This window comes from Pseudomonas sp., assembly GCF_030150285.1.
Lineage (GTDB): Bacteria > Pseudomonadota > Gammaproteobacteria > Pseudomonadales > Pseudomonadaceae > Aquipseudomonas.
Genome location: NZ_JASLGE010000079.1, coordinates 114,827 through 172,497, shown reverse-complemented (window position 1 = coordinate 172,497; position 57,671 = coordinate 114,827). Strand labels below are relative to the sequence as shown.

The following is a 57,671-nucleotide window of genomic DNA, read 5'->3' as shown; positions in this document are numbered from 1 at the left end:
CACCAAAATCGCCGAGCCCCTGGGCATCAGCGTGGAACGGGCCGCCATCGGCATCATCACCCTGGTCAACCTGAACATGGTCAGCGGTATTCGCCGGGTCTCGGTAGAGCGCGGTTACGACCCACGCGACTTCGCCCTGATTGGCGCGGGCGGTGCGGCGGGGATGCACGTCATGCGCCTGGCTGAAGAGATTGGCAGCAAGGTCGTACTGATCCCGAAAGTGGCTTCGGGGCTGTGTGCCTTCGGCCAGATTCTGTCGGACATCCGCTACGACCAGTTGACCACGATGCCGATGCGCCTGGACGACGACCTGGTCAACTTGCCCTTGCTCAACCAGACCCTGCGCGACCTGCGCGAGCGCGGCATGAACAACCTGCGCGAGGACGGTTTCAGCGCGGGCAATAACGTGGACTGCTTGTACACCCTGGAGATTCGCTACCCGGGCCAGGTGCACGAATGCAATGTCGAGCTCGAATGCGACCAGCTTGATCTGCAAGGGCTGGCTGCGCTGCGCACAGCGTTCCATGAGCGGCACAAAGCGCTGTTCTCCTATAACGAACCGGATAGCCCGGCCGAGTTGGTGAACCTGGAATGCTCGGTGATTGCGCGCTTGAAACGTCCGCCTTTGCCGGAACTGCCGGTGCCCGATGCCGCCACCCTGGCCGCTGCGGCCAGCCCGGTCGACCATCGCCAGATGCTATTCGATGCCCAGGCCCCGTGGCAGCAAACACCGGTCTACGACGGTGACCGCCTGCACGCCGGGCAAGTCATCCAGGGGCCGTGTGTGATTGAGGAAGCGACCACCAACATTGTCGTGCCGCCGGGCTGGCAAGCCGAGTTGGCACCTAGCGCCACGTACCGCCTGACACCCAATGGTTGACCCCCTGTAAGCAATAGCAAAGGATGGCAGGTAAACGGGCCGACGACTGATGTCGTCGGCACCGTCCTCACAATAAAAAATACAAGAGGAACGGCAATGGCAAGCAAGCTGTCCACCCGTTATTGGCCTGACAGTGAACGTCAACCTCGTTGGGCAGAAGCCATCGGCAGTGCTTACTTCCCGCTTTCCCTGGAATTCAGCGCCAGCAGCACCTTCAGCGGCAGCCTGCAAATCTGGGAAACCCACAGCACCTCCCTGACACTGTCCCGGCTGCGTTCCAGCCAGTTGGGGTACTCGCGTAGCAAGGCCCAGGTCAGTGAAGACCGTGAAGCCTGTTACCTGGTGACCGTGCCCCGGCGCAGCGAAGTGCATTTTGAGCAGGACGGACGTGCGCTGCGGTGCAAGCCCGGGGGCTTTATTTTCGAGCGCGGCGATGCGCCTTATCGCTTTCACTACGCAAACGATAACGACCTTTGGGTGTTCAAGCTCCCCGCCCATGCACTGCAAGGTCAACTGCGCGGGGCTGAACGCTATACCCGCTTCTGCTTCGAAGCGAAGCGCGGCGTGGGCCGGGTTTTTGTTGATCTGTTGGCCATGTGCGCGGCGCGCTTCGACGAATGTGACACCCCCACCCGCCATATGCTGCTGGAACACGCACTGTCCACCTTGTTAATGGCGCTGCGTGACGATGACCGGGTACTCAACAGCGAAAGCTCAAACCTGACGGCCCTGCACCTGCAGCGAATCGAGCACCATATTGAACAGCAGTTGGGCAACCCCGACCTGAACCCGCAGATGATCGCTCAAGCCAGCGGCCTGTCGGTGCGCTACCTGCATAAGCTCTTCACCAACACGCCGTACAGCCTGGGCGAGTGGATTCGCTTGCGCCGCCTGGAGGCGGTCAATAGAGGCTTGCTCGACCCCAATTGCCATTTGGCCATTGGCGAACTGGCCATGCGGTGGGGGTTTAGCGACCAAGCGCAATTTACCCGCAATTTCCGTCAGCATTTCGGTCGCACGGCCCGAGAGGTCCGTTCCAGCGCCTCGCAGGCGGCACGGCCTTGAACCCGCAGCGCCGGGTGGCGTGACCCAGCCCTCTCCTGAAACTCAACGCGCCTTTGGCAGTTAAGGCGTTGGGGAGGTTTTTTATGCACGACCGCAGCGGTGAAATCCCGCTACTGCACACACCCTTTCTGATAGGTGAATCTTCTTTTGCCTCGCCAAGTCAAGGCTAGGTCCGACATAACACCTGTTGGCATATCCGTAGGCTGATCCCTCCCTTTTTTACAGGACGGTCTTCCCCAATGATGCCAAAACTATGCTTTGCCTCACTCATCTGCGTGTCACTGATAGGCTGCACCACCTCCTCGACCCCCATGGATACCACGGCCCCGACCAGCATCGAAAAAACGCTGCTGCTGCAAAGCAGCTCGTCCTGGGACGGCACGCCGTATACAGCCTACCCAGGCGCAAAGCCCGAGTTGTCGGTACTCAAAATCAAGATACCCGCCAACAGCGCACTGGGCTGGCATACCCACCCCATCCCGAACGCGGCGTATGTGGCCCAAGGCGAAATCACCATTGAAATTCAAGACGGCAAGAGCAAAACCTTTAAACAGGGCGAGGTGCTGCCTGAGGTCGTTGACACCGTTCATCGCGGCAAGACGGGCAACCAGCCGACTGAACTGGTGATTTTCTATGCCGGCAGCCCTGGCATCCCTCTGCAGCACTGACCTGAACGCCTTGGGCGAACACACACTCAGCGGCCATATTTTCTTGAACGCCTGATACTTTTCGCCCGCTCAGCAACCCGCACAGGTTGACCGATCCTTCGCGATCAATGGCCAGCCTGACGGGCAACCCACGGCACAGCACCGCCCGCCCCTCATCCCGTCACGCCGCAGGGGGCTGCTGCTGTGTGCCCACTTGAGGGAAGGCAACATGATGGTGCAGCAAACGCTTGCGAGCCGCTTTTATCCGCCGCGCCTGGGCCGCCCGTGATGCCAACACGCGTCGCTCGCCAGTGATTGAGCCGCACTGAATCTATTCAGCCAAAATGCACTATATTGGTGCGATAAGTATTCAGCGAGGCACTCGACAGCCCAGTTTGGTTCAAAACACGCCACGGGCCGAGCCCGCACAGCCCCTGAACCGGTGCAAAACCGCTATTTCAGGTCATTCGCGCTTCTTTTCGGAGCCTTGGTTTGTTTTTTGCATTTTCCTTGCACCCGCGCCTCACTCGCGCAAGCAATTCGGGATCGCCCCATGACCATCAGTGATGCCCTGCACCGACTGTTACTCGATAACCTGACCACCGCTACGCTGTTGCTCAATGCCGACCTTCGCCTTGAGTACATGAACCCGGCGGCTGAAATGCTATTGGCCATCAGCGGCCAGCGCAGTCATGGGCAATTCATCAGTGAGTTGTTTACAGAGTCCACCGAGGCCCTGCATTCGTTGCGTCAGGCCGTTGAGCATGCGCACCCGTTCACCAAGCGCGAAGCGTTGCTGACCTCCCTCTCCGGCCAGACCCTGACCGTTGATTACGCGGTGACGCCCATCCTGAGCCAGGACGACACCTTGTTGTTGCTTGAGGTTCATCCACGCGACCGGCTGCTGCGCATCACCAAGGAAGAGGCGCAACTGTCCAAACAGGAGACCAGCAAGATGCTGGTGCGCGGCCTGGCCCATGAAATAAAAAACCCGCTGGGGGGCATACGCGGTGCCGCGCAACTGCTGGCCCGCCAACTCCCTGATGAGAGCCTGCGCGACTACACCAATGTGATCATTGAAGAGGCCGACCGCCTGCGTAACCTGGTCGACCGCATGCTGGGCTCCAACAAACTGCCGTCGCTGGCCATGACCAATGTTCATGAAGTGCTGGAGCGCGTGTGCAGCTTGGTGGATGCCGAAACCCAAGGCAGCATCACGCTGGTGCGCGACTACGACCCAAGCCTGCCCGACCTGTTGATCGACCGCGAACAAATGATCCAGGCCGTGCTCAACATCGTGCGCAACGCCATGCAGGCCATTGGCAGCCAGAATGAGCTGCGCCTGGGCCGCATCAGCCTGCGCACCCGCGCCATGCGACAGTTCACCATTGGCCACGTGCGGCATCGGCTGGTCACCAAAATCGAAATCATCGACAACGGCCCAGGCATCCCGGCCGAGTTGCAAGACACCCTGTTTTTCCCGATGGTCAGCGGCCGTCCGGATGGCACCGGGCTGGGCCTTGCCATCACCCAGAACATCATTAGTCAGCACCAGGGATTGATCGAGTGTGAAAACCACCCCGGCCACACACTCTTCTCGATCTTTCTACCACTGGAACAAGGAGCCGCATCGACATGAGCCGAAGTGAAACCGTGTGGATCGTCGACGACGACCGTTCTATCCGTTGGGTCCTGGAAAAAGCCTTGCAACAGGAAGGCATGACCACGCAGAGCTTCGACAGCGCCGATGGTGTGATGAGCCGCCTCGCACGCCAGCAGCCTGACGTCATCATTTCCGACATCCGCATGCCCGGCGCAAGCGGCCTCGACTTGCTGGCTAAAATCCGCGAACAGCACCCGCGCTTGCCCGTCATCATCATGACCGCGCATTCCGACCTGGACAGCGCGGTAGCGTCGTATCAAGGCGGTGCTTTCGAGTACCTGCCCAAGCCGTTTGACGTCGACGAGGCGGTGTCGCTGGTCAAGCGCGCCAACCAGCACGCTCAGGAGCAACAAGGCCTGGCCGTGGCACCCGCTCTGGCCCGTACCCCGGAGATCATCGGTGAAGCCCCGGCGATGCAAGAAGTGTTTCGCGCCATCGGCCGCCTGAGCCATTCCAATATCACCGTATTGATCAACGGCGAGTCGGGCACCGGCAAAGAACTGGTCGCCCACGCCTTGCACCGCCATAGCCCCCGGGCGGCCTCACCGTTTATTGCCTTGAACATGGCTGCCATCCCCAAGGACTTGATGGAGTCCGAACTGTTCGGTCACGAGAAAGGTGCGTTCACGGGCGCTGCCAACCTGCGGCGCGGGCGTTTTGAGCAAGCCGATGGCGGTACGCTGTTTCTCGATGAAATTGGCGATATGCCGGCCGACACCCAGACCCGGCTGTTGCGAGTGCTGGCTGACGGTGAGTTCTACCGTGTGGGCGGGCACACGCCAGTCAAGGTCGATGTGCGGATCATTGCCGCCACCCACCAAAACCTCGAAACGCTGGTGCAGGCAGGCAAATTCCGAGAAGACTTGTTCCACCGTCTGAACGTAATTCGCATTCATATCCCACGCTTATCCGACCGCCGTGAAGACATCCCGACCCTGGCGCGGCACTTTCTGAGCAGTGCGGCGCAAGAGTTGTCGGTCGAACCCAAGCTGCTCAAAGCCGAAACCGAGCAATACCTGAAAAACCTGCCGTGGCCGGGCAACGTGCGTCAGTTGGAAAACACCTGCCGCTGGATCACGGTCATGGCCTCTGGCCGCGAAGTGCATGTCAGCGACCTGCCGCCCGAGCTGTTGAGCCTGCAACAAGACGCGGCCCCGGTCACCAACTGGGAGCAAGCCCTGCGCCAATGGGCCGACCAGGCGCTGAGCCGTGGCCAGTCCAACCTGCTGGACAGCGCCGTGCCGACGTTTGAGCGAATCATGATCGAAACCGCGCTCAAACACACCGCCGGCCGCCGCCGCGATGCCGCCTTACTGCTGGGCTGGGGCCGCAACACCCTAACCCGCAAGATCAAAGAGCTGGGCATGAAAATCGACGGCGACGAGGACGACAACGACGAGACGTAAGACCTGTAGGAACGAGCTTGCTCGTGATCTTTTGATCTGGCTTTTGATCCAAGGCCCCCCATAAACCACGCTGGCCGAACGCACCACCCTCAAACACCACGCACTATTAGCGTGCACCTCTCTAACTCAAGGCTTACAGCGCCACACGGTTGCATTTGACGCCCCCAAACAAAAGCCCCGAATTCCGGGGCTTTTGCGTATCAAAAATAAAAAAACACTGAAAAACAAAAACTGGCACGCACCCTGCAATACCTATAACAAGCAACACCGGTTTAGGGGACCTTGATACAGGCAGGTCAAGACTCCCCACTTTTACACCCGCAGCCTTGATGCCATCAGCATCTTCGCGCACACCGCTTTGGGGAACCCGGTACAGGCAGGCCGGCCTTCCCTCTTTTATTACTCACGCAGGTTCACCTGCAACCGCCAGCGCCCATCCTGTGGCGCGCCGGCCCAGTCGCCCTGCAGGGCACGGGCCGCTACCACGGTCAGCACCAGCCCCCCCTCCGCACGTCGCACACGCCAGTTCACGGCCTTGCCATTGAACTTGAACTGGCCGCCCTGCGCCTTGCCTTGCGCCTCAAAAACAATAGCCACGGTGCCATCAACCTGCTCGCCATGCAGCCTGGGTTCGTCGTTGAACCACAGCACCAATTCCCCTGGCTGCACCTCAACCTGCTGCAGTTCTACAGGCTCAGGGGCGGTCAAACGCCCGATCATCAGGCCGACCATCATCCCCACAATTGCCAAAGAACCTAAAACCCGGGGCCAGAGTTTCGGTCTTGGGTCTTCTTCAGGCGTAGAATGCTGCCCATCTTTATATTCGGAGCCGTGCATGTTTCACGTCATCCTTTTTCAACCAGAAATTCCGCCGAACACCGGCAACATTATCAGGCTGTGCGCCAATAGCGGCTGCCACCTGCATTTGATCGAGCCTATCGGCTTTGAACTGGACGACAAGCGCTTGCGCCGTGCCGGGCTCGACTACCACGAGTACGCCCCGCTCAAGCGCCATGCTGACCTGGCCAGTTGCCTGGAAAGCCTGGGCCACCCGCGCCTGTTCGCCTTCACCACCAAAGGCTCCAAGCCGTTTCACGACGTGCAGTATGCCGAAGGCGATGCGTTTATCTTCGGCCCTGAAAGCCGCGGCTTGCCACCCGAAGTGCTGGACGCGCTGGACGGCGACCACCGCCTGCGCCTGCCCATGCGCGAAGGTTGCCGCAGCCTGAACCTGTCCAACACCGTAGCGGTAGCCGTGTACGAAGCCTGGCGGCAACTGGGCTTCAAATAGTACGAAAACCCGTAGGAGCGAGCTTGCTCGCGATCTTTTAATCTGTTTAAAAGACCGCGAGTTCGCTTTCGCCTACACAAAGCCCATAAAAAAAGCGCCTGTGCAGGCGCTTTTTTATGAGCTTGGCGCTGTTTATTGAACAGTCACGGAGCCTTCTTCCTGCATGCGCTGCAGTTCTTGCGCGTACAAGGCATCGAAGTTCACCGGAGCCAGCATCAGTGCCGGGAACGAGCCACGGGTCACCAGGCTGTCCAGTGTTTCACGGGCATACGGGAACAGAATATTCGGGCAGAACGCACCCAAGGTGTGGTTCATCGACGCTGGATCAAGGTTCTTGATCAGGAAGATGCCCGCTTGCTGAACTTCAGCAATGAACGCTACTTCGTCGCCGTTTTTCACGGTGACCGACAAGGTCAAAACCACTTCGTAGAAGTCACCTTCCAACGGCTTTTGACGAGTGTTCAGGTCCAGGCCAACACTAGGTTCCCACTGCTGACGGAAGATCGCCGGGCTTTTTGGCGCTTCAAACGACAAGTCACGCACGTAGATGCGTTGCAGGGAGAATTGTGGAGCGGTGTCTTCATCGCTAACAGCAGCGGTGTTCTGTTGGTCAGTCATCACAGATCCTTGTTGATCTTCGGGGCTTATAGAGAAAGTGAAAGTCAGACGTTCAGCAGCGCATTTAATTTACCAGCACGCTCCAGGGCAAACAGGTCATCGCAACCCCCCACGTGCAATTCGCCGATCCAGATTTGCGGGACCGAGGTACGGCCCGCCTTCTGGGCCATGTCGGCACGCACTTGAGGTTTACCGTCGACCTTGATTTCTTCAAAGGCGACGCCTTTGCTCTCAAGCAGGTACTTGGCACGTGAGCAATAGGGGCAATAGTCGCTGGAGTACACGATGACCTTGGGCATGATTACTTCACCACTGGCAGGTTGTCTGCGCGCCAGCTGGAAATGCCGCCGGACAGTTTCGCGGCCGTGTAGCCAGCCTTCAACAGCTCACGGGCGTGGCCGCCAGCATGCTGGCCCTGGGCATCAACCAGAATAATGGTTTTACCCTTGTGCTTGTCCAGCTCGGCAATACGCGCCATCAGCTTGTCTTGCGGGATGTTCAGCGCACCCACGATATGGCCGGCGGCGAAGTCCTTGGCCGGACGAATATCAATCACCACGCCTTCGTCGCGGTTAACCAGGCCGGTCAACTCGCCGGTGCTGATGCTACGACCGCCACGGCTCAATTCGTGGGCGATCAACAACGCCAACAAGATGACAAACGCGCCAACGAGCAGGTAGTGAGAAGTGGCAAATGCAATCAGGTGATCAACCATCAGAAAGTTCCAGGGCGGTAAAATGTGGGCCAGTATACACAGCCACCTTGGTCGGCCAAACCCCGCCCGGCGGTGACGCCACCTGAACTTCGCTTTAAACTCCCCGTCCTCTTCAACCCTTCTTTTAAACCAGCCACGAGTGGGATCTATGACTACCACGCCTAAACCTTTGGTCCTGATCATCCTGGATGGCTTCGGTCACAGTGAAAGCCACGAATACAACGCCGTTTTTTCGGCCAAAAAACCGGTGCTCGATCGCCTGTGCGCGAACCAGCCAAACGGCCTGATCTCAGGCTCTGGCATGGATGTGGGGCTGCCTGACGGGCAGATGGGTAACTCCGAAGTCGGCCACATGAACCTGGGGGCAGGCCGCGTGGTGTATCAGGATTTCACCCGTGTCACCAAGTCGATCCGTGACGGCGAGTTCTTCGAAAACCCGACGATTTGTGCCGCTGTCGACAAAGCCGTTGCTGCCGGCAAGGCCGTCCATATTCTGGGGCTGCTGTCGGACGGCGGCGTTCACAGCCATCAAGACCACCTCGTGGCGATGGCCGAGCTGGCCTTCAAGCGCGGTGCCGAAAAAATCTACCTGCACGCCTTCCTCGATGGCCGTGACACTCCGCCAAAGAGCGCCGCGTCCTCTATTGAGCTGCTGGATACGGCGTTCCAGACACTGGGCAAGGGCCGCATTGCCAGCCTGATCGGCCGTTACTTTGCCATGGACCGCGACAACCGCTGGGACCGTGTGGCCCAGGCCTACAACCTGATTGTCGATGGCAAAGGCGAATTCAACGCCGCCACCGCCCAGGAAGGCCTTGAGGCCGCTTACGCCCGTGGCGAAAGCGACGAGTTCGTCAAAGCCACCACCCTGGGCGAGCCCGTCAAGGTGGAAGACGGCGACGCCGTGGTGTTCATGAACTTCCGCGCCGACCGCGCCCGCGAGTTGAGCCGCGTCTTCGTTGAAGACCACTTCAGTGAGTTCGAACGGGCCCGCCAGCCAAAACTCGCCGGCTTCGTGATGCTCACCCAATACGCGGCCAGCATCCCGGCCCCCAGCGCCTTCGCGCCCGGCAGCCTGGAAAACGTGCTCGGCGATTACCTGGCCAAAAACGGCAAAACCCAGCTGCGCATTGCCGAAACCGAAAAGTACGCCCACGTGACGTTCTTCTTTTCGGGTGGCCGTGAAGAACCGTTTCCGGGTGAAACCCGCATTCTGGTGCCCTCCCCCAAAGTCGCGACCTACGACCTGCAGCCCGAAATGAGCGCGCCCGAAGTCACCGACAACATCGTCGACGCCATCGAAAACCAGCGCTATGACGTGATCGTGGTCAACTACGCCAACGGTGACATGGTCGGTCACAGCGGCGTATTTGATGCCGCAGTCAAGGCCGTGGAATGCCTGGACGCCTGCGTAGGCCGCATTGTCGAAGCCCTGGAAAAGGTCGGCGGCGAAGCCCTGATCACTGCCGACCACGGCAATGTCGAGCAAATGGAAGACGAGTCCACAGGCCAGGCGCACACCGCCCACACCTGCGAGCCCGTGCCGTTCATCTACGTTGGCAAACGCAACCTGAAGGTGCGCGAAGGTGGCGTGTTGGCTGACGTGGCACCGACCATGCTCAAGCTGCTGGGCCTGCCACAGCCTGAAGAAATGACCGGCACCAGCATCCTGATCGACGCGTAAGCTCCTCGCCCTGCACACGCAGCCGGTCGACGCTTGATTGCTCGCGATTTTTTAACACTCAAAAAATCGCGAGCACGCTCGTTCCCACAGGGCAGCTACAATTTCACCTTCACACATTTCTCATCCTCAACGATGGCGGGCATACTAGGCCGTCCCATTCCCCAGGTGTCGCCCGCCCCATGCTCCGCGCCCTTATAGCCCTTGCCCTCACGTGCCTGCTGCAACCGGCGTTTGCCGATGAGCGCGCGCAAACTCAACAACAACTGGAAGCCACCCGCCAGGATATCGGCGAGCTGAAAAAGCTCTTGGGCAAGCTCCAGGAAGAAAAATCGGGGGTGCAGAAAGACCTGCGCAGCACCGAAACCGAAATCGGCAAACTGGAGAAGCAGGTCGACACCCTGCAAAAAGAACTAAAAAAGAGTGAAGGCGAGCTGCTGCGCCTTGATAGCGAGAAAAAAAAACTCCACAGCGCAAAAATTGAACAGCAACGCCTGATCGCCATTCAGGCCCGTGCCGCGTATCAGGGCGGCCGTCAGGAATACCTGAAATTGCTGCTCAACCAACAAAACCCTGAAAAATTCGCCCGTACCCTCACCTACTATGACTACCTGAGCCAGGCCCGCCTGGATCAGCTCAAGGGCTTCAACGAAACCCTGCGCCAATTGGCCAACGTCGAAACCGAGATAAACCAGCAGCAGGCTCAATTGCTGAGCCAAAAAAGCAGCCTGGACAGCCAGCGCGCCGAACTCGATAAAGTACGCGCCGAACGTCAGCAAGTACTCGCCAAACTCAACACCGACGTCAAAAACCGCGATCAAAAGTTACAAGCTCGCGAGCAGGATCAAGCCGATCTGGCTAAAGTCCTCAAGACCATTGAGGAAACCCTCGCCCGTCAGGCCCGCGAAGCCGAGGAGGCGCGCCAGAAAGCATTGATTGCCCAGCAGGAAGCCGAGAGAAAACGCCAGCGCGAGGCTGAAACGGTCACCACCGACGCCCCGCGCAAACCCGTCAGGTCTACCCCGGGCGCACTGGTGTCCAGCGCCGGTGAAAGCTTTGGCGGACCTTTTTCTCAGGCCCGGGGCAAACTTCCATGGCCTGTTGATGGTCGACTGCTTGCGCGCTTCGGTGAAAGCCGGGGCGACGATTCCCGCGCCAAGTGGGACGGCGTGATGATCAGCGCGGGGGCAGGCACCCAGGTGCATGCCGTGCATGGCGGGCGCGTGGTGTTTGCCGACTGGCTGCGCGGCGCTGGCCAACTGGTCATTCTGGATCACGGTAATGGTTTCTTAAGCTTGTATGGCCACAATCAGACACTCCTCAAGTCGGCAGGTGACATCGTAAAAGCCGGGGACGTGATTTCTACCGTGGGCAACAGCGGTGGCCAGGCCACACCTGCGCTGTATTTTGCTATTCGTCAGCAGGGCCGCCCCAGCGACCCTGCACAATGGTGCCGTGCTCAAGGATGAGCCCATCACATTTAATACGTAGGAGTTCGTTCAACATGCCGCACTTGTCCCGCCTCAATTCGCTGGCCCTGACGATCGCCCTGGTGATTGGCTCGCCGCTGGCACTGGCTGCCGAGCCGACCGTGCCTTCGGCGGCCACCAGCAACGCCAGAGCGCCGTTGCCTCTGGAAGAGCTGCGTACCTTTGCCGAGGTCATGGACCGCATCAAGGCCGCGTATGTTGAACCCGTGGATGACAAGACCCTGCTGGAGAACGCCATCAAAGGCATGCTCAGCAACCTCGACCCGCACTCCGCGTACCTTGGCCCAGAAGACTTCGCCGAGTTGCAGGAGAGCACCAGCGGCGAGTTCGGCGGGCTAGGCATCGAAGTCGGCTCCGAAGACGGCAACATCAAAATCGTCTCGCCCATCGACGACACCCCGGCGAGCAAGGCCGGTATTCAGGCGGGCGACTTTATCGTCAAGATCAATGGCCAACCCACCCGCGGCCTGAGCATGACCGAAGCCGTGGACAAGATGCGTGGCAAGGTCGGCCAGAAAATCACCCTGACCCTGGTGCGCAATGGCGGCACGCCCTTCGACGTCACCCTGACGCGGGCCAATATCCAGGTCAAGAGCGTCAAGGCCCAGTTGCTTGAGGACGGCTACGGCTACATCCGCATCACCCAATTCCAGGTCAAGACCGGCGATGAAGTCGCTGCCGCGCTGGCCAAATTGCGCCGCGAGAACGGCAACAAGCGGCTCAAGGGCATCATCCTCGACCTGCGTAACAACCCCGGCGGCGTGCTGCAATCGGCGGTCGAAGTGGTCGACCACTTCATCAACAAAGGCTTGATCGTTTACACCAAGGGCCGTATCGCCAACTCGGAACTGCGCTTCTCAGCAACTGGCAAGGACCTGAGCGAAGGCGTGCCGCTGGTGGTGCTGATCAACGGCGGCAGTGCCTCAGCCTCGGAAATTGTCGCCGGTGCCTTGCAGGACCAAAAACGCGGCGTGGTGATGGGCACCACCAGCTTCGGCAAAGGTTCGGTGCAAACCGTACTGCCACTGAACAACGACCGTGCGCTGAAAATCACCACCGCGCTGTACTTCACGCCCAACGGCCGCTCGATCCAGGCCCAGGGTATCGTGCCGGACATCGAGGTCAGCCGCGCCAAGATCACTCGCGAGCAAGACACCGAGTACTACAAGGAAGCCGACCTGCAGGGCCATCTTGGCAATGGCAACGGTGGCGAAGACAAACCGACCGGTTCCACCCCCAAGGCCAAGCCCATGCCGCAGGATGATGACTTCCAGTTGAGCCAGGCTTTGAGCCTGCTCAAGGGTTTGAGCATCACACGCGGCAATTAACTGTGCGCCTCTGGTCTGTCATTGCCCTGCTCTGCTGCCTGAGCGGTGCCGCCCACGCGGCACCGGCCAGCCCTACCGAAACACCGCGCAAGGCGTACCTGAGCCTGATCATCGATGACCTGGGGCAGAACCTGCCACGTGACCGCCGCGTGCTGGCCCTGCCCGGCCCGGTCACCACCGCCGTCATGCCTGACACCCCGCACGCCGCCGAATTTGCCCGCGAAGCACACAAAGCCGGCAAAATCGTCATCCTGCACATGCCAATGGACCCGGCCACGGGGCCGTTCGCCTGGCACCCTGACCTGCCTCTGAATGAACTCGCCAAGCGCCTGGACGCCGCGTTCAAGGCCGTGCCCTACACCAGTGGCATCAACAACCACGAAGGCAGCCGCATGACCGCTCAGCCTCAGGCAATGGCCTGGTTGATGGCCGAACTGCAACAGCGACATAAATTCTTCGTCGACAGCCGAACCAGCGCCAGCACGGTCGCGGCGGCCGAAGCGCAAAAAATCGGCCTGGCCAGCGTGTCGCGGGACGTCTTTCTCGACAACGTGCGCACCGAAGACGCCATCACCCAACAGCTCAACACCGCAATCAAGCACGCTCGCACCCATGGGTCGGTGGTCGTGATCGGCCACCCGTACCCGCAAACCCTGGCAGTACTAGAACGGGAGTTGCCCAAACTCAAAGCACAGGGCATCGACTGGATCGACATCCGGCAAATGATCGGCGTGCGCAGTAACAAGGCGATGGACGGGCACGGCAAAAATGGCGTTTATCGCTGATTGGGCGATGTCGACAGGATATGTAGTCGCTGCCATAGGCTGCGATCGAGTGCGCGGCGAACGCCGACATGCTTTTGATCCAAGGGCCCCCTTAAACCACGCTGGCCGAACGCGGTTTTTGCGCAGTGGCCCACGGAGCAAGGCCTGTGGTGAAGGCATGTCGAGCCACAGCGAGACACCGAGTGGTAGGGGCATAAGCGTTTGGTTACTTTGCGCTTTCAAAGTGACACGGCGTAAAGCCGGGACCTTAAGTGGCCGTGACCGCAGCAATGGAAAGGATCGCTGAATGACAGCGCGGCTGTCATTGAGCTTTTAAAGATCAAAAGATCGCGAGCAAGCTCGCTCCTACGCAGAACTGAAGCGCGCCCCAGCTCTTTGCGCGACAGCGCGGCACCTAAGACGGGGCGGCCTCTCCTACGGATGGCAGAGTTTGTAGGAACGAGCTTGCTCGTGATCTTTTGATCTGGCTTTTGATCTAAAAGGGCCCCCTTAAACCACGCTGGCCGAACGCGGGTTTTGCGCAGTGGCTAACCCGGCAGGACGCCGGGTTAGCCGCGACACGGCCAAGGATGGCCGATCGTGGCGGCCCACGGAGCAAGGCCTGTGGTGAGGGCATGCCGAGCCACAGCGAGACACCGAGTGGTAGGGGCATAAGCGTTTGGTTACTTTGCGCTTTCAAAGTAACACGGCGTAAAGCCGGGACCTCAAGTGGCCGTGACCGCAGCAATGGAAAGGATTGCTGCACGACAGCGCGGCACCGTTTTTAAAGATCAAAAGATCGCGAGCAAGCTCGCTCCTACGGCCGTTTGGGCGGTTACAGATAGCGGGCGCGAATTTTATCCAGCTCACCTTCTGCCTTGAGCTGCTCCAATGCAGCTTGCAGCGTGTTCACCACGGCGTCGGGCACTTGCTTGTTCAACGCCAGGTACAGCTGCGCCTGATTGAAGCGCAGCACCGTCTTGAACCCCGAAATACCCACCTGTCGCGCTAAAAAGTAACCCGCCGGATCACCCGTGGCCCACAAGTCAATTTGGCGGTCCTGCAGCTTTTTGGCGTTGTCCTGATCACGCAACACAATCACGGGGGCCAGCCCCTGTTTTTCCAGTGACAGGGCAATTGCATCGCTCTTATAGGCACCGATGGTGTAATCACGAGCCTCATCAAGGGAGTTCAGCGTAATCGGGCTGTCGGCCCGGGCCAGTAACACCCAATCATCCGGCCCCAGAGGCCCAACCCATTTAAACAACGTCTCGCGCTCTGGGATGCGCGCGGTCACAAACACGCCGTAGCCCGGGTTATCGAGCGTCAGGTTATAAATGCGCTCCCACGGGAACCGCAGGGTGAGGCTGTAGCCGATGCCGGCACGTTTGAAGGTTTCACGCAGAATATCGACGGCAATGCCTTCAACATTATCGTCCTGAGCGTAGTTCTTGCCGTTTTTGGCCATGTTGTACGGGGGGAAATTTTCCGTCAGCAAATGCAAGGCGTACTGCGAGGTGTTCGCGCTATAGGCGTTCCCTACGAACCACAGCGTGGATCCAGCAAGCGCGAGCAAAATACGTTTAAACATGACAGACGACCCAAATCCATGGTGCCCACAAGAGTGCCGTGGGCTCGCCATGCTGTCCAGTAGCTATTGGTTTAATACCGGCACACCGTACCCATGCCTAAAAAACACATAAATACGCTTATCGCAATTCCATGCATGTTTGACTAGCGCCTATCCAAAAAACAACATATAGCCCGCTCTGGCAGGATTGCATATGAAACGACTATCCATGCAAATGTTACTCATAACTTCTATCACCTGTTCTGCCTTTTCCCAGGCCGATACAGTGCCCAATCAAATAAATGTTGACGGTCTTGTCCAACTGTCACAAACACACCCGTCACGTTCATCTCAATGGACAGGTATTGGCAGAGTCCGAGGCCCCAACGCATCAATATGCACCGCCAGCCTCATTGATACACGCCAACAAAACAGCGACTTAAAAACCACACCCGCTTATATCATGACCTCGCAACGATGCTTCAACTCCAATCAAAATGGTCACTACCGCTACTCTGGCGGCACAGAAGTCAATATCAACACCTCCGGGAGTGTGTATTTCAACCACTTCAATAACACGCTGGGGCAGACCAAAAACTACACACTCAAAACCGTCGTCTGGCAGAGCGACAACCGCTCCAGTATTTCAATCATTGAGTTGAATGAACCGCTGTCGACGTTGTTAGAAGCAGGTATTCACCCACTAAAAATCGCATCACATACACCCCCCACCGGCACCGACATAACTGCTCTGGGAATCCCTCACGCCAGCAATCTCTACGCCACCTACTGCAAGCAGTTGGACCCGGTCGATACGCTCAGCCACCCGTGGGTGAGCACCCACATGCTGCCAAATCGTTGTGCTTCCTTATCGACGGGCGGGTATGGAGGGCCGGTTCTAAACAACGCTAACAACGAACTGATCAGCCTGATTGTCGCCAGCACTCACACTGCAGATAGCAACAACACATGCCAGGCATTCACGCCGTGCGAAATCACAGGACGGTCCACCCACTGGAACGCCGACACGCACTACACCCTCGCAGTGTCATTTCTCAGCCCGTGCTTTCCCAAGGGTGTATTCAATGTGAATGCTAGCGACTGTTCCTTAAGCAAACAGAACGTGCCGCCCTTAAAAGATCCTCTGCGTATTCCTGCCCGTATCCTTGAACACAAAACGACGGCCGGCAGCACCCGCCCTGCAGAGTTCTTTACTGTTGCCCTGCGTGAAGCGCCCCCTTACATTCGCTATAAATACACCCATGACGCACAGGCATGCAACAGCGGAAAAGATTACAGCCCTCTACTCACTCCCGAAGACAACGAAATAAAATTCACCCTCGATGAAACGACAGGCTTGCACCTGCTTTGTATTGTTGGCTTGAATAACCCAGATGCAACACCTGACGAAATTACATTTAAATCAATACTTGCGATCGAACGACTGAAAGCGACTGCTGCACTGCCGCCCTTGGTCAAATTATTCCCAACCCATTATAACCCTACACTGACGCCACTACTGGATAACAGCCACAGTGCCTACTGGACTCACGCCTCACCATTTCATGAGCATTACGAGTACAAACATGGGCCTTATCATGCGGTTGACTGCATGAGCCCCGAAGGGTATCAACCGGTTATCGACATGAGTGTCTGGCTGGATAGGTTATTTGCTCAGGGAACTATTGACCCCAACCTGTACGCCGGCCTCGATCTTTCATCACCCGCAACAAAACGAATCATGGGGAAACTCGATAAAAATCAGGCCTTAAAATTTATCCCTCACCATGATCACACGATCAAATTATGCACAGTATCTTATAATCGCGAGAATGTCGCATCTGCGCCGTCTACTTATATATTCGAACAACACTAGTCACTCTAGATTGTGCGCCCCCTCGTTGCGCATCACTTTAAACTCTAAAACATTTAATCTTTACAGCCAAAGATCGTCTATTTACATTTAAATTACAGGGCACCCTATGAAACCCTCGTTAATACCATTCCTTATTATTCTTAGCTCGCTCTCCCTAAGCACGCACGCCAATACAGCCAACGGTGTGACAGAAGAAAGCCCCAGCGGGCGGGTTCAACGCTCGAACCCATTAAACACTCACGCACCCGCATGGGCAGGCATTGGCAGGCTGCAAAACTCACGCTACTCATATTGTTCAGCGACCCTGATAGACACTCGCACCACCGAGGCGTCTTCAGCAAATTCCCCCGCCTATATCATCACTTCACAGCACTGTTTCAATACAGACCATACGGATAAATACAGCTATTTTGGCGGTATACAGCGCGACATACCCACACGAGGAAAAGTCCACTTCAACAAGTTTGAAGACACCCGCGAATTGATAAAAAGCTACACATTGAAGAAAATCGCCTGGCAAAGTGACAGGGGTTTCGACCTGGCTATCATTGAACTAGATAAGCCCTTGGCTCATTTGATAAACGCCGGTATAGAACCTTTAAAAATAGCCCTCGAAACACCCCCCACCGGCACAGCCATTACGGCCTTGGGCATCCCTAAAAAAAGCCATCTTCATGCCACACACTGCACCCAACTACCCTTTGTCTCGGTGGCCAGTCACCCTTGGGTCGGCACAGCTCTTCTGGCGAATAAATGCACAGATCTGACGCCAGGTGCACGGGGAGGACCGGTGCTTGACAAGACAACGAACGAGTTGATCAGCGTGATGGTCGCCACCAGCCATGGAGCCAACGCTAATGAAAAGTGCCTGAGCCTTTCACCGTGTGAGCTTAAGGACGATCAATCACAGTGGAACCCGAATACGTATTACACCCGCCCCGTATCGTTTCTCAACCACTGCTTCACCGACGGTACATTTACCCCTGACGCTAACCGTTGTGAGCTGAAGAAACTGCCTTCCCTCTGGGTCAAGAATGGGCATTACCCCGCCGCGCGAATCCTTGAAAAAACAGCTGCAGGTCCTGATACTCATCTCGATACCGTTGATATTGAGCTATCCCTGAAAACGCCGTTCTACCGTTATCACTATACTCACGACATCAATAGTTGCCTCTCCGAAGACCAGTACAGCCAAAGTATAAGTAGCGATGAGGGCCGTTTGAAATTCACACTGGATGATGCAACAGGTATGCACTACGCCTGCGTCATTGGCGTTTCTTCCGAAGAAGCACCACCGCCCACGAACGTTTATACATCCGCCAAAATAATTGCAATTGAACGGTTCAAGGCCACAGCACAATTAAGCCCGGACATAACCATTGAAAGGGAGTCTAAAAACAGCGACCTGTTTTATGTGTCATTCAAACACGTGTCGCCATTCTTTGAGCATTTCATCGTAAAAGCTGGCGACTATGCGACGACCGACTGTTCAAGCGCAGAAGGATACGCGGCTATTTTTCCAGCCGACTTTGATGGCAACAGGTTAACGTACGATACCAATCCAAACTTTCTGGAAATAACCTATCAAGGCCACTTGCGCGTGCCAAGAATTAGAACGTCTGACGCGCCATGGTTTGGCCAAACTATCACTCGAGAGTTCACGGCCAAGGAACAAGCTATCAAGGTATGTGCGATTTCATACAACCGTGAAAAGGTCCCGATGGCCGCACAAACCTATATTTTGAAACCGCTCTAGCCCACGCTTGCTGCCCAGGCACATGCCTGCCACGCCCCTTGTTATCAGGCGCGGCAGGCAAGTGGTCAGCGCACCACAATCCCGCGCTCAGCCATATAGGCCTTGGCTTCTGGCACGGTGTATTCGCCGAAGTGGAAAATACTCGCCGCCAATACTGCACTGGCGTGACCTTCAAGGATGCCGTCAGCCAAATGCTGCAGGTTGCCGACACCGCCCGAGGCAATCACCGGAATGCCCAGCGCATCGCTGATGGCACGGGTAACGCCCAGGTCAAAGCCGTTTTTCATACCATCCTGGTCCATGCTGGTCAGCAGGATTTCACCCGCGCCCAGGCCTTCCATCTTCATTGCCCACTCGACCGCATCAAGCCCGGTAGGCTTGCGACCGCCGTGGGTGAAGATTTCCCAGCGCGGGGTTTCGCCCGGCCCGGAGACTTTCTTGGCATCAATGGCGACGACGATGCACTGCGAGCCGAAATGTTGCGCGGCTTCGCCTACGAACTCCGGGTTAAACACCGCTGCCGTATTGATCGACACCTTGTCGGCACCGGCATTGAGCAAGTTGCGGATGTCCTGGATGCAGCGCACGCCACCGCCCACGGTTAGCGGGATAAATACCTGGCTGGCCATGCGCTCGACGGTATGCAGCGTGGTATCACGACCGTCGACGCTGGCGGTGATGTCGAGAAAGGTAATCTCGTCAGCACCCTGCTCGTTGTAACGGCGAGCGATTTCTACCGGGTCGCCCGCATCGCGGATGTTCTCGAACTTGACGCCCTTCACAACCCGACCGTTATCCACGTCCAGGCAAGGGATGATGCGCTTAGCTAACGCCAAAAGCTTAATCTCCGATTAAGAAGCTGCAGGCTTCAAGCTGCAAGAAAAGGCAGAACGCGGTCGCACTTTAACTTGCAGCTTGAGGCTTATGACTTGGAGCTGGCCGCGTAGCTGTCACAAAAGGCCTGAGCCTCAGCCACATCCAGGGTGCCTTCGTAGATCGCCCGGCCGGTGATGGCACCGATAATGCCAGGGGCCTTGGCGTCCAGCAGGGCTTTGATATCGCCCAGGTTGTGGATGCCGCCCGACGCGATCACCGGTATGCGGGTGGCCGCTGCCAGCGCCGCGGTGTAGCTCACGTTACAACCTTGCATCATGCCGTCTTTGGCGATGTCGGTATAAACAATGGACGACACGCCGTCTGACTCAAACTGCTTGGCCAGGTCGATAACATTGACCGTGCTGATTTCAGCCCAGCCGTCAGTGGCCACGAAACCATCTTTGGCGTCCAGGCCCACAATGATCTTGCCCGGGAACGCACGGCAGGCTTCGGCAACAAAGGCCGGATCCTTTACCGCTTTGGTGCCGATGATTACGTAGCTGACGCCCGCCTTGACGTAATGCTCAATGGTTTCAAGCGAACGGATGCCGCCGCCGATCTGGATCGGCAATTGCGGGTAGCGCTTGGCGATGGCGGTCACCACCTCACCATTGACGGGCTGGCCTTCGAAAGCGCCGTTCAGGTCAACCAGGTGCAGGCGGCGGCAACCGCCGTCTACCCATTTGGCAGCCATGCTCACCGGGTCATCGGAAAACACCGTGGAATCTTCCATGCGGCCTTGGCGCAGGCGAACACAGGCACCGTCTTTAAGATCGATAGCGGGGATAATTAGCATGCTTTCTCCTACGTCGTAAGAGCTGCAAGTTTTGAGCGGCAAGCGGCAAGAAAAAGCGGAGTGAGGTCTCGCTCTAACTTGCGGCTATTAGCTTGAGGCTTTCAGCTGACTCAATTCTTTTCGAGCGCCCACACGTCGCTTTCGATGCTCTCGAACCTCTCTTTGAGGTGCGCCTGTACATCGAAAATCGCGCGGTTGTAGTAATGCGGCGCGATTTCGCGGGTGAACAGTTCCAGGATCTCAGCCGCTTCGAACGAACCCAGGTCCAGTTCAAAGCGATCTTGCATAAAGCGTTTGATCTTGCTGTTGGCTTCGCTCTCTTGCTCGGGTGTGAGCGTGAGGATCGGCGGCTTCTTGCGGGGGGCCATTACCAGCGCCCGTCCCAAGCCACGAAGTTCTCCAGCAACTGCAAGCCGTGGGTATGGCTTTTTTCAGGGTGGAACTGCACCGCGAAACGCGACCCTTCGGCCAGCGCGGCCGCAAAATCGACGCCGTAATGCCCGCCACCGACCACCTGGCGAGGATTGCCCGCCGCGATGTAGTAACTGTGCACAAAATAAAAGCGCGCCAGGTCCGGGATGCTGTGCCACAGCGGGTGGTCGACCTTCTGCTGCACCTCGTTCCAGCCCATGTGCGGCACTTTAAGGTGCTCGCCATCTTCGTGCAGGTCTTTGCCGAAAAATTTCACCTGGCCCGGGAACAGTCCGATGCAATCAACGCCGCCGTTCTCTTCACTGCTATCGAGCAAGGCTTGCATGCCCACACAAATCCCGAGAAAGGGCCGGTCCTTGCTGACTTCGCGCACCAGCGAGTCGAAACCCAAGCGGCGGATTTCAGCCATGCAGTCGCGAATCGCGCCCACACCGGGAAACACCACACGGTCAGCTTCGCGAATCACATCGGCATCACTGGTGATCAGCACACGCCCGGCACCTACGTGCTCCAGCGCCTTGGCCACCGAATGCAGGTTGCCCATGCCGTAATCGATTACCGCCACTGTCTGCATCAGAGCACGCCCTTGGTCGAAGGCATTTGCCCAGCCATACGCTCGTCAAGCGTGATTGCCATGCGCAGTGCACGACCGAACGCCTTGAACACGGTTTCGATCTGGTGGTGAGTGTTGGTGCCGCGCAGGGTATCGATGTGCAGCGTCACGTTGGCGTGGTTCACGAAGCCCTGGAAGAACTCCTGAAACAGGTCAACATCGAAGCCGCCGACGGTAGCGCGGGTATAGGGGATGTGCATTTGCAGGCCCGGACGGCCAGAAAAGTCGATAACCACACGCGACAGTGCTTCATCCAGCGGAACATAAGCGTGACCGTAGCGGGTCATGCCTTTTTTGTCGCCGACCGCCTGGCTGAAGGCCTTGCCCAGGGTAATGCCAACATCTTCGACGGTATGGTGATCGTCGATATGCAGGTCGCCTTTGCACTCGATGTCCAGGTCGATCAGCCCATGTCGGGCGATCTGGTCGAGCATGTGCTCAAGAAAAGGAACGCCGATATCAAATCGGGCCTTACCGGTACCATCCAAGTTGATCGAGGCTTTAATCTGGGTTTCCAGAGTATCGCGCTCGACTGACGCCTTACGTTCGGCCATCACCAGCTCCGCAAAATCATTGGGCGAAAAAGGTGGCCATTATAGGCACGGGTCAGGCAAACAGAAACATGGAAGGGGATGAGCGTACGTAAAACCCTGCAGGAGCGAGCGGGCCCGCGATCTTTTGAGCATTGAAAAGATCGCAGGCAATCGAACGTCGACCGACCGCTCCTACCGATTAACCACGGGGTTAGTTAAACAACACCGCCGTTTTCTGCACCGTGACCCACACGCCCCACAACAATGGAATGCCCACGGCCAGCCATGCAGCGATCACCAAAGGCCGGCTGCCCGCTTCGGCTTTCCACTCCAGCGAGGTCGTCGAATCGGCCCCCTTGTCATGCCCCAGCGCTTGCTCGGCGGCCAGTTCGGCATCGGTCATGAAGTACTTGTCCGCCACCGGCCGCACCAGCAGGTTGCAGAGAAAGCCCAGCACCAGCAGGCCGGCAAGAATGTACAGGGTGATGTCATACGCCGCCGCTCGCTCCACACCGATGCTCAACTGGTACTCACGCAAGTAGTTGACCAAGACCGGCCCCAGCACGCCCGCTGCCGCCCAAGCGGTCAGCAGGCGCCCGTGAATCGCGCCCACCATTTGTGTGCCGAACAGATCCGCCAGATACGCCGGCACCGTGGCAAAACCGCCGCCGTACATCGACAGAATGATGCAGAACGCCGCCACAAACAGCGAGATGTTGCCCAGATGGCCGAGGTTCGGGATCATCGCGTACAGCGCAAAGCCCAGGGCAAAGAACACGAAGTAGGTGTTTTTGCGCCCCAGATAATCCGAGAACGAAGCCCAGAAGAAACGACCGCCAATATTGAACAGGCTCAGCAAGCCGGTGAAACCGGCGGCAATGGCTGCAATTTGCACTAACTGGCCGGCGTCCAGTTCGCTGAAGGTCAGGCCGTTACCCAGCAACTTGCCGGCAAACACTTCCTGCAGCAACGGCGACGCCATGCCCAGAATGCCGATACCCGCCGACACGTTCAGGCACAACACCAGCCACACCAGCGCAAACTGCGGGGTTTTCCAGGCCACACTCACGTGCACGTGGCGCTGGGTAATCATGGCGTTGGCCGCTTTTTTCACCGGTGGCGACCAGCCTTCAGGTTTCCAACCCGTAGGCGGCACGCGGTAAGACAAAGCACCGCCGATCATGAACACAAAGTAAATGAGTGCCATCACCACAAAGCTCTGCCACACGCCCACGCCATCCGGCCCGGCGAAATGCCCCATGAGGACAGCCGCCAGCGGTGCCCCCACCATGGCACCGCCACCAAAGCCCATGATCGCCATGCCAGTCGCCATGCCGCGTTTATCCGGGAACCACTTGATCAGCGTCGAAACGGGTGAGATATAGCCCAGGCCCAGCCCAATACCACCAATAACCCCCGAACCCAGCCACATCAGCCAGATCTGATGGGTGTAGATGCCCAAGGCAGAAATCAGCAGGCCGCCGCACCAGCACAGCGCCGACACCACACCGGCCTTGCGCGGGCCAGCATGTTCAAGCCAGCCACCCCAGACCGCGGCCGAGCACCCGAGAAAAATGAAAAACAGCGTGTAGATCCAGCCAAGCATTGAAATGGGCCAGTCGCATTGCGACGAAAACACTTGAGCGATAAAGCTCATGTCAGGCGCACAGGCCACGGGCGCAGTCACGCCCAAAGCCTTGGACAACGGTATCCAGAACACCGAAAAGCCATAGGCCATACCGATGCACAGGTGGATGGCCAGTGCGGCAGGCGGAACCAGCCAGCGGTTGAAACCGGGTTTAGCAATAATGCGCTCCTTGGACAGGAACGCAGGCGGCGAGGCAATGCCCGCAGCAGTACTTGTAGTCATTGGTGTCTCCCCCATGTATGAACACGCCTCCCAGACACGCATGACCCCCGGCTTTGGCACCTTGCGGCACACAGCCATTATTTGGAGTCACGTTCAGGGCGAGACAATTCGCCGCAGAAGGTCTGAAAAACAGCCCGAGATTACCACTGGAGTGTAGGACAAAGCCCCTGTTGATACGCTGTTTCATCATGCAACTGATCTGGAACGATCCGCCCCCCAGTCCGCCAGCGCGTGGCGCTATACTCTGCGGCTAAATTTTAAAACTTCCCTTATTCAGACTTACAAGGACTCGCCCATGAAAGCGCTCGGCAAAATCCTGGGTCTGGTGTTTCTCGGACTGTTGCTGATCATCGTGGCCCTGGGCTTTGCCCTCAGCCATCTGTTCGATCCCAACGACTATAAAGACGAGATCCGCCAGATAGCCCGCGACAAGGCCCACATTGAGCTGACCCTCAATGGCGATATCGGCTGGAGCCTGTTCCCTTGGCTTGGCCTTGAACTGCACGACGCCAGCGTGGCAACCCTGGCAGCCCCGAACAAACCGTTTGCCGAATTGCAAATGCTGGGTCTGTCAGTGCGTGTGCTGCCGCTGCTGCGTAAAGAAGTGCAGATGAGCGATGTCCGTGTTGAAGGCCTGAACCTGCGGCTTAACCGCGACAAGAATGGCCACGGCAACTGGCAAGACATTGGTCAACCCGTCGCGTCCGCCACGGCCCCCGCACCCGCCGGTAGCGACCCCGCGCCTGTCAGCAAGCCGGAAACGTCCAGCCAGCCGCTCAAGCTGGATATCGACAGCTTGACCGTGAACAACGCGCGCGTGGAATACAGCGACGAGCAGAACGGCCAGCAATTCAGCGCCGAAAGCATCCAGTTGAGCACCGGCCCCATCCACGAAGCCACCAGTACACCGGTCAAATTGACGGCCTTCTTGGGCACCAACCAGCCGGTCATTCGGGTCAAGACCGAGGTCGACGGCAAGCTGCGTTTTGACCGTATCCTCAAACGCTATCAGTTCGAGGACATGAAAGTTATCGGTGAAGCCTCGGGCGAACCGCTGCAAGGCAAAACCATGACATTCGCCGCTCAGGGCCAATTATTGGTAGATCTGGCTGCAAACGTCGCCGAATGGAACAGCCTGAAGCTTTCGGCCAACCAATTGCGCGCCCTTGGAGAGCTCAAGGCCCGCAACCTCGATACCACGCCACAGATAACGGGTGGCCTGTCGGTTGCCCAACTCGACCTGGCCACATTCCTCGACAGCATCGGCCATCCCCTTCCCGCCATGGCACCGGGCAGCCTCAGTGCGGTCGAACTGGTCACCCGCCTTACAGGCACGCCCACCAGCGTGGTGTTCGACGAACTTAACCTGAAGGTCGATAACAGCACGTTCACGGGCCAGGTCGCGGTTGATGATTTCGCCAAGCAAGCGCTGCGTATCCAGCTCAAAGGCGACACGTTCGACGCCGATCGCTACATGCCACCGGAATCTGCCGATGGCAACAGCGCCAAGGTTGCGCGCCAGGCCGAAGTACAAGGCGGCGAAGCACAGGCACTGACGGCATCGGGTGACTCGCCGCTGCCACAAGCGCCGACCACCAGCGGCTGGAGCACGAGCAAAATCATTCCAGTGGCACGCCTCAAGGCGCTGGACCTGAATGCCGACATCAGCGTCGGCCAACTGACCCTCAGCAAACTGCCGATCCAGAATGCGGTGCTCAAAGCCAATGGCAAGGCAGGGCTGCTGACGCTCGAGAGCCTGCGCGGCAACCTCTACAAGGGCAGTTTCGCCGCCAACGGCAGCCTGGATGTGCGCCCCCTGCAGCCTATGATCAACCTGCAAACCCGCATCAATAACGTTCCTGTCGAGAAAATCCTCCAAAGCCAGGGCCAAAAACCTCCGGTGACTGGCCTGTTGACGCTTAACAGCAACCTAACGGCCAGCGGCAACAGCGAACGCGCATTGATCCAAAGCCTCAACGGCACCGCCAGCTTCGCGCTGAACGACGGGGTGCTGCTCAATGCCAACCTTGAACAACAACTGTGCCGGGGCATCGCGACACTCAACCGCAAAACCCTCAGCGCTGCCAACCGGGGCAAAGACACACCGTTCAACGACCTCAAGGGCAGCCTGGTTGTGCGCAACGGCGTGGCCAGTAACCCGGACCTGATCGTGCGCATTCCCGGTTTGAGCGTCAAAGGGGACGGCGACATTGACCTGCGCGTACTGGGCATGGACTACCGCATCGGCATAACGGTCGAAGGCGACACCCGCGCCATGCCGGACCCGGCCTGTCAGGTCGGCAAGAACTTTGTGGGTATCGAGTTGCCCTTACGCTGCCGTGGCCCACTGGAACTGGGCGCCAAAGCGTGCCGCCTGGACAATGAAGGCCTGGGCAAGGTGGCTGCCAAAATCGCCGGTAACAAGATCAGCGAAAAACTGGAAGAGAAGCTGGGCGACAAGGTCAGCCCAGAGCTCAAAGACGCCCTCAAAGGGTTGTTTAAGCGATGAGAGACGAGCAATTCTCTGCGGCGGTGCTGGACTGGTATGACCGCCACGGCCGCCACGACCTGCCCTGGCAACAGGGCATTACGCCTTACCGGGTGTGGGTGTCCGAGATCATGTTGCAGCAAACCCAGGTCAGCACCGTGCTCAATTACTTCGACCGGTTTATGGCATCGTTGCCAACGGTCGAAGCGCTGGCTGCCGCACCCGAGGACGAAGTCCTGCACCTGTGGACCGGCCTGGGTTATTACACCCGAGCGCGAAACTTGCAAAAAACCGCGAAAATCGTCGTCGAGCAATACGAAGGCGAATTCCCGCGAGACGTCGAGAAACTGGTCGAACTGCCCGGCATCGGGCTCTCCACCGCCGGGGCGATTGCCAGCCTGAGCATGGGCTTGCGCGCACCGATCCTGGACGGCAACGTCAAGCGCGTGCTGGCCCGCTACACCGCGCAAGAGGGCTACCCGGGCGAACCCAAGGTTGCCAAACAACTGTGGGCCACCGCCGAGCGTTTCACGCCCCATGACCGTGTCAACGCTTACACCCAAGCGATGATGGACATGGGGGCTACGCTGTGTACCCGCAGCAAACCCAGTTGCCTGCTGTGCCCGCTTGAACCTGGCTGTGAAGCCCATTTACTGGGCGTCGAGACCCGCTACCCGATCCCCAAGCCACGCAAAACCATTCCGCAAAAGCGCACCCTGATGCCGCTGCTGGCGAACGCCGAGGGCGAGATCCTGCTTTACCGCCGCCCGTCGATCGGTTTGTGGGGCGGTTTGTGGAGCTTGCCTGAACTGGATGACCTCAAGGACATCGAGCACCTGGCGCTTCAGCACTCACTGGCCCTGGGCGACCGGCAGGCACTGCCTGGCCTGACCCACACCTTCAGCCACTTTCAACTGGCCATCGAACCGTGGCTGGTGCACGTCGATACACGCGGCCACCACGTGGCCGAGGCGGATTGGCTCTGGTATAACCTCGCCACCCCGCCGCGCCTGGGCCTTGCTGCTCCGGTGAAGAAGCTGCTCAAACGTGCAGCCGACCTATTACATGCAGGAGAGACGTCATGACCCGCACCATCATGTGCCGCAAGTACAAAGAAGAACTGCCCGCCCTGGAACGCCCACCGTACCCGGGTGCCAAAGGCCAGGACATTTTCGAACACGTCTCGGCCAAGGCTTGGGCCGACTGGCAAAAACACCAAACCCTGCTGATCAACGAAAAGCGTTTGAACATGATGAACGCTGAAGACCGTAAATATTTGCAGGGCGAAATGGATAAGTTCTTCAGCGGCGAGGAATATGCCAAAGCTGAAGGCTACGTTCCGCCAAGCGAGTAAACCCCGGTTTTAAAGGGTTTCGCCCGTAAGCGACGGTAATAATTAAATATTTTTCAAAAAAGTGTTTGACGGGTCATCGAAAAAAGCTTCTAATGCGCCCCGTTGCCCAGATAGCTCAGTCGGTAGAGCAGGGGATTGAAAATCCCCGTGTCGGCGGTTCGATTCCGTCTCTGGGCACCACATTCAGCTTTGAAGTGGTGTTCACATCACTGCAAAGCAAACAAGAAACCCGCCTAGTGCGGGTTTTTTGTTGGGCGCGATTTAGGCCGGGTGCCATCCCTGCTCTTGGCGTTTGCAGAGGGATGGGGTTCAATCCTCTCTTCAGCCTGAAGGACACACATTCATGTCATCGCCCAAGAAACAGCAAAAGCACGCACAGCGGGCCAAAACCAAAGCCAGGCAGAACCGCATCGGTAAACCTGCCAAGGCTTCGGCTTCAACGTTGATCGATCACCCCTTCGACGACGTGAAGATCGACCTGAGTACGTTCGACTTTCAGGACATCAAGGAAAACGGCTTCGAACCTTCAGACTTCGATGACCTGTTCCAGGCCATGAAGGCGGCTGAAAGCATCAGCCTGCAAACCCTGTGCAGTGTCTTCCTGCAATACCCGGTACTGGAATTGGTGATCTCGGAAGAAAACGAAGAGGACGCCACTGATTTCCTGATGGGCCTGCTGATCGCTTTCCGCATGACCGTTCACGGCGACGACGAAGACAGCGCCCTGGCCTGGGTCGAAACCCCGGTTTTTCAGGAGGCTTACGTCAGCGCCTCTGCCCTGCTGGCCGAACGCAGCGCCCGGAGCTCGCACTGACCGCCGCACTGAGTGAACCTGTCAGCCTGGCGTTTACTGAAACGGCGGCTGACGGCTATCGGCTAGGTGGCCTGCAGTGGTGCCACCGCTCGCCCGACCCAGCCCGCGCCGTCGTTATCATCAATGCCGCCACCTCCGTGCGCTGTTCGTACTACGCACGGTTTGCCGACTACCTGTTTAGCCACGGCCTTGACGTGATGGTGTTTGACTATCGTGGCATCGGTGCCTCACGCCCCCGATCACTGCGCGGCTTTCAAGCGTCGTGGTCGGATTGGGCCGCGCTGGACTTTGAAGCGCTGCTGCAACGCGCACAGCGCGAATTCCCGGGCCAGCCGATTGATGTGGTCGGCCATAGCTTTGGGGGCTGCGCAGCGGGCCTGGCGGCCTCCGGGGCGATGATTCGACGGTTGGTGACCGTGGGTGCGCAATTTGCCTACTGGCGCGACTATGCGCCCCAGCAGCGCTGGCAGATGCTCGCCAAATGGCACGTGGTCATGCCGGCGCTGACCCGGCTCTGCGGCTACTTTCCCGGGAAACGTCTTGGCTGGCTGGAAGACACCCCCTCAGGCGTGGTCCAGGACTGGGCGACCCTGAGCAGCACCCTGGAGACGCGCCCCAGCGCCCGCAAATGCCAACCCCTGCCCTTTGCCAGCGTCACCGCCAACACCCTGGCCATCAGCCTGAGCGACGATCCTTTCGGCACGGTGGCCGCCATTGAGCGCTTACTCAATTACTTCAGCGCCAGCGACCGCCAACACTTGCGCATAGACCCGGCTGATATTGGCGAAGCCGCCATAGGCCATTTCGCATTCTTCAACAGCCGCTTTCAAAAAAGCTTGTGGCCCATTGCTTTGCACTGGCTGCAAAAAGGAACACTGCAAGACGGCACACCGGGCACTTTAATCCCCAAGCAGTCGCGGTAAACCTGCGCTACTGTCTTACGGGTTAGCCCCGGCACAGCCCTCCGGCTTTAGCACGCGCACGCGCGACGGTGGGTTTTGGGCCAGCTTGCTGGCCGGGCGGCGCGGGCGCACCAACAACTCTCCCCCGCAGTTCGGGCACAGCCCCCCTAACACTTGCTCCGAGCACGACGCACAAAACGTGCACTCAAACGAACAAATACGCGCCAGTGGTGAGTCCGCCGGCAAATCGCGATTACAGCATTCACAGTTAGGGCGTAGTTCCAGCATGGTGATACCTCATTCAATGAATGACACGAACCCTCAAGCAAAGCCCTAAAGCGCAACAAGCGCAACAAGCGCAACACAGGGGCGAGCGGCACAACGGCGTTAAATGACCGCGACTGAAGATTAATTGCACTTTTTTCGTCTCAAGACTTCAGATATTTATGAGTGATGGCATTCGCGCACGGAGCGCCGCGACACATGTTCCTTATTCAACGCCTGCGCGCTGCGCAATTTTCGAGCCGTCACTCGAACGCCAGGAGGTTCTATTGATGACCCCGCTAGACACTGAAGCTTTTGAAACACTATTGGCCAACTGCGCCGACGAACCCATTCGTTTTCCGGGGGCGATCCAGCCCCATGGCCTGCTGCTGACGCTCTCGGAGCCCGAGCTGCGGATCCAGCAAATCAGCGCCAACGTTCACACCGTATTCGGCCTCGACCCGGCGGCACTGTTGGGTGAGCCACTGTCGATGCTGACCGGGCCCCAGGCCGCCACTGCGGTAAAAAGTGCGAGCGCCTTCGCCGAGCAGGTCGACGCTCCGCCGCTGGACCTGGCGTTGCAAGGCCTTCACTACGAAGGCTTGCTGCACCGTGACAAGGGTTTGCTGATCCTGGAGCTTGAACTCAAGCCCGACGACGCCCAGCTCAAAAGTACGATGGCCAAAGTGCGTAACCTGAGCCGCGTGTTGCAACGCTTGCAGGCGGCGAAAACACTGCCCGCGCTCTACGAGATCTGTGTGAGCGAGATCCAGACACTGACGGGATACGATCGCGTGCTGATCTATCGTTTCCAGGAGGAGGGCCACGGGCAAGTGATTGCAGAAGCTTCCGCGCCCTCAATGGAACTGTTCAACGGCATGTTCTTCCCGGCCTCTGACATCCCTGAGCAAGCGCGCGAGCTTTACCGCACTCATTGGCTACGCATCATCCCCAATGCGGACTACACGCCTGTAGAGCTGATTCCCCGACTGCGCCCGGACACACACCAGCCGCTGGACCTCAGCGGTGCCACCTTGCGCAGCGTTTCACCCATTCATTGCCAGTACATGAAGAACATGGGCGTGCTGTCGTCCATGAGCATTTCGCTGATGGACGGCGAGCGCCTGTGGGGCTTGATCAGTTGCGGGCATCGCCAGCCCTTGCACGTGTCCCATGAATTGCGCATGGCCTGCCAGACCATTGGCCAAGTGCTGTCGCTGCAGATCAGCGCCCTGCAGACCCTGGAAATCAGCCGCCAGCGCGAATCCAAAATGGAAACACTGGCGCACTTGAATGCTGCCATGGTGCACGCAGACAACGTTTTTGACGGCCTGGCCGAAGTACCTCAAACGCTGATGTCACTGACCGAGGCCAGCGGCGTGGCCATCATCGAGGACAAGGTGCTGCACCGCTATGGTCAATGCCCACCACCTGACGAAATCCGGGCTTTGTATCAGTGGTTCAGAGACGCGGGCACACCGGTGTTTTCCAGCCACAGCTTATCCACGCTTTACCCGCCGGCGGCGCACTACAAAGACATTGCCAGTGGCCTGCTGGCGATGACATTGCCCAAACCGGTGGACAATGCCGTGCTGTGGTTTCGCACGGAGGTCAAAGAAAGCATTCCGTGGAGCGGCGACCCCCGCAAACCCCTCAACCTGGAGCCGAGCAGCGCCGGCCTGCGCTTAAGCCCGCGCACGTCGTTCGAACTGTGGAAAGTCGAGATGGATGGCATTTCCAATAAGTGGAGCCTGGGCGATTTGTTTGCCGCCAACGACCTGCGCCGTTCAGCGCTGGAAAATGACCTGGCCCGGCAGGTGTATCGCGAGCAGCAAGCGGTACGCGCCCGCGATGAGTTGGTCGCGGTGGTGTCCCATGACTTGCGCAACCCCATGACCGTGATCTCGATGCTCTGCGGCATGATGCAAAAAGCCTTCAGCAATGATGGCCCACACACCTCACGGCGCATCACTTCCGCCATCGACACCATGCAGCAAGCCAGCAGCCGCATGAGCGTGCTGCTGGACGACTTGCTCGACACCTCCAAAATTGAAGCTGGGCGCTACACCATCAGCCCGCAACCGCTGGACGTCAGCCAGATATTTGAAGAGGCCTTTTCATTGCTGGCACCGCTGGCCATGGACAAGTCGGTTGAACTGACCTTCAACGCGGAACCCGACCTGAAAATCAACGCCGACCCTGAGCGCCTGTTTCAGGTGTTGTCTAACCTGATCGGCAATGCCATCAAGTTCACCCCCTCCGACGGCAAAATTGGCGTGGCCGCCATGTCGAACGGAGATGACATCGTTTTCAGTGTGCGCGACTCCGGAAAAGGCATTCCGGCTGAACAACTGCCTCACATCTTCGACCGCTACTGGACGGCAAAAGACGGTAATGCTTCAGGCACTGGCTTGGGGCTGTATATATCCCAAGGCATTATCAAAGCCCACGGCGGACAGTTACTGGCGGAGAGCGTTGCCGGGGAAGGCAGCGAATTTCGCTTCACCGTACCCAGAATGATCTGACGATCACACCGTCACCGTCAAAAAAAAACGCCATCCCGAAGGATGGCGTTTTTACAGGTCACTCAACCACACACCGTCCTGGTCTAGTTGAGTACCGTTGCCCCCTGTTTCTCAGCACGCCGGCGACGGGCCACCAGCATGCCCGCCGCTACCACCAGAACACTCAGCAACCCGGTGGCCATAATTTCGACCCGGTGCGACTCCTGAAACAACATGATCGTCAGAATCGCCACGATAAACACAATGACCGCCCAGGTCAGGCCCGGAAACAGCCACATTTTGAATGAGATGGCCTCACCCGCTGCCATGCGCTTTTTACGCATGCGCAGTTGCGACACCGCGATCACCAGGTACACCAGCAAGGCAATGGCACCGGAACTGGCCAGCAGGAACTCAAACACCGAAGCGGGGGCCACGTAGTTGGCGAACACCGCCACGAAGGCTGCGCCCGTGGACATCATCACGGCCCAGTAAGGCGTACCGCTGGCATTGGTGCGTTTGGCAGCCGCCGGCGCATCACCGCGCTTGCTCAGAGAGAACAACATCCGCGAAGCGGTGTACAGCGCCGAGTTCAGGCAACTGGTCACCGCAATCAGGACCACGATATCAACGATCAGTTTGGCATTCGGGATGCCCATGCTGACGAGCGCGGTCTGATAAGAGCCAACGCTGGCCAGGCCCGGGTCATTCCAGGGCACCAGCGCCACCACGATGAAAATCGATACCAGGTAGAACAGGCCAATCCGCCAGATCACGGAGTTGGTGGCCTTGGTGATTTGTTGGCTGGGGTTCTTCGATTCGGCTGCGGCGATGGTGACGATTTCAGTGCCCATAAACGAGAACATGGTCGTCAACATGGCTGCCAGCACCGCCCCCATACCGTTTGGCATAAAGCCGACAGTGTCGACCAGGTGCGACACGCCGCTCACGCCGCTGGTCGGCAGCAGGCCGAAAATCGCCAGTGCGCCCAGCACAATGAAACCCACAATCGCCAGGACTTTGACCAGCGCAAACCAGAACTCGAACTCACCGTAGTTCTTCACGCTGAACAGGTTAGTCACGGTCAGCAACAGGGTGATGACCAGGGTGAACACCCAAATGGCGGTGTCCGGGAACCACGCATGCAGAATGGTGCCGGCGGCGACAGCTTCCAGTGGAATAACCAGCACCCAGAACCACCAGTACAACCAACCGATGGTGAAACCGGCCCAATGCCCGATAGCACGGTCGGCATAGGTGGAAAACGAACCGGTGTCCGGTGACGCAACGGCCATTTCGGCCAACATGCGCATGACCAGCACCACCAATGTGCCGGCGGCTGCATAGGCCAGAAGCACCGCAGGCCCCGCCTGCGCAATCGCGTGGCCGGAGCCGACAAACAGGCCGGCACCGATCACACCGGCAATCGACAGCATGGTCACATGCCTTGGTTTTAGCCCTTGTTCAAGGCCGTGAGTGGATTGCGTATTGCTCATTGCGACTACCTTTCATTGAAGCCATTCAGAGCACCCGCGTTGACTTTCGTAAAAAGTAACCAACGGGGCGTTTAGAATTATTTACGCAACAAATAAGCCACATTGGTACAAAGTGCCGTTTTCTGCGGCCTCCAGCATACGCCATGCTCATTTTTCGAGGGCTTTGGCACGCGGCTTTCGAAGGTATCGTTACCAAACCACACAGCGCCCGCGGTAAAAACGCACCAAAACTACTCACGCTCGGTGACCCAGCCCAAAAGGGGTGCGCCCGTTTGGTCTTTTAGTCGCTTCGTGCTTCCAACACAGGGCCAAAGCTGGCAACATCGCGCCCTTTTTTACGCGACACCTGTCAGGCTAAACGGCGAAATCCGAAGCCGGTTGTAGTCCTCGCGACAGTCTACTGTCTTGATGCGACACCCGGCCGCGCTCACGCCTTTTGTACCCACAGGGCGGCTGGTTGCCATCACCACCCTATGCTAGCTTGGCGATCGCCAGGAAGGCTGCCCAATAGCAGGATCGCACTCGAACACAATGAGGACCGCACATGGCTTTGGCCACGCCCGCGCTTGAAATCCGCAACTTGCATAAACGCTACGGCGAGCTTGAGGTACTTAAAGGTATCTCGCTGACCGCACGCGACGGTGACGTGATCTCGATCCTGGGTTCCTCCGGCTCCGGCAAATCCACGCTGCTGCGTTGCATCAACCTGCTGGAAAACCCCCACGAGGGCCAGATCCTGGTTGCTGGCGAAGAGCTCAAGCTCAAGAAAGCCAAAAATGGTGAACTGATCGCCGCCAACGGCAAGCAAATCAACCGTATGCGCAGTGAATTGGGTTTTGTGTTTCAAAACTTTAACCTGTGGCCGCACATGACCATCCTCGACAATGTGATCGAGGCCCCACGCCGCGTGCTGGGCCAAAGCAAGGCTGAAGCCACAGAGGTTGCCGAAGCGCTGCTGGCCAAGGTCGGTATTGCGCAAAAGCGCCATGCCTACCCCTCTGAACTGTCCGGTGGCCAGCAACAACGCGCCGCGATTGCGCGCACGCTGGCCATGCAACCCAAGGTCATTCTGTTCGATGAACCCACATCGGCACTTGACCCGGAAATGGTCCAGGAAGTACTTAGTGTGATCCGCGCGCTCGCCGAGGAAGGTCGGACTATGCTGCTGGTCACCCACGAAATGGGCTTTGCCCGTCAGGTGTCCACAGAGGTGGTGTTTTTGCACCAGGGCCTGATCGAAGAGCAAGGATCGCCTGAGCAGGTTTTCGAAAACCCGGTTTCAGCGCGCTGTAAACAATTCATGTCCAGCAACCGCTAACGGAGCAATACGAATGCAAAACTATAAAAAGTTTCTCCTGGCCGCTGCCGCCACGCTGGTGTTCAGTGCCAACGCACTGGCCGCCGACAAATATAAAGTAGGCATCGAGGGGGCTTACCCTCCGTTCAACAACAAGAACGCCAGCGGTGAAGTTGTCGGGTTCGACGCGGATATTGCGATGGCTCTGTGCGCCAAAATGAAAGCGGAGTGCGAGATCGTTACATCCGATTGGGACGGCATCATCCCGGCACTTAACGCCAAAAAATACGACTTCATCGTGTCATCGCTGTCGATCACTGATGAGCGTAAACAAGCCGTCGATTTCACCGACCCGTACTACTCCAACAAGCAGCAGTTCATCGCGCCTAAAAAGGTTGATTTCAAAACCGATGTGGCATCGCTCAAAGGCAAAACCCTGGGCACCCAACGCTCGACTCAAGCCGCCACATGGCTGGAAGATAACGTAGGGGGCAACATCTCGTTGTACGACACCCAGGAAAACGCCTACCTCGACCTGACCTCAGGCCGTGTAGATGCCTTGCTGGCTGACAAGTACGCCAACTACGACTGGCTCAAGAGCCCAGCGGGTCAGGCCTATGAGTTCAAAGGCGAGCCGGTCAACGAAGACGACAAGGTCGGCATTGCCTTGCGTAAAGGCGAAGAAGGCCTGCGCACCAAGCTGAACCTCGCCCTCAAGGAAATCAAGGAAGACGGCACTTACAAGAAGATCAACGACAAGTACTTCCCATTCAGCATTGAATGATCTGCCTGACCGGCGCGCCGCAAGGCTGCGCCGGTCCCAAGCCAAGCCTGCCTAATTTATGACTATCGACTTATACGGATTCGGCCCGGCGCTTGCCGCTGGGGCGCTGATGACCGTCAAACTGGCACTCACTGCGCTGTGTCTGGGCCTGGTGCTCGGGTTGCTCGGTGCCTTGGCCAAAACCTCGCCCTACAAGCCGCTGAAATGGCTGGGGGGCACTTATTCGACGCTGGTGCGCGGCGTTCCTGAACTGCTGTGGGTGTTGCTGATTTACTTTGGCAGCGTCAATGCGGTGCGTGCATTCGGCGAATTTTTTGGCATACCCGACCTCTCCCTCAGCGCATTTTCCGCCGGCGTCATCGCCCTGGGCCTGTGCTTTGGTGCGTATGCAACGGAAGTGTTTCGCGGGGCCATTCTGGCCATCCCCAAAGGGCACCGCGAGGCGGGCATGGCCCTGGGCTTGTCCAGACCGCGTATTTTTACCCGGCTGGTGCTGCCGCAAATGTGGCGTATCGCCCTGCCCGGCCTGGGCAACTTGTTCATGATCCTGATGAAAGACACCGCACTGGTGTCGGTCATCGGCCTGGAAGAAATCATGCGTCAGGCGCAAAACGCCGTGACCTTCGCCAAACACCCGTTCACCTTCTACATGGTGGCCGCCGTGATGTACCTGGGCCTGACCGTCCTGGCGATGGGCACGATGCATGTGCTTGAAAAACGCGCCGCGCGCGGCTTCGTGAGGAGAACGTAATGCAGGTGTGGGAACTCTTCCTCAAATGGCTGCCCAAGCTGATTCAGGGTGCAACCCTGACCCTTGAGCTGACCGCGCTCTCTGTGATCGCTGGCCTGATCGTCGCCATCCCGCTGGGCATCGCCCGCTCCTCCAGGCTCTGGTACGTGCGTTCACTGCCTTACGCCTACATCTTTTTCTTTCGTGGCACACCGCTGCTGATTCAACTGTTTCTGGTGTATTACGGCCTGGGCCAGTTTGAAGTGGTGCGCGAGAGCGTGTTGTGGCCCTACCTGCGCAGCCCGTTCTGGTGTGCGGTACTCACCATGACCCTGCACACCGCCGCCTACATCGCAGAAATCCTGCGCGGCGCGATCCAGGCCATCCCGCCGGGCGAGATCGAAGCGGCCCGGGCCTTGGGCATGTCGCGCTTCAAAACCCTGGTGCACATCATGCTGCCCCGCGCGGCGCGTATCGGCCTGCCGGCGTACAGCAACGAAGTGATCCTGATGCTCAAGGCCAGCTCGCTGGCGAGTACCGTGACCCTGCTGGAACTGACCGGCATGACCCGTACCATCATCGCCCGCAACTACCAAACAGTGGATATGTTCCTGATCGCCGGGGCGATTTACCTGATCATGTCGTTCGTGCTGATTCAGGGTTTCAAGCTGCTGGAGCGCTGGTTGCGCGTCGATGCCTGCCAAGGGCGCTGAGGCGCACGTGCTTGAGGGTGAGTCATTGCTCACCCGCTTCCAGGCACTGGATGCGTTTCTAACCGAACACCAGCACCTGTGGCGCCCACGGCCCTTCACCTTGCTGAATGTGCCGTGGGAAGCGCAGCACCCGGCACTGGCGCACTGGTTGCGCCAGCGTTCGTTGCACGACGCCGATGCCAGCCACAACCACCCCGAACACCTGCCCGCCCCTGCATCGTTCCCTGAGTGGGCGCGAACCGCCCGAACCTTGAGTACCGTTGGCCGATTGCCCGGCCAGCCGCCGGCACCTGCCGTGCGGGGTTTGCAGGTGGACGTGCCGGGGCGCAAATGGGAACAGATCGAAGCCTTCGCCAGCCGCCTGGTGTTCGATAAAACCCCCACGCACTGGCTGGACTGGTGTGCAGGCAAAGGCCATTTGGGCCGCCGCTTGATCAGCGACGAGCAGCACCTCACTTGCCTGGAATACGACCGAGCCTTGATAGAGGCCGGCCAGGCGCTCAGCCAGCGCCATCACTTGCAGGCCCGGCATGTGCAACAAGACGTGCTTGCGCCTGACGCCGCATTGCAGCTTAAGGCCAACATGACCCCCGTGGCCTTGCATGCCTGTGGCGACCTGCACGTGCGCTTGCTGCAACTGGCCAGCGCCGCCGGCTGTGGACAACTTGCCCTGTCGCCCTGCTGCTACAACCGCATCGGTGCCACGCACTACTCGCCGTTATCCACAGCGGCAACAACGTCCGCCTTGGCGCTGTCGCAAGAAGACCTGAGCCTGCCGATGAGCGAAACCGTGACGGCGGGCAGCCGCGTGCGACGTCAGCGCGACGAGTCCATGGCGCGGCGCTTGGGCTTTGACCTGTGGCAGCGCCAACGGCGCCAGTGCGATGAATACTTATCCACACCCTCGCTGCCCAGTACGTGGTTGAACATACCGTTTGCGCAGTATTGCGAGGACTTGGCGGCCTTGAAGGACTTATCCACAACCGGCACAGAAAACTGGCCCGCGCTGGAAGCCGCGGGCCGGGAGCGACTGGCACAGGTGCGCAATCTGGAGTTGGTGCGCGGGCTGTTTCGCCGCCCGCTGGAACTGTGGCTGGTGCTGGATCGGGCGCTGTACCTGCGCGAACACGGCTATAACGTGCGCGTGAGCGAGTTCTGCGACAGCCAACTCACACCGCGCAACCTGATGATATTGGCACAGCGCGGTGAATAACCCCTAAACACGTACCGAGCTTGCTCGCGACCTTGTTTTCAAGATCAAAAGAGCGAGAGCACGCTCGCGCCTACGCAGGGCTTACGACCCGCGGTACGTCGAGAACCCGTAGGGGCTCAGCAACAACGGGATGTGGTAATGCTGGTCGGCGTTTTTCACTTCGAAGATCACCGGAATTTCCGGAAAGAATGTCTCGCGCCCTGCTTGCTTGAAGTATTCGCCCGTCTTGAACACCACGCGGTATTCACCCGTCTCAAACGCTTGCTTGGCCGGGAACAATTCGCCAATGCGGCCTTGCTCATTGGTCACGCCCTGCGCCAGCGGCTGCCAGTCCTTGCCTACGTGTTTTTCCAGGGTCACGCTGACCCCCGGTGACGGCAAGCCGTTTTCAAGGTTGAGCACATGCACGCTCAACGGGTTGCCCGCTGCCAGCGCCAGGCTGGACACGGCGCTCAGGCTCAAAGCGGCCAAGGTGATTCGCAACGTTTTCATGGTTCGTCCTCTATAGCGTTAAACACTCATTCAGGGTTGAATTTTCAGGCCCACCTGCTCGGCCGCTTTCACGGCGCAAGCTTCGTCCTGCTCCGCACCACCCGCCCCGGCCACACCCAGCGCGCCGACCAACTCACCGTCAGCAAACAGCGGTACCCCCCCGCCCAACAGCAACAGCTCGGGGATTGAGTTGAGGTTGGCAGCCTCCGGGTTGGTGCGGGCACGTTCGGCAAACAGGCGCGTCGGGGTTTTGGTAGACAGCGCGGTGTAGGCCTTGCGCTGGCTGGCCAGCAGGTTATGGGGCCCAACACGTTCGGGGCGCAGGCCCACCAGTGCATTACCACCACGGTCCAGCACGCTCAGCGCGCCGGTGCAATGCGCCAAGGTGGCGTCGGCCAATTGCCGGGCCGTGGCCAGGTCCAGATCCATATGACGCGCCAATGCCGGTGCCGCCTGGGCCGCTGCGCTCGCCCCGACCGCGGCGCACAACAACACGATTTTCAGCATCATCAGCAAGCTCCTGTTCAAGGGCTGTCACCTTACCCAGCGGCCCTCGTCAAAACCCCGTCAGTTGCATTACACGTTTGTAATGCATCACACCCGCCAAACACAGCTAGCCTGTGCAGACGATTGATCGAGGTGTGCAATGCGTTTGTTGATAGTGGAAGACGAAGCCAAGACGGCTCATTTCCTGGCCAAAGGCCTTGGCGAGTCAGGTTTTGCGGTGGATGTGGCGTTGAACGGGCTGGACGGACGGCACTTTATTGAGCAGCAGGCCTACGACCTGATCATCCTCGATGTGATGCTGCCGGGGCTCAATGGCTGGCAATTGCTGCAACTGATTCGCCAGCGCGGGGCCACGCCGGTGCTGTTTTTAACCGCCAAAGACGCCATCGAAGACCGCGTGCGCGGCCTTGAGCTGGGTGCAGACGACTACCTGCTCAAGCCCTTCGCCTTCGCGGAACTGCTGGCACGCGTGCGCACGCTGCTGCGCCGTGGCCCGATGCGCGAAGCCGAGGCGTTCACCATCGCTGACCTGGACATCGACGTGTTGCGCCGCCGTGTCAGCCGGGGCGGGCAACGTATCAGCCTGACCAACAAGGAATTCGCGCTGTTGCACCTGCTGGCCAGCCGCCAAGGGGAAGTGTTGTCACGCACCTTGATCGCGTCCCAAGTCTGGAACCTGAACTTTGACAGCGACACCAACATGGTCGAGGTCGCCGTGCGGCGCTTGCGGGCCAAGGTCGATGACCCGTTTATGCCCAAGCTGATTCACACCGTGCGCGGTGTCGGTTACCAGTTGGAAGCACCCGATGAGTAAATCCATTGCCTGGCGCCTGGCACTGGCTTTTGCCCTGACCTGTGCGCTGGTGCTGGGTGTGATCGGGGTGTTTCTGTACCGCTCGCTCGCCTCGGAGCTGGCGTTTCGTGACGATCAGGCGTTGCTTGGCCGGCTTGAGCAAGTGCGGGCCTTATTGCACGACAGCGACAGCCTGGAGGCCTTGCAACAACGCCCGCGCCTGTACCAGAACATGCTGGGTAACCTGGACAGCGTGTTGCAGGTTGCTCGCGACGATGGCAGCCCGCTGATCACCATCAACCCCCACCAACAAGCACTGGCTCCGGTGCGGCCCATCCCCCGGGACCGAGCTCCACAGCGAGCCGACATCCACACGTTCGACGACACCTTACTGCTGGCCGGCATGGCCCAGGGCCCAGCGGGGGAAACTTTGAACGTCACCGTGGGCAAGCGTCTTGATGAACGCGAACAAATGCTTGTCAGCTACCGCCTTCGTTTGTACGGCGCGGTGGGGCTGGGCGCGATACTGGCATTCGGCCTGGGGTTGTTGCTGTTGCGCCGGGGCCTCAAACCCTTGCATCAACTGGCCCAGGCCATGGGCGGGATTGACCCGCGCAACCTACACCGGCGCATGCCGACACACGCCATGCCCACCGAACTCAAGGCCCCCGCGCTGGCCCTCAACGCCATGCTCGCGCGGCTGGAAGACAGCTTCTCGCGGCTGTCGCAGTTTTCCGCCGACCTGGCCCATGAAATCCGCACCCCGCTGCACAACTTGCTGGGCAGCAACAGCCTGGCGCTGAACCAGCCGCGCAGTGCCGCCGAGTATCAAGAGGTGCTGGCCTCCAACCTCGAAGAATACGAGCGGCTGAACCGCATGGCCGAGAACTTGATGTTCCTGGCCCGGGCCGAGCACGGTCAACGCCCGCTGCACCTGCAACCGTTGGACCTCAAGGCCGTGGGGGATGAGCTGTGTGATTACTTCGAAGCGCTGGCCGATGACCGCCAACTGAACGTGTGCAACACCCTCAGCGGCGTGCTTGATGCCGATCAGCAGTTGTTGCAACGGGCCTTGGGCAACCTGCTGGCCAATGCCGTGCGCCATGCGCAGGCAGGGTCTACCGTGCGTTTACAGCGCCGCGACGAGGGCAACGTCTGCTGGATCGGGGTGCACAACCTGGGCCAGCCGATTGACCCGCAACACCTGGACAAACTGTTCGATCGTTTTTACCGCGTCGACCCGGCCCGCGCACAGCCGGGGGATTCGGGCGGGCTGGGGCTGGCCATCGTGCGCTCGATCATGCACCTGCATGGCGGTGAAGTGCGGGTACACAGCGATAACCGAGCAACCCTGTTTGAGCTGGGGTTTCCTCGGCACAGCGCCCTTTAGTTGTTTACGTAGCAGTTGCCGAGCCTTGCGAGGCGACGTCCGGCGACGCAGCCGTCGTGAAATCAGACAGCGCGGTACTCCTGTCAAATCCGGGATTCAGGTTTTACGATCGCTACGCAATCGGACGTCGCCTCGTTCCTTCGGCAACTGCTACGAAAAGCGAGTGCTGTAGTCGCACCCCGGACGGCTACAAGGATTCGAGGTATTGGATGCGCGCCAGCAGCGCCTGGCGTTCGGCGCGCTCTTGGGTGATGTCGTCAATCACGCTGATCAAGTGCTCGGGGCTGTCGTCCTGGGAGTTGCGTTGCAACGAGGTGCGCACATGGGCCCAGATGTAATGCCCGTCTTTGCACAGCAGGCGTTTTTCCAGGTCGTAGTTGCGGATCTTGCCGTCCAGCAAGTGCTGTAGCTGTTCAAGGTTGGCTTGCAGGTCATCAACGTGGGTGATGTCTTGAAAGGTCAACGCGCGCAGTTCCTGCTCGCTGTAACCCAACAACTGGCAGAGGCTGTCGTTGACCCGCAACCAACTGCCGTCCAGGCCCACGTAGGCGATGGCACCACACGCCAGCTCGAACAACGCACGAAACGCTTCCTCGCTTTTGCGCAACGCCTGTTCGGCGGTTTTGCGGGCGGTGTTGTCCATGCTGATGCCGATCATTTTCACCGCACGCCCGGCGTTGTCGTTCAACGGCATGGCCCGCGATGAAATCCAGCGCATCTCGCCGTCGGGGCGAATAATCCGAAAGTCATATTCGTACGGCGTGTTATTGGCGAAGCACTCGCGGTACATCTCGTTCATCACCGCTTCGTCTTCGGGCAGCACGTGGGGCCAGAAGTCTTCGTTGCTATTGACCTGCCAGCCGTACACCCGCTCAACGTTGGCCGAGTAAAACACCTCGTCGGTGATCAGGTTCCATTCCCAGGTCACGATCCCGGCATTCTCTTGCGCCAGGGTCATGCGCGCTTCACTTTCCATGATGTCAGCGATGTATTTGCGCCGCACATCCGTCATCGGCAACTCGACCGGCTCGGCACTTTGAAGGTCACTGACCGCCTGTTCGCCATAGCGCAGCCACACCCAGTTGACCTTCAACAGGTCAGCCAGTTTTCGCAGGTTGCCGTAATCAATTTCGCCACCCCGGGTCCATTTGTGCACCGCCGTACGGGAGATACCCAGAGCCGTTCCGACCGCTTGCAAGGTCATTTTATGGTGTTCGAGCAGCTCCTTCAGGCGAAAGGCAAAGCTATCTTCAGTCATGGCAAATCCGTGATCACGCGAGGCGCAGGGCGGTCACAAGTATACACACACGCCTGCAGCCCTCAGGCCCAATCACGGCACAGCACTCAAACCAGGGTTACAGATCGAGCACCAAACGCTCACCCCGCGCCCGCGATACGCAAATCATCAAGGTCTGTTGCGCGGCTTTTTCGTCATCGCTCAAATATTGATCGTTGTGCTCGGCTTCCCCTTCCAGGATGCGGGTTTCGCAGGTGCCGCACACGCCTTCACGGCATAGGCATTCCACGTCCACATTGGCCTTTTCGATGGCCTTGAGGATGCTCATGCCGGCTTCGACACGCAGCTCTTGACCCGACTTGGCCAGCACCAGCGTAAAGGCCCCCCCGGTGATCGGCGCGGCGGCAAACTGCTCCCAATGCACGCGTTCATCCGCCAGGCCGAGCTGTTTAGCGGTGGCAATCACGGCGTCGATCAGCGGCTTGGGGCCGCACACATACACGTGCGCATCGTCGTCCAGCGTGCCCAACAACTCGGCCAGTTTCAGCGACTGGCCGAGGCTGTCGGCGTACAGGTGAGTGCGCTCGGCATGGGGCCCGGCGCGCAGTTGCGCCTGAAAGGCACCGTGTTCAGGGCTGCGGAAGGCGTAGTGCAACTGGTAGTCGGCACCCGCGTCACGCAGTTCAGGCAGTTGCGACAGAAACGGGGTGATGCCAATGCCGCCCGCAATCAGCACATGCCGGCCGGCTTTCGGGTCGATGGCAAACAAATTGTTCGGGGTCGAAATCATCAGCTCAGTGCCGACCTCGACCTGATGATGCATAAATGCCGAACCGCCTTTGGACTGTTCTTCAAGGCGCACGCCGATCTGGTAGCTGGCGGTCTGGCGCGGGTCGCTCATCAACGAATAGGCGTTGCTGTGCTGACGGCCATCGGCGTCTTTCATCTGCACGATGATGTGGCTACCGCCGGTGAAGTCCGGCAGCGGGTTGCCGTCCTGACGCACCAGCGTGAAACGCTTGATCAGCGGCGTCACCTGCTCAACCTCGATCACACGGGCGGCAAGCATTTGGTAGGTGTGGGCCATCGAAAAACCTCTACTGCGGTAAAGGGCGGCACCGGCGTGCCGCCTGATTTAAAACCCGGTGCCGGCGGCTCAGACCGCCAGGCACAGGTATTTCAGTTGCAAGTAATCGTCGATCCCGTACTTGGACCCTTCACGCCCCAAACCGGATTGCTTGACCCCGCCAAACGGCGCGACCTCGTTGGAAATCAACCCGGTGTTGATGCCGACCATGCCGTATTCCAATTGCTCAGCGATGTGCCACACATGGCCAATGTCGCGGCTGTAGAAGTACGCTGCCAGGCCGTACAACGTGTCGTTGGCCAGGGCCAGCACTTCGGCGTCGGAGTGGAAGCGCACCAGCGGCGCAACCGGGCCGAAGATTTCTTCGTCCAGCAGCAACATGCCTTTCTTGATGTCACCCAGCACGGTCGGTTCGAAGAACTGTTCACCCAGCGCATGCACCTGGCCGCCCAGCAGCAGCGTCGCGCCTTTGCTCAGCGCGTCGTCAATCAGCGCACGCACTTTATCCACTGCCTTCACAGTGATTAGCGGGCCAATCTGGGTGTCTGGCGCGTTGCCATGGCCGACCTTCAGCTCAGCCACTTTGGCACCAAACTGGCGGGCAAACTGGTCATAGACCGCGTCATGCACGTAGAAGCGGTTAACGCACACGCAGGTCTGCCCGGCGTTGCGGTACTTGGCGGCGATGGCACCTTCGACGGCAGCATCTACGTCCGCATCGGCGAACACGATAAACGGCGCGTTGCCGCCCAGTTCCAGCGACACTTTCTTGATGGTGTCAGCACACTGGCTCATCAACAAACGGCCAATTGGCGTCGAGCCGGTAAAGCTGAATTTGCGTACCAGCGGGTGGCCGGTGAGTTGCGCGCCAATGGCCGGGGCGTCGCCGGTGACGATGTTCAACACGCCCGCCGGTAGGCCGGCACGCTCAGCCAGCGCGGCCAACGCCAGGGCTGAAAACGGCGTTTCATTGGCCGGTTTGACCACGATGGTGCATCCGGCGGCCAGCGCGGGTGCGACCTTGCGGGTGATCATCGCCGCCGGGAAGTTCCACGGCGTAATCGCCGCGCACACGCCGATGCCCTGTTTGACCACCAGCAAGCGTTTGTCGGTGGAGGGCGAGGGAATCACGTCGCCATAAATGCGTTTGCCCTCTTCGGCAAACCACTCGATAAACGACGCCGCATAGCGAATTTCGCCCACTGCTTCGTGCAGCGGCTTGCCCTGTTCCAGGGTCATGATCCGGGCCAGGTCATCTTCGTGTTGCAGCATCAGCTCAAACCAACGACGCAGGATCTGCGCCCGGTCTTTGGCCGTACGCGCGCGCCACTCAGGCAAGGCAGCATCGGCGGCTTCAATGGCACGGATGGCTTCAGCGCCCTCCATCAAGGGCACATTGCCCAGCAGGTGGCCTTGGGCCGGGTTGGTCACATCGACAGTCTGCCCGCTATCGGCATCTGTCCATACGCCCGCAATAAAAGCCTGCTGGCGAAACAATTGGGGGTCTTTGAGCTGCACGCAGGACACTCCTCTTTATGGGTCGGGCCGCCACCGTCGGGCGGTGGCGGCCGCGCGATCAGTCGTCCAGGTGGGCCACAGCGATCAGGTTGTGGAAATGCGCGATGCCGTGCTCGCTCATGCCGCTGCGCTGACGGTCAGCCATGATCCGGCCCTGACCGCGATAACCGCGCGATTGCAGGCCGCGCTGCACGCTTTCAACCAAACGCAGGTCCTCTGGGCGGAACACGTCGCGGTACCACTCGATCAGCGATTGCTGCTCGGGGGTGATCTCTTTGTTGAGGAAGTAAATGTCGTAGTGCTGCAGGGTCACGCCCGCGCTCACCGGGAACTCGTAGATCACGGTCATGAAGTTGCCACCGGGTGGCGCGTTGAACATGGTGCACGGCCAGGCCCAGAAGCCGCTGAAGGACGGGTCTTTGATCGACTCGTCGAACTTGAAGGACTTCTCCGACGATTTGGCGTGACCAAACTGCAACGACCAGTTGCCGTGCAGGGTGTGCCAGTACTCGTCCACGCTCACCGAATCGGCAAAGCCGGGGTGGGCCGGTGCGCAGTGGTAGCACTCAAGGTAGTTGTCGACGATGGACTTCCAGTTGGCCGGCGTCTCGCTGACAAACCGCGCGGCCAGGTGCAAGTCGTCCACCACCGGGCAGGCTTCGCGCAGGCGCGCTTCAAGGCCCGGCAGTTGCTCCTCGACGGTGCCCGCGTCGTTGTTCATATTGATGTAGATAAAGCCGGCGTACTCTTCAACACGCAGCGAGACCAGGGTGGAATTTTCCTTGTCGAAGCTCTCTACGTTGTCGCAATTGCGCGCGTGAGCCAGCTCGCCATCGAGCTTGAAGGTCCAGGCGTGGTACGGGCAGGTGATCACGTTTTTGGCCTTGCCGCTGCCGCTCAACAGTTGGTGGCCACGGTGCGGGCACACGTTGTAGAACGCACGCAGCACGCTGTCACGCCCACGCACCACAATGATGCTTTCGCCTATCACTTCGCGGGTGATGTAATCGTTGTTGTTGGCCACTTCGCTGCGGTGACCGACACATACCCAGGTGTTGGCGAAAATCTTCTCTTTTTCGATCTCAAACACATTCTGCTGGGTGTAGTACGACGCTGGAATGGTGTGAGCCACATCAGGGTTGGCGCAAAAGTCGGCAGGCAATTTCACGATAGTGTTCATTGTTGTCTCTCTCAGGCAATTCAGAGGGTCGTGCGATACGCCCTGTTTCAGGCTGTTTTTATGTAACCAGTGACTAACTACAAACCACTGGTTAACACGTCAGGCAAAAAAAACCGCTCAGGGCCCGGTACCCATGGGTGGGCACCTGAGCGTGGCTCACGTGCATGGGTTAGCTCAGGGCTGCGGGCACCGCTTTGGCTTTGGGCGTAACGCCCGGTGCTTGCGCTGCAGCCTCAAACGGAGCGACGAAATCCAGGTTCTCCCCCCGGGCCACCGACTCTTCCTCGATCAGGTAGGCCGGCATTGAGCCGTAGTCCTTGAACATCCAGGTGAGGAAGCCGTAGATCTTGGTCAGCAGAATCACCAGGAACGGAATGGCGGTCAGCACCACAGCGGTTTTCATGGTCGACAGCGACACCTTGGCAAACAGCATCGCCAGCGGCACCAGCGTCAGCGCGATACACCAGAACAGGCGGTGCGTCGGCGACGGGTCCTGGCCTTCCTGCATATTGCGGGTGCTGGTGGCCGCCACGGCGTAGGCCGCTGCGTCCATGTGCGAGGCACAGAACACCGCCATGATGAACAGGTACACACCCAAGAAGATCTGACCGAACGGCAAGGCGTTCAGAAGCATCTCGACCGCCGTTTCACCCCCCTGCTCCGTCAGGATGCGCGGCACGTCGATAGCACCGGTGATGAACTGATGCATGCTGTAGCTTTCCAGCGTGCCGAAGAAGAACCAGCAGCCAAAACTGCCGCCCATCAGCATGGCCGCCACCACTTCCTTCATTTTGCGACCCTTGGACACACGGGTCACAAACATGGCCACACCCGGCGCGTAGGACACCCACCACAACCAGTAGAAAACCGTCCAGTTGCGGGTGAAGGCACCGTCGCCTTGCGGGTCGGTAAACAGGCTCATGTGCACGTAGTTTTGCATCATCAAACCAAGGGAATTGGCAGTGTTATTGATGATGAACTGCGTCGGCCCGACAACCAGCACCACGGCCGCGAACACCAGCGCACCGATACACACCATCTTCGACAGACGCTGCATACCACTGGCAATACCGATGTAGGAACTGAGCGAGAACACCACCGCTACCACGCCAATCACCGCCAGTTGCGTGGTGAAGGTATCTGGCATGCCGGTAAGTGCCGACAGGCCACGGGTCAGGGTAGACGCGGTGAGCACCAGCGATACGGTCAAGGCACCGAACATGGTCAGCAGGAACACCAGGTCGACGAGCCGGCCTACAGGGCCTTGGGCTTTGAAACCGGTGACGGCCTCAATGATCGAAGACAGGCTCAGGCCGCTCTTCTTGCGCACATGGAAGTGATAAGCCATCGCCAACGACGACAAGGCATACAGCGACCAGGCACTGATACCCCAATGGAAAAACGAGTAACTGACGCTGTAATCCAGCGCTTCACGCGAACCTGCGGCGATATTCAGACCGGGCGTCTGGTAGTAATACGCCCACTCCATCACCCCCCAGTAGAGGGTCGACGACCCCATTCCCGCGCAGATAAACATGAATACCCAGGTCACGGTCGGGTATTCGGCCTTGCCGTTACCCAAGCGAATGTTGCCGTACTTACTGAACGCGATGTACAGCACCACCAGGGCGCAACAGAACACAAACACTTGCACTGCAGTGCCAAACGTCCGGGAAGACAGCTCAAACAGCATATTGGCCGTGATCTCGGCTTGTTGCGGGTAAACGGCAAGGCCTACAACGGTAATCAGTACAGCAATCAGGCTAGTCGATATCAAAAAGACATCTTTTTTATTGTTATTGGACATTTAAGTCTCCAGAGAGAGAGGTTTTCTCTTACTGCAGGGTTCCACGTCAGCACGTAAGGCTGTTAAGGACTCCTTTCACACCGCAAACCCATCTTGTTAACCTTTAGTTAACACATATCTTGCGGTTAACAATATGCCCTGTGCCTGATTATTTTGCAACTGACGCCGTCGGAATTTTCTTCGCGTGCAGGATTCCTTCGCCCACGCAAAAAAGCCCGCGAAGCGCCCGTTTTACGGGAGCTTCGCAGGCTGTCAAGCGCGTGGCTTGGGGCTTGCTCAGGGGTGTTTAGCGGCTCACGCCAGCGCGGCGGCGATCGCTTGACCGACCTCTTGAGTCGACGCTTTGCCACCCAAGTCCGGTGTTTTCGGACCGGTGGCAATCACTGCTTCAATGGCGCGCAAAATGCCATCATGTGCGGCCTGGTAACGCTCATCGCCTTTGCCCAGGAATTCCAGCATCAACGCGCCCGACCAGATCATGGCGACGGGGTTAGCGATGTTTTGCCCGTAAATATCCGGGGCCGAACCGTGAACCGGTTCAAACAGTGAGGGGAAATTACGCTCCGGGTTGAGGTTGGCCGACGGCGCAATCCCAATAGTGCCCGCACACGCTGGGCCCAGGTCGGACAGAATGTCACCAAACAGGTTGGACGCGACCACCACGTCGAAACGGTTGGGTTGCAGCACGAAGCGCGCGCACAAGATGTCGATGTGCTGCTTGTCCCAGGTGACCTGTGGATAATTGGCCGCCATGGCCTCGGTGCGCTCATCCCAGTACGGCATGCTGATGGAAATGCCGTTGGACTTGGTGGCCGACGTCACGTGCCGACGTGGGCGCTCTTTGGCCACTTCGAAGGCGTACTTCAGAATCCGGTCAACACCGCGTCGGGTAAATACCGACTCTTGCAGAACAAATTCGTTTTCGGTGCCTTCAAACATGCGCCCGCCCACCGAAGAATATTCGCCTTCCGTGTTTTCGCGGATCACCACAAAATCGATATCGCCCGGCTTACGACCGGCCAGCGGGCACGGCACACCCGGGAACAGGCGCACAGGGCGAATGTTTACGTACTGATCGAAATCGCGGCGGAATTTCAGCAACGAACCCCACAGGGAAATGTGGTCCGGCACCTTGTCCGGCCAGCCCACCGCACCGAAATAGATCGCGTCAAAGCCCTTGAGCGTCTCAAACCAGTCGTCCGGCATCATCTGCCCGTGGCGTTCGTAATAGTCGCAACTGGCCCACTCAATGATTTCGATCGACAGGTCGAGGTTCCACTTTTTGGCGGCCGCTTCAACAACCCGAAGGCCTTCAGGCAGTACTTCGTTACCAATACCGTCACCGGCGATGGCGGCAATCTTGAATGTCTTGCTCATGGGGGGCGAACTCTTGAGTGAGAAGAAGTGAGCCCATGGTATAAACCCGTCATAAAAAGATAATCATGCGAACTGGTAATGGATAAGACACGATTCGTGAATAATCTACCGAACCTGGAAGACCTGCGCGTGTTCGTGGTGGTTGCACGGCGCTCAAGCTTCGCCGCCGCGTCCAGCGAGTTAGGCGTGTCGCCGGCCTATGTCAGCAAGCGCATCCAACTGCTGGAGCAGAACATGGGCGTTCGCCTGCTGCACCGCACCACACGTCGCGTGGCCGTCACCGACGACGGCGAACGGGTGTACCGCTGGGCGCTGCATATTTTCGATGCCGTTGAGCAAATGAACGAAGACGTCTCGGCGCTGCACCAAGAGCCCCGTGGCCAATTGCACATTGTCAGCAGTTTCGGCCTGGGCCGACGCCGAGTTGGCCCGGCGCTGTCAGAGTTGTCGCAGCGCTACCCGGCGTTGGACATTCGCTTTGACATGTTTGACCGCTTGGTCGACCTGATCGAAGAAGGTTTCGACCTGGACATTCGCATTGGCGACCACATCGCCCCCAACCTGATTGCCAAACTGCTGGCTCCCAACGCCCGCGTCTTGTGCGCCAGCCCCGACTACCTGGCGCGCCACGGCGAACCGCGCACCCTGGCCGAACTGTCCGGCCACGAATGCCTGGCCATCAAAGAACGCGACCACCCCTTCGGCCTGTGGCGCCTGCAAGGCCCGGCGGGCGAAGAAAGCGTCAAAGTCACCGGAGCCCTGTCGGCCAACCACGGCGAAGTCGTCCACCAATGGGCGCTGGACGGGCGCGGCATCCTCCTGCGCTCCCAATGGGACGTACGCGCCAGCCTCGAAAACGGCACACTCGTCCACATCCTCCCGGACTACCGCCAACAGGCCAACATCTGGGCCGTCTACGCGGCGCCACTGGCCAACTCCGCCAAAGTACGCGTCACCGTCGAATTTCTGCGCCAATACTTCAGCGAGCACCACAGCCTCACACCCTGAGCCCTGAAAAAAACATGAAAATAGTCTGATATCAGGGGTTTACAAGCCCAAACATCCGGGTATACTCGTCGCCCATAACGCCGGTATAGCTCAGTTGGTAGAGCAACTGACTTGTAATCAGTAGGTCCCGAGTTCGACTCTTGGTGCCGGCACCACACAAGGTTTCACAGACAGCTAGTAAAGTCTTTGAAACCCCCGAAAAACCCGCCTTCTGGCGGGTTTTTTCGTTTTGGGGTTCTGTCGGGTTACGTCAGAAACTGGTGAATTCCGGTCGATTTAGGGGGAGAGTTTGGGATACAGGTCACGTCGATAAAAGGGAGTACCCTTATGTCGCGCACCACCGCTCCGCTCTCCGACGCAGCTTGCCGCTTGGCAAAACCTACAGACCGCGCCTACAAGCTTTTCGACGGCGATGGCCTCTACCTCCTAGTCCAACCCAATGGCCACAAAGGCTGGCGGCTCCGTTACGTCAAACCTGACGGACGGGAAGGGCTGACCTCGTTTGGCAACTACCCCGTGGTCGGCCTCGCCGATGCGCGCCGCAAGCGCTTGGAAGTTAAGCGAATGCTGGCGGATGGCGTTGATCCTATAGAGACCAAGCACCAAGCCAAGGCGGAAGCCGTAATCAAAGGCAGAACCTTTGAAAGCGTTGCGCTCGACTGGCATACGGAAATGTCGGCCAAGTGGGCACCAGGCCATTCCAAGACAGTGATGAGCCGCCTCAAAACCCACGTATTCCCGCTGATCGGCGCAAGCGCCATTGTTGATCTCGACACCCATGACCTTATGCAGCCCTTGGAAGCGATCAAGAAGCGCGGAACGATCGACGTTGCGTTAAGGGTACAAAACTACCTGCAGAGCATCATGCGCGAGGCAAAGCGCCTCCGGCTTATCACCATAAACCCTGCTTACGACCTCGAAGGCTCGATCAAAGCCCCGCGGGTGGTACATCGCCCCGCTCTACCCTTATCGCGACTGCCGGAACTGCAGGAGCGGATCGACACCTATAAAGGCCGGGCACTTACCCGTCTGACGGTGATGCTGTCGCTGCATGTGTTTGTACGATCCAGCGAGCTGCGTTTCGCACGCTGGAGCGAGTTCGACCTCAAGCGCGGCACCTGGGAGATACCGGACACTCGACCCGCGTTGGAGGGAGTACCCTTTTCCACAAGGGGTACGAAGATGGCAGGGGATATCCATTTAGTACCCTTATCGCCGCAAGCAGTGGCGCTACTCGAAAAAATCCATGCACTCACAGGCAAATTCGCATTGGTCTTCGCAGGGGATGCCAAACCCTGGAAGCCCATGTCCGAAAATACCGTGAACAACGCGCTTCGGACGATGGGATACGACACCAAAACCGATATCTGCGGGCATGGGTTTCGTTCGATGGCCTGTAGCGCACTGATCGAGTCAGGATTGTGGTCGGAGACAGCCATTGAACGGCAGATGAGCCACAAGGAGCGCAACAACGTCCGCGCCGCTTACATCCACAAGGCCGAGTTCATCGAGGAGCGCAGGCTGATCATGAACTGGTGGAGCCGGTACCTGGAGGCCAACCGGCAGGAGCATGTCACTCCACACGAATTCGCGAACCAGACCGGACCGAACGTCACTCGCTTAAAAGCAAAACGTGGCGCAACTGAGTAAGCGCTCGGTCTTTATATCTCAGTGATCCGCTTGTCCACGCGGGTCCATCCAAACAGGGCTGCAAAGCCGCCCTGCGTGGATGGACCTCACTTAAAAAATCTAAAGCCCACACAACTGTCTGTGGAAAACCACTGATTTCCACCGGTGGATAATTTCATCCACAGCCGCAGAACTCCCGAAAATTGGAGTCTTGACCCGAATTATCCACAGGCGTAGAAAAGATCGGGCAAAGCGCTGTCGCCGACAGCAACCCAGGTAGCCAGAACCTTTGAGGCTACGCCACACCGTGGTGGTTCTCCCAAAGTGCGATTAGCGTCCGGCGGCTCGCACGGTCACAGCGATGTGATGGATGCCTACTTTTACCAGTGTGCCCACTGCGGCAACTCATCCTCTTTCATAGCTGCCCTGCAGCAACCTATCCGCTTGGCCATTCCCGTGCGCCAACCTGCGCCCGTCTCTTTCTCCCGGAAAGAGACGGGCGCTCCTACCGCTGCTGCAGCCCAACTCGTACAAGGCTTTGCGGCATTCCCCCTCGTGACAATCGGCGTGACAAACACCGAAGTCGCCAGCAACAGCGGTGCAGATGATGGTGCCGCAGCCCAAGGAATGGACTGCACCTGACTGACAGTCAGGCATGCCCCGGTCATCGCATCACTGCCTTCACCCGACTCAGGATCTCGTGGCGCCGGTCTCGTCAGCCAGTGCAGCCTCCACCCGCCCACTTCTTCGGAAGTGTTCAGGAGGCCAGATCATGAGATGCCCAAGCTCCCGGCCGTAAGGAGCCGTCAGTCCCGCGTTAGTGGACAACCCTCACAGGTCGCAGGGGCCTTGATCCCTGATAACACTCAACATTCTTGGCGGGATGACGTGGGGAAAGTTTCAAAGATTTGGCTTCGACAGGAGTTTGATCATGGGATTGGTAGGTAGACGGGATGGGCGCAATTTTGGTTATGGCCGGCAACTGAGCTATGCCGGGCCGCAAGCGTTGCGCGATCTGTTTGGCGGGGGCATTACGGGACGGTCAAGGCACACAGTGATCGCTGGCAGGCGTTTGTACGCTGGTGCCGCTCAGACGATGGACCAGGGTTTAACGATGCGCGACAAATTGATCGGCAGACCTTGCTGGACTACGCGGGGCATCTGCGCGAGCAAGTTGAACAAGGTGAGCTCGCCATCGCCACTGCGCAAAATCGGTTGTCCAGTGTGAACCGAACCATGGCGGCGCTTCGCGGTGATCAATATGTGAAAGTGCCGAGTCCGAGCAAGGCGTTGGGAATGCAGCGCACCACCATCCGCACGACAGCTCCACAAGGCCAGGATCGCGAACACCTGATGCGCATCGTCGAGTCGCTCAGCGAACAGCATTCTCGTGCCGCGGCCATCGCTCAGTTGGCGCGGGCCACCGGCATGCGCCTGCGCGAGGCCATTTTGGCCGACTTACCGCGCTTAAAACGTGAGGCCGAACACTACGGCAAGATCAACATCCAGGATGGCACCAAAGGGGGCCGCTCAGGTGCCTCGGCACCTCGCTGGATCAGGGTGGATGATCATATTCACGAAGCGCTGAGATTCGCCGAACAGGTCTCACCCGACGGCAGCCACAACCTGCTTGCGCCGAACGAAAGCTACCTCGATTTCCAACGGGAAATCGTCCGCGCCGCACGGGACCTCCTCCATAAGCACAACCTCAAAGGCTTTCATGAATTACGGGCGGCTTTTGCATGCGAACGCTATGAGCAGATCACCAATCACCCAGCGCCCATCAATGGTGGCAGATGCAGGCGGATCGATCCACGCCTTGATCGAGAGGCACGCTTACAAATCAGCTATGAGCTGGGACACGGTCGAATTGACGTGACGTCTGCCTACATCGGTGATCGAGCATGAGCAAGCCATTCGATATGGAGCTGTTCCTAGCTGGAGTACTGACCGGAGCGCGCGACACACGTGTACGTCACATACGTCAGGCTAAAGCAATTCACGCTGCGATTTCTAATCGCTGGCACCGAGATAATCCATGGACCTGGCAGCGAAAGCATCTGGCCTGGTTTCTTGATACGCACGTGAATCCGCGCGCTGAGTCGACGCGCTACTACTATCTGTTGACCATAAATTTGCTCACTATTCGCTTAGGAAAGGCATGGCAGTTCAATTGATAGTCGAGGATCAGCAACCGACCAAAGACGGGCGATAGGAATTGGCTTCTTCGCCAGTTTTTCGCAACACCGCCGCTACTAGTGACGCCACTACATCGATTTTTACGCCCCCTCCCCCGCTTCTTGCCCTCTAAATAGAGCATCCCCGCACCGAAGCGTCCGTTATTTTTTTTCCAGAGCACTGAACCGGGTGCCTACAAAACCCCTACAACCCGCGATCACCGGGGGCACACACAGCACGGTGAGCACGCACAGCCCAGCGAGCACTGCAACGCCTATAACTACATGTTTTTTAACAAGTTGGATGACGCATAATTTTCAACTCAAATCTGAGTGGCTATTTCTATATTCTTACTCAATACTCAGATTGGAATATACCTGCAGTATCGGGTTCAGATTGCACGTTCTAAGTATTTGATAAATAACGTTTTTTAGTCGAATCTTGGTTCCAGCGATTGTTTCCCGAACCGCCGGGCTTTCAGCTGAGATTACTAACTCGGAGATTGCATCATGACTGATACCCCTATCCCATCACCCCCAGCGCCACTTGCCGCTGCCCAGCCCACAACTGTCGTAAATCAGACGCCCGCCGGTGTACTAGACCAAAATTTTGCTGCTCTACTTGCTTTGAATACCACTCAGAAAAAAAAGAGAAAAAGTAAAGCCCATCTTAATGCGATGAAAATGCGTGGAGAGTTATGGCCAGAGCTAGATACCAGTCTTCTATGGGATCGAACAGTCAATGATGGATACTCATCGATCCCTAGGACGCTTTCACTCATAACCAACATGATTGACGACCTCGCAAAAAAACATACCGGAAAGTCTGCCGCAGCTGGAAAAACGTATTTTGCTCTGTGGTGTAGGGTGTGGGATGAAAACATGCTAACTATTGAGAATGAATCTGTTTATGCCATTGAGTCAGGATATTCCGGGGAACGGAATGTGACGACTTGGCGGCAGCATATGAAGGTCCTTCAAGAATTGGGATTTATCGATACGAAGGAAGGTGCTTATGGCCCCTACAATTTTGTCCTTATATATAACCCATATTTAGTATTGAAAAAGCTTAAGCCTCAGATACCTGCATCCTATTATCAGTTGCTCTTGCAACGTGCGATTGAGATTGGCGCAGACGGTGACCTTATAGATAAGCCAGCCAAGGAGACCAAATAATGGAAAGTATAAAATTGCTTATGATACTAGCTATCGAAACCATAAAGCTTATTAGTCAAATCATAAAGTTATTCCAATGAGATTGGATGCGGATGTATGAAATATTAATGGGACTCATACATCCGCCTAAAAAATCAGTACGGCGCTTTTGCAGAGTATCTTGGCTCGGACATACAGGTATTGGGCGGCAAGCGACCATATAGATAGCTGCATGCTGTTTCGTCAAAAAAATATTTCTGCGCCTGTCTTAGACTATACGGCTATAGTACGTCCGATAGCATTTTGATAACCTAGCTTTCAGCAGCAGCTTTGCGAGTCGAGTACCTATTGAAGGGGTATTTGAGAAAAACAACAAATAGAAAAAAACTATCGAATCCCGGATAGATCGAGGAATGAGACATGAGTGAACAATTCGTGTCCGAGGCGGCAGGAACTCCGCATCTGGCAGAGCAGGATGATGGCCTTAAAAATCTGAAGTTATTGATTGAATCCTTCAATACAGAAAAACTGAACTCCAGCGAACAAAAGAAGCTCCAAGAACTTCGGTCCATTCTTTCACCGCTACTAAAAAAAGGTGGCGTTTTAGCAGATTTATTTCAAGATGGAAAAGACGTTTTAGCATTTCCGATCGACGTCGACAGTGTCCTGCAACATTTAAACCAAGATATGAGGGATGACTGGTTTACTGACACACTTCAACACAAAGATCTTCTCTCAAACAAACAATCCCTTCATGAAGTCCTATATGAATTATTAAATGAAGGAAATGGACAATATATCGGCTCTTTCAGGAATGTTTACAATATACCTAAAAAAGGGCTAGGGATTAGATACTCGCTAGAAACTGACTTTTATGACAGATTTATATATCAAGCAATCTGTACCTTCCTAATACAATTTTATGATCCACTCTTGTCTCATCGAGTGCTAAACCACAGATTCAATAAAGATAGAAAATCAGAGAAATACATATTCAAAAGCCGTATTGATTTATGGCAAACTTTCGAAGGGGTAACTAGAACGGCACTTAGCAACAATCAATCACTACTAGCAACCGATCTAATCAATTGCTATGAAAATATTACAATTGAAACAATCCGCACAGCTTTTGAGCGATCAATTGAACATATAAATACTTCGGGTCCAAACAAAGTATTAATTAGGAATGCAGTGCAAACCCTCTGCAACCTTTTGTCGCGGTGGGGATACAGTGAACGTCACGGCCTGCCTCAAAACCGCGACGCATCGTCATTCATCGCAAACGTTGTCTTGAATGATATTGACCATGAAATGGTGCGATTAGGGTACGATTATTATCGATACGTGGACGACATCAGAGTAATTTGTCCCAACACGAGAGTCGCAAAGAAAGCGTTGACTGAGCTTATAAATCAGCTCAGAAAGGTCGGGATGAATATAAATTCTGGAAAAACAAAAATTTTAACCCAAGACTCGACTGCTAATGAAGTTGATGAGTTTTTTCCAACATCTGACGATCGAAGCCTCACAATCGACAACATGTGGAGATCAAGAAGCAGAAGGGTTATTGCGCGTTCAGCAAAGTATATATTTCAAATTTTGAAAGAGTGCATCGAAGAAAAACAAACACAGTCCAGGCAGTTTCGATTCGCGGTAAACCGACTGATTAAGCTGACCGATGCAGGCATTTTTGATATTCATGCAACCATAGCAACAGACCTAAAAGCACTCTTAATTAGCTCACTTGAGGACCATGCGGCTTCGACCGATCAGTACTGCAGACTTCTTGGGATTCTAGACCTCAACGAGCAAGAGCTCAATGATATTTACAACCATCTCAGTGATCATGAGCGCTCGGTTCACTCTTGGCAAAACTTTCATCTAT

At 57.8% G+C, this 57,671-nt stretch carries 51 protein-coding genes, 2 tRNA genes and 1 pseudogene (2 of these 54 running past the window's edge); 33 read left to right on the top strand and 21 right to left on the bottom strand.

Features of this window, described 5'->3' with window-relative positions:
- The 5 genes from Q1W15_RS19110 to ntrC form a co-directional block, all read left to right on the top strand.
- Positions 1 to 880 carry the 3' portion of a hydantoinase/oxoprolinase family protein gene (locus tag Q1W15_RS19110; RefSeq protein ID WP_300730981.1) on the top strand. The gene continues 1,220 nt to the left of window position 1, outside the view, so only the last 880 of its 2,100 coding nucleotides appear in the window; its start codon lies off the left edge, out of view; it ends in the stop codon at positions 878 to 880.
- Between the two features lie 96 nt (positions 881 to 976).
- Positions 977 to 1,945 carry a helix-turn-helix domain-containing protein gene (locus tag Q1W15_RS19105; RefSeq protein ID WP_300730980.1) on the top strand — a complete coding sequence of 323 codons (969 nt, stop codon included), beginning with the start codon at positions 977 to 979 and terminating at the stop codon, positions 1,943 to 1,945.
- Between the two features lie 311 nt (positions 1,946 to 2,256).
- A complete protein-coding gene (locus tag Q1W15_RS19100; RefSeq protein ID WP_300730979.1) occupies positions 2,257 to 2,613 on the top strand; it encodes a cupin domain-containing protein in 357 nt (118 codons plus the stop codon).
- Positions 2,614 to 3,145: 532 nt separating this feature from the next.
- Entirely contained in the window at positions 3,146 to 4,231 is a 1,086-nt protein-coding gene (glnL, locus tag Q1W15_RS19095; RefSeq protein WP_300730978.1) for a nitrogen regulation protein NR(II), read from the top strand.
- Positions 4,228 to 5,661 carry a nitrogen regulation protein NR(I) gene (gene ntrC, locus Q1W15_RS19090; RefSeq protein ID WP_300730977.1) on the top strand — a complete coding sequence of 478 codons (1,434 nt, stop codon included), beginning with the start codon at positions 4,228 to 4,230 and terminating at the stop codon, positions 5,659 to 5,661. Before glnL ends, ntrC begins: the two co-directional genes overlap by 4 nt.
- Positions 5,662 to 6,060: 399 nt before the next feature.
- On the opposite strand, the gene Q1W15_RS19085 is transcribed toward ntrC, so the two are convergent.
- Entirely contained in the window at positions 6,061 to 6,498 is a 438-nt protein-coding gene (locus tag Q1W15_RS19085; RefSeq protein WP_300730975.1) for a hypothetical protein, read from the bottom strand.
- Between Q1W15_RS19085 and trmL the strand changes: the two genes are divergently transcribed.
- Complete coding sequence (gene trmL / locus Q1W15_RS19080) at positions 6,497 to 6,952, top strand: tRNA (uridine(34)/cytosine(34)/5-carboxymethylaminomethyluridine(34)-2'-O)-methyltransferase TrmL (protein ID WP_300730973.1); 456 nt, start codon at positions 6,497 to 6,499, stop codon at positions 6,950 to 6,952. The genes Q1W15_RS19085 and trmL overlap by 2 nt on opposite strands.
- Positions 6,953 to 7,084: 132 nt before the next feature.
- On the opposite strand, the gene secB is transcribed toward trmL, so the two are convergent.
- The 3 genes from secB to Q1W15_RS19065 are packed head-to-tail and all read right to left on the bottom strand — an operon-like array spanning position 7,085 to position 8,285.
- On the bottom strand, positions 7,085 to 7,570 hold the full coding sequence (gene secB / locus Q1W15_RS19075) for a protein-export chaperone SecB (protein ID WP_300730971.1): 486 nt from the start codon (positions 7,568 to 7,570) through the stop codon (positions 7,085 to 7,087).
- A gap of 44 nt (positions 7,571 to 7,614) precedes the next feature.
- A complete protein-coding gene (gene grxC / locus Q1W15_RS19070) occupies positions 7,615 to 7,869 on the bottom strand; it encodes a glutaredoxin 3 (protein ID WP_300730969.1) in 255 nt (84 codons plus the stop codon).
- A 2-nt stretch (positions 7,870 to 7,871) separates the two neighbouring features.
- On the bottom strand, positions 7,872 to 8,285 hold the full coding sequence (locus Q1W15_RS19065) for a rhodanese-like domain-containing protein (RefSeq protein ID WP_300730967.1): 414 nt from the start codon (positions 8,283 to 8,285) through the stop codon (positions 7,872 to 7,874).
- A 148-nt stretch (positions 8,286 to 8,433) separates the two neighbouring features.
- Here Q1W15_RS19065 and gpmI point away from each other — a divergent pair, with 148 nt between their 5' ends.
- From gpmI to Q1W15_RS19045, 4 genes are all read left to right on the top strand, one after another.
- A complete protein-coding gene (gene gpmI, locus Q1W15_RS19060) occupies positions 8,434 to 9,969 on the top strand; it encodes a 2,3-bisphosphoglycerate-independent phosphoglycerate mutase (RefSeq protein ID WP_300730965.1) in 1,536 nt (511 codons plus the stop codon).
- Between the two features lie 179 nt (positions 9,970 to 10,148).
- Entirely contained in the window at positions 10,149 to 11,435 is a 1,287-nt protein-coding gene (locus Q1W15_RS19055; protein WP_300730963.1) for a murein hydrolase activator EnvC, read from the top strand.
- Positions 11,436 to 11,470: 35 nt separating this feature from the next.
- Positions 11,471 to 12,784 carry a S41 family peptidase gene (locus Q1W15_RS19050; protein ID WP_300730962.1) on the top strand — a complete coding sequence of 438 codons (1,314 nt, stop codon included), beginning with the start codon at positions 11,471 to 11,473 and terminating at the stop codon, positions 12,782 to 12,784.
- A 2-nt stretch (positions 12,785 to 12,786) separates the two neighbouring features.
- Positions 12,787 to 13,569, top strand: a complete 783-nt coding sequence (locus Q1W15_RS19045) for a divergent polysaccharide deacetylase family protein (protein ID WP_300730960.1) — start codon at positions 12,787 to 12,789, stop codon at positions 13,567 to 13,569.
- Positions 13,570 to 14,383: 814 nt separating this feature from the next.
- Here the strand turns inward: Q1W15_RS19045 and Q1W15_RS19040 are convergent.
- Entirely contained in the window at positions 14,384 to 15,139 is a 756-nt protein-coding gene (locus Q1W15_RS19040) for an ABC transporter substrate-binding protein (RefSeq protein WP_300730958.1), read from the bottom strand.
- 193 nt (positions 15,140 to 15,332) lie between these two features.
- Here Q1W15_RS19040 and Q1W15_RS19035 point away from each other — a divergent pair, with 193 nt between their 5' ends.
- Entirely contained in the window at positions 15,333 to 16,994 is a 1,662-nt protein-coding gene (locus Q1W15_RS19035; protein ID WP_300730956.1) for a hypothetical protein, read from the top strand.
- Positions 16,995 to 17,100: 106 nt separating this feature from the next.
- Positions 17,101 to 18,750: a trypsin-like serine protease gene (locus Q1W15_RS19030; RefSeq protein WP_300730954.1), complete on the top strand. Its 1,650-nt coding sequence runs from the start codon at positions 17,101 to 17,103 to the stop codon at positions 18,748 to 18,750.
- Positions 18,751 to 18,815: 65 nt separating this feature from the next.
- Here Q1W15_RS19030 and hisF read toward each other — a convergent pair whose 3' ends face one another.
- The 6 genes from hisF to Q1W15_RS19000 all read right to left on the bottom strand — a co-directional run bounded on the left by hisF (position 18,816) and on the right by Q1W15_RS19000 (position 23,870).
- Positions 18,816 to 19,586 (bottom strand): imidazole glycerol phosphate synthase subunit HisF, encoded by a 771-nt coding sequence (hisF, locus tag Q1W15_RS19025; protein ID WP_300730952.1) that lies wholly within the window; start codon positions 19,584 to 19,586, stop codon positions 18,816 to 18,818.
- An 86-nt stretch (positions 19,587 to 19,672) separates the two neighbouring features.
- Complete coding sequence (gene hisA, locus Q1W15_RS19020; RefSeq protein WP_300730950.1) at positions 19,673 to 20,422, bottom strand: 1-(5-phosphoribosyl)-5-[(5-phosphoribosylamino)methylideneamino]imidazole-4-carboxamide isomerase; 750 nt, start codon at positions 20,420 to 20,422, stop codon at positions 19,673 to 19,675.
- 110 nt (positions 20,423 to 20,532) lie between these two features.
- Positions 20,533 to 20,790, bottom strand: a complete 258-nt coding sequence (locus Q1W15_RS19015) for a DUF2164 domain-containing protein (RefSeq protein WP_300730948.1) — start codon at positions 20,788 to 20,790, stop codon at positions 20,533 to 20,535.
- Positions 20,790 to 21,428: an imidazole glycerol phosphate synthase subunit HisH gene (gene hisH, locus Q1W15_RS19010; RefSeq protein ID WP_300730946.1), complete on the bottom strand. Its 639-nt coding sequence runs from the start codon at positions 21,426 to 21,428 to the stop codon at positions 20,790 to 20,792. The genes Q1W15_RS19015 and hisH overlap by 1 nt, the downstream gene beginning before the upstream one ends.
- Positions 21,428 to 22,021, bottom strand: a complete 594-nt coding sequence (hisB, locus tag Q1W15_RS19005; protein ID WP_300730944.1) for an imidazoleglycerol-phosphate dehydratase HisB — start codon at positions 22,019 to 22,021, stop codon at positions 21,428 to 21,430. The genes hisH and hisB overlap by 1 nt, the downstream gene beginning before the upstream one ends.
- A 190-nt stretch (positions 22,022 to 22,211) precedes the next feature.
- Entirely contained in the window at positions 22,212 to 23,870 is a 1,659-nt protein-coding gene (locus Q1W15_RS19000) for an OFA family MFS transporter (RefSeq protein WP_300730942.1), read from the bottom strand.
- Positions 23,871 to 24,165: 295 nt separating this feature from the next.
- Between Q1W15_RS19000 and Q1W15_RS18995 the strand changes: the two genes are divergently transcribed.
- From Q1W15_RS18995 to Q1W15_RS18970, 6 genes are all read left to right on the top strand, one after another.
- The gene (locus Q1W15_RS18995) at positions 24,166 to 26,379 is read left to right on the top strand and encodes an AsmA family protein (protein WP_300730940.1); all 2,214 of its coding nucleotides are present in this window, start codon (positions 24,166 to 24,168) and stop codon (positions 26,377 to 26,379) included.
- Complete coding sequence (gene mutY / locus Q1W15_RS18990) at positions 26,376 to 27,443, top strand: A/G-specific adenine glycosylase (RefSeq protein WP_300730938.1); 1,068 nt, start codon at positions 26,376 to 26,378, stop codon at positions 27,441 to 27,443. The genes Q1W15_RS18995 and mutY overlap by 4 nt, the downstream gene beginning before the upstream one ends.
- Complete coding sequence (locus Q1W15_RS18985; RefSeq protein WP_300730936.1) at positions 27,440 to 27,712, top strand: oxidative damage protection protein; 273 nt, start codon at positions 27,440 to 27,442, stop codon at positions 27,710 to 27,712. The genes mutY and Q1W15_RS18985 overlap by 4 nt, the downstream gene beginning before the upstream one ends.
- A 104-nt stretch (positions 27,713 to 27,816) precedes the next feature.
- Positions 27,817 to 27,892 (top strand) — tRNA-Phe (locus Q1W15_RS18980).
- 163 nt (positions 27,893 to 28,055) lie between these two features.
- Complete coding sequence (locus tag Q1W15_RS18975; RefSeq protein ID WP_300730934.1) at positions 28,056 to 28,526, top strand: hypothetical protein; 471 nt, start codon at positions 28,056 to 28,058, stop codon at positions 28,524 to 28,526.
- Positions 28,527 to 28,534: 8 nt separating this feature from the next.
- Positions 28,535 to 29,449 (top strand): alpha/beta fold hydrolase, encoded by a 915-nt coding sequence (locus Q1W15_RS18970; RefSeq protein WP_300730998.1) that lies wholly within the window; start codon positions 28,535 to 28,537, stop codon positions 29,447 to 29,449.
- 15 nt (positions 29,450 to 29,464) lie between these two features.
- Here the strand turns inward: Q1W15_RS18970 and Q1W15_RS18965 are convergent, their stop codons facing one another.
- Positions 29,465 to 29,716: a DUF1272 domain-containing protein gene (locus tag Q1W15_RS18965; RefSeq protein ID WP_300730932.1), complete on the bottom strand. Its 252-nt coding sequence runs from the start codon at positions 29,714 to 29,716 to the stop codon at positions 29,465 to 29,467.
- 266 nt (positions 29,717 to 29,982) lie between these two features.
- Between Q1W15_RS18965 and Q1W15_RS18960 the strand changes: the two genes are divergently transcribed.
- A complete protein-coding gene (locus tag Q1W15_RS18960) occupies positions 29,983 to 32,217 on the top strand; it encodes an ATP-binding protein (protein ID WP_300730930.1) in 2,235 nt (744 codons plus the stop codon).
- Between the two features lie 83 nt (positions 32,218 to 32,300).
- Here Q1W15_RS18960 and gabP read toward each other — a convergent pair whose 3' ends face one another.
- On the bottom strand, positions 32,301 to 33,692 hold the full coding sequence (gene gabP / locus Q1W15_RS18955; RefSeq protein WP_300730928.1) for a GABA permease: 1,392 nt from the start codon (positions 33,690 to 33,692) through the stop codon (positions 32,301 to 32,303).
- A 544-nt stretch (positions 33,693 to 34,236) separates the two neighbouring features.
- Between gabP and Q1W15_RS18950 the strand changes: the two genes are divergently transcribed.
- The 5 genes from Q1W15_RS18950 to Q1W15_RS18930 are packed head-to-tail and all read left to right on the top strand — an operon-like array spanning position 34,237 to position 38,429.
- Positions 34,237 to 35,010, top strand: a complete 774-nt coding sequence (locus Q1W15_RS18950) for an ABC transporter ATP-binding protein (protein ID WP_300730927.1) — start codon at positions 34,237 to 34,239, stop codon at positions 35,008 to 35,010.
- 13 nt (positions 35,011 to 35,023) lie between these two features.
- Positions 35,024 to 35,773: an ABC transporter substrate-binding protein gene (locus Q1W15_RS18945; RefSeq protein ID WP_300730925.1), complete on the top strand. Its 750-nt coding sequence runs from the start codon at positions 35,024 to 35,026 to the stop codon at positions 35,771 to 35,773.
- A gap of 58 nt (positions 35,774 to 35,831) precedes the next feature.
- The gene (locus Q1W15_RS18940; protein ID WP_300730923.1) at positions 35,832 to 36,524 is read left to right on the top strand and encodes an ABC transporter permease; all 693 of its coding nucleotides are present in this window, start codon (positions 35,832 to 35,834) and stop codon (positions 36,522 to 36,524) included.
- A complete protein-coding gene (locus Q1W15_RS18935) occupies positions 36,524 to 37,216 on the top strand; it encodes an ABC transporter permease (RefSeq protein WP_300730922.1) in 693 nt (230 codons plus the stop codon). The genes Q1W15_RS18940 and Q1W15_RS18935 overlap by 1 nt, the downstream gene beginning before the upstream one ends.
- On the top strand, positions 37,197 to 38,429 hold the full coding sequence (locus tag Q1W15_RS18930) for a methyltransferase (RefSeq protein WP_300730920.1): 1,233 nt from the start codon (positions 37,197 to 37,199) through the stop codon (positions 38,427 to 38,429). The genes Q1W15_RS18935 and Q1W15_RS18930 overlap by 20 nt, the downstream gene beginning before the upstream one ends.
- An 81-nt stretch (positions 38,430 to 38,510) precedes the next feature.
- On the opposite strand, the gene uraH is transcribed toward Q1W15_RS18930, so the two are convergent.
- Both uraH and Q1W15_RS18920 read right to left on the bottom strand, forming a co-directional pair.
- Positions 38,511 to 38,921, bottom strand: coding sequence for a hydroxyisourate hydrolase (gene uraH, locus Q1W15_RS18925; protein ID WP_300730917.1), 411 nt, complete (start codon positions 38,919 to 38,921; stop codon positions 38,511 to 38,513).
- A 30-nt stretch (positions 38,922 to 38,951) separates the two neighbouring features.
- Positions 38,952 to 39,431, bottom strand: coding sequence for a heme-binding protein (locus Q1W15_RS18920; RefSeq protein WP_300730915.1), 480 nt, complete (start codon positions 39,429 to 39,431; stop codon positions 38,952 to 38,954).
- Positions 39,432 to 39,567: 136 nt separating this feature from the next.
- On the opposite strand from Q1W15_RS18920, the gene Q1W15_RS18915 reads away from it, so the two are divergent.
- Together Q1W15_RS18915 and Q1W15_RS18910 are read left to right on the top strand one after the other, a co-directional pair.
- On the top strand, positions 39,568 to 40,242 hold the full coding sequence (locus Q1W15_RS18915) for a heavy metal response regulator transcription factor (protein ID WP_300730913.1): 675 nt from the start codon (positions 39,568 to 39,570) through the stop codon (positions 40,240 to 40,242).
- Complete coding sequence (locus tag Q1W15_RS18910; RefSeq protein WP_300730912.1) at positions 40,235 to 41,611, top strand: heavy metal sensor histidine kinase; 1,377 nt, start codon at positions 40,235 to 40,237, stop codon at positions 41,609 to 41,611. The genes Q1W15_RS18915 and Q1W15_RS18910 overlap by 8 nt, the downstream gene beginning before the upstream one ends.
- A 187-nt stretch (positions 41,612 to 41,798) precedes the next feature.
- On the opposite strand, the gene Q1W15_RS18905 is transcribed toward Q1W15_RS18910, so the two are convergent.
- The 6 genes from Q1W15_RS18905 to Q1W15_RS18880 form a co-directional block, all read right to left on the bottom strand.
- Positions 41,799 to 42,869, bottom strand: a complete 1,071-nt coding sequence (locus tag Q1W15_RS18905; RefSeq protein WP_300730911.1) for a PAS domain S-box protein — start codon at positions 42,867 to 42,869, stop codon at positions 41,799 to 41,801.
- Between the two features lie 97 nt (positions 42,870 to 42,966).
- On the bottom strand, positions 42,967 to 43,935 hold the full coding sequence (locus Q1W15_RS18900; RefSeq protein ID WP_300730910.1) for a PDR/VanB family oxidoreductase: 969 nt from the start codon (positions 43,933 to 43,935) through the stop codon (positions 42,967 to 42,969).
- Between the two features lie 69 nt (positions 43,936 to 44,004).
- Entirely contained in the window at positions 44,005 to 45,453 is a 1,449-nt protein-coding gene (locus tag Q1W15_RS18895; protein WP_300730909.1) for an NAD-dependent succinate-semialdehyde dehydrogenase, read from the bottom strand.
- Between the two features lie 58 nt (positions 45,454 to 45,511).
- Positions 45,512 to 46,633: an aromatic ring-hydroxylating dioxygenase subunit alpha gene (locus tag Q1W15_RS18890; RefSeq protein ID WP_300730908.1), complete on the bottom strand. Its 1,122-nt coding sequence runs from the start codon at positions 46,631 to 46,633 to the stop codon at positions 45,512 to 45,514.
- 169 nt (positions 46,634 to 46,802) lie between these two features.
- Positions 46,803 to 48,440: a BCCT family transporter gene (locus Q1W15_RS18885; RefSeq protein WP_300730907.1), complete on the bottom strand. Its 1,638-nt coding sequence runs from the start codon at positions 48,438 to 48,440 to the stop codon at positions 46,803 to 46,805.
- A gap of 294 nt (positions 48,441 to 48,734) precedes the next feature.
- Entirely contained in the window at positions 48,735 to 49,817 is a 1,083-nt protein-coding gene (locus tag Q1W15_RS18880; RefSeq protein ID WP_300730906.1) for a tartrate dehydrogenase, read from the bottom strand.
- Positions 49,818 to 49,895: 78 nt separating this feature from the next.
- On the opposite strand from Q1W15_RS18880, the gene Q1W15_RS18875 reads away from it, so the two are divergent.
- The 7 genes and pseudogenes from Q1W15_RS18875 to Q1W15_RS18845 form a co-directional block, all read left to right on the top strand.
- Complete coding sequence (locus tag Q1W15_RS18875; protein WP_300730905.1) at positions 49,896 to 50,825, top strand: LysR substrate-binding domain-containing protein; 930 nt, start codon at positions 49,896 to 49,898, stop codon at positions 50,823 to 50,825.
- 79 nt (positions 50,826 to 50,904) lie between these two features.
- Positions 50,905 to 50,980: transfer RNA gene (locus Q1W15_RS18870), tRNA-Thr, on the top strand.
- A 172-nt stretch (positions 50,981 to 51,152) separates the two neighbouring features.
- Positions 51,153 to 52,475, top strand: coding sequence for an integrase arm-type DNA-binding domain-containing protein (locus Q1W15_RS18865; RefSeq protein WP_300730904.1), 1,323 nt, complete (start codon positions 51,153 to 51,155; stop codon positions 52,473 to 52,475).
- A 910-nt stretch (positions 52,476 to 53,385) separates the two neighbouring features.
- Positions 53,386 to 54,362: pseudogene (locus Q1W15_RS18860) on the top strand (integrase domain-containing protein).
- Positions 54,359 to 54,631, top strand: a complete 273-nt coding sequence (locus Q1W15_RS18855) for a hypothetical protein (protein ID WP_080587823.1) — start codon at positions 54,359 to 54,361, stop codon at positions 54,629 to 54,631. Before Q1W15_RS18860 ends, Q1W15_RS18855 begins: the two are co-directional and overlap by 4 nt.
- Before the next feature lie 510 nt (positions 54,632 to 55,141).
- Positions 55,142 to 55,807, top strand: coding sequence for a hypothetical protein (locus tag Q1W15_RS18850; protein ID WP_223457452.1), 666 nt, complete (start codon positions 55,142 to 55,144; stop codon positions 55,805 to 55,807).
- Between the two features lie 399 nt (positions 55,808 to 56,206).
- Positions 56,207 to 57,671, top strand: partial view of an RNA-directed DNA polymerase gene (locus Q1W15_RS18845; RefSeq protein WP_300730903.1) — the 5' portion only. It continues 377 nt past the right edge of the window; only the first 1,465 of its 1,842 coding nucleotides appear in the window; its start codon is at positions 56,207 to 56,209; the stop codon falls past the right edge of the window.

Coding starts and splice junctions, on each gene's coding strand:
- Q1W15_RS19105 (WP_300730980.1), top strand. CDS start 977: ATGGCAAGCAAGCTGTCCACCCGTTATTGGCCTGACAGTGAACGTCAA.
- Q1W15_RS19100 (WP_300730979.1), top strand. CDS start 2,257: ATGGATACCACGGCCCCGACCAGCATCGAAAAAACGCTGCTGCTGCAA.
- glnL (WP_300730978.1), top strand. CDS start 3,146: ATGACCATCAGTGATGCCCTGCACCGACTGTTACTCGATAACCTGACC.
- ntrC (WP_300730977.1), top strand. CDS start 4,228: ATGAGCCGAAGTGAAACCGTGTGGATCGTCGACGACGACCGTTCTATC.
- trmL (WP_300730973.1), top strand. CDS start 6,497: ATGTTTCACGTCATCCTTTTTCAACCAGAAATTCCGCCGAACACCGGC.
- Q1W15_RS19085 (WP_300730975.1), bottom strand. CDS start 6,498: ATGCACGGCTCCGAATATAAAGATGGGCAGCATTCTACGCCTGAAGAA.
- secB (WP_300730971.1), bottom strand. CDS start 7,570: ATGACTGACCAACAGAACACCGCTGCTGTTAGCGATGAAGACACCGCT.
- grxC (WP_300730969.1), bottom strand. CDS start 7,869: ATGCCCAAGGTCATCGTGTACTCCAGCGACTATTGCCCCTATTGCTCA.
- Q1W15_RS19065 (WP_300730967.1), bottom strand. CDS start 8,285: ATGGTTGATCACCTGATTGCATTTGCCACTTCTCACTACCTGCTCGTT.
- gpmI (WP_300730965.1), top strand. CDS start 8,434: ATGACTACCACGCCTAAACCTTTGGTCCTGATCATCCTGGATGGCTTC.
- Q1W15_RS19055 (WP_300730963.1), top strand. CDS start 10,149: ATGCTCCGCGCCCTTATAGCCCTTGCCCTCACGTGCCTGCTGCAACCG.
- Q1W15_RS19050 (WP_300730962.1), top strand. CDS start 11,471: ATGCCGCACTTGTCCCGCCTCAATTCGCTGGCCCTGACGATCGCCCTG.
- Q1W15_RS19040 (WP_300730958.1), bottom strand. CDS start 15,139: ATGTTTAAACGTATTTTGCTCGCGCTTGCTGGATCCACGCTGTGGTTC.
- Q1W15_RS19035 (WP_300730956.1), top strand. CDS start 15,333: ATGAAACGACTATCCATGCAAATGTTACTCATAACTTCTATCACCTGT.
- Q1W15_RS19030 (WP_300730954.1), top strand. CDS start 17,101: ATGAAACCCTCGTTAATACCATTCCTTATTATTCTTAGCTCGCTCTCC.
- hisA (WP_300730950.1), bottom strand. CDS start 20,422: ATGCTAATTATCCCCGCTATCGATCTTAAAGACGGTGCCTGTGTTCGC.
- Q1W15_RS19015 (WP_300730948.1), bottom strand. CDS start 20,790: ATGGCCCCCCGCAAGAAGCCGCCGATCCTCACGCTCACACCCGAGCAA.
- hisH (WP_300730946.1), bottom strand. CDS start 21,428: ATGCAGACAGTGGCGGTAATCGATTACGGCATGGGCAACCTGCATTCG.
- hisB (WP_300730944.1), bottom strand. CDS start 22,021: ATGGCCGAACGTAAGGCGTCAGTCGAGCGCGATACTCTGGAAACCCAG.
- Q1W15_RS19000 (WP_300730942.1), bottom strand. CDS start 23,870: ATGACTACAAGTACTGCTGCGGGCATTGCCTCGCCGCCTGCGTTCCTG.
- Q1W15_RS18995 (WP_300730940.1), top strand. CDS start 24,166: ATGAAAGCGCTCGGCAAAATCCTGGGTCTGGTGTTTCTCGGACTGTTG.
- mutY (WP_300730938.1), top strand. CDS start 26,376: ATGAGAGACGAGCAATTCTCTGCGGCGGTGCTGGACTGGTATGACCGC.
- Q1W15_RS18985 (WP_300730936.1), top strand. CDS start 27,440: ATGACCCGCACCATCATGTGCCGCAAGTACAAAGAAGAACTGCCCGCC.
- Q1W15_RS18975 (WP_300730934.1), top strand. CDS start 28,056: ATGTCATCGCCCAAGAAACAGCAAAAGCACGCACAGCGGGCCAAAACC.
- Q1W15_RS18965 (WP_300730932.1), bottom strand. CDS start 29,716: ATGCTGGAACTACGCCCTAACTGTGAATGCTGTAATCGCGATTTGCCG.
- Q1W15_RS18960 (WP_300730930.1), top strand. CDS start 29,983: ATGACCCCGCTAGACACTGAAGCTTTTGAAACACTATTGGCCAACTGC.
- gabP (WP_300730928.1), bottom strand. CDS start 33,692: ATGAGCAATACGCAATCCACTCACGGCCTTGAACAAGGGCTAAAACCA.
- Q1W15_RS18950 (WP_300730927.1), top strand. CDS start 34,237: ATGGCTTTGGCCACGCCCGCGCTTGAAATCCGCAACTTGCATAAACGC.
- Q1W15_RS18945 (WP_300730925.1), top strand. CDS start 35,024: ATGCAAAACTATAAAAAGTTTCTCCTGGCCGCTGCCGCCACGCTGGTG.
- Q1W15_RS18940 (WP_300730923.1), top strand. CDS start 35,832: ATGACTATCGACTTATACGGATTCGGCCCGGCGCTTGCCGCTGGGGCG.
- Q1W15_RS18935 (WP_300730922.1), top strand. CDS start 36,524: ATGCAGGTGTGGGAACTCTTCCTCAAATGGCTGCCCAAGCTGATTCAG.
- Q1W15_RS18930 (WP_300730920.1), top strand. CDS start 37,197: ATGCCTGCCAAGGGCGCTGAGGCGCACGTGCTTGAGGGTGAGTCATTG.
- uraH (WP_300730917.1), bottom strand. CDS start 38,921: ATGAAAACGTTGCGAATCACCTTGGCCGCTTTGAGCCTGAGCGCCGTG.
- Q1W15_RS18920 (WP_300730915.1), bottom strand. CDS start 39,431: ATGATGCTGAAAATCGTGTTGTTGTGCGCCGCGGTCGGGGCGAGCGCA.
- Q1W15_RS18915 (WP_300730913.1), top strand. CDS start 39,568: ATGCGTTTGTTGATAGTGGAAGACGAAGCCAAGACGGCTCATTTCCTG.
- Q1W15_RS18910 (WP_300730912.1), top strand. CDS start 40,235: ATGAGTAAATCCATTGCCTGGCGCCTGGCACTGGCTTTTGCCCTGACC.
- Q1W15_RS18905 (WP_300730911.1), bottom strand. CDS start 42,869: ATGACTGAAGATAGCTTTGCCTTTCGCCTGAAGGAGCTGCTCGAACAC.
- Q1W15_RS18900 (WP_300730910.1), bottom strand. CDS start 43,935: ATGGCCCACACCTACCAAATGCTTGCCGCCCGTGTGATCGAGGTTGAG.
- Q1W15_RS18890 (WP_300730908.1), bottom strand. CDS start 46,633: ATGAACACTATCGTGAAATTGCCTGCCGACTTTTGCGCCAACCCTGAT.
- Q1W15_RS18885 (WP_300730907.1), bottom strand. CDS start 48,440: ATGTCCAATAACAATAAAAAAGATGTCTTTTTGATATCGACTAGCCTG.
- Q1W15_RS18880 (WP_300730906.1), bottom strand. CDS start 49,817: ATGAGCAAGACATTCAAGATTGCCGCCATCGCCGGTGACGGTATTGGT.
- Q1W15_RS18875 (WP_300730905.1), top strand. CDS start 49,896: ATGGATAAGACACGATTCGTGAATAATCTACCGAACCTGGAAGACCTG.
- Q1W15_RS18865 (WP_300730904.1), top strand. CDS start 51,153: ATGTCGCGCACCACCGCTCCGCTCTCCGACGCAGCTTGCCGCTTGGCA.
- Q1W15_RS18855 (WP_080587823.1), top strand. CDS start 54,359: ATGAGCAAGCCATTCGATATGGAGCTGTTCCTAGCTGGAGTACTGACC.
- Q1W15_RS18850 (WP_223457452.1), top strand. CDS start 55,142: ATGACTGATACCCCTATCCCATCACCCCCAGCGCCACTTGCCGCTGCC.